At 75.6% G+C, this 56,189-nt stretch carries 44 protein-coding genes and 1 pseudogene (1 of these 45 running past the window's edge); 15 read left to right on the top strand and 30 right to left on the bottom strand.

Annotated elements, in window-relative coordinates; translation table 11 throughout:
- Positions 1 to 37: 37 nt before the first annotated feature.
- Positions 38 to 811 carry a peptidoglycan-binding protein gene (locus tag ACFVVU_RS27650; RefSeq protein WP_387792922.1) on the bottom strand — a complete coding sequence of 258 codons (774 nt, stop codon included), beginning with the start codon at positions 809 to 811 and terminating at the stop codon, positions 38 to 40.
- A 158-nt stretch (positions 812 to 969) separates the two neighbouring features.
- A complete protein-coding gene (locus ACFVVU_RS27655) occupies positions 970 to 2,814 on the bottom strand; it encodes a hypothetical protein (protein ID WP_387792924.1) in 1,845 nt (614 codons plus the stop codon).
- Positions 2,815 to 2,891: 77 nt separating this feature from the next.
- On the opposite strand from ACFVVU_RS27655, the gene ACFVVU_RS27660 reads away from it, so the two are divergent.
- Positions 2,892 to 3,371: an AfsR/SARP family transcriptional regulator gene (locus ACFVVU_RS27660; RefSeq protein ID WP_387793040.1), complete on the top strand. Its 480-nt coding sequence runs from the start codon at positions 2,892 to 2,894 to the stop codon at positions 3,369 to 3,371.
- A gap of 62 nt (positions 3,372 to 3,433) precedes the next feature.
- Here ACFVVU_RS27660 and ACFVVU_RS27665 read toward each other — a convergent pair whose 3' ends face one another.
- Genes ACFVVU_RS27665 through ACFVVU_RS27705 form a run of 9 tightly spaced genes read right to left on the bottom strand, consistent with a single transcriptional unit; the run spans position 3,434 to position 21,478 of the window.
- Positions 3,434 to 3,907 (bottom strand): MarR family winged helix-turn-helix transcriptional regulator, encoded by a 474-nt coding sequence (locus ACFVVU_RS27665; protein WP_387792926.1) that lies wholly within the window; start codon positions 3,905 to 3,907, stop codon positions 3,434 to 3,436.
- Positions 3,870 to 5,936: a N,N-dimethylformamidase beta subunit family domain-containing protein gene (locus ACFVVU_RS27670; protein ID WP_387792927.1), complete on the bottom strand. Its 2,067-nt coding sequence runs from the start codon at positions 5,934 to 5,936 to the stop codon at positions 3,870 to 3,872. The genes ACFVVU_RS27665 and ACFVVU_RS27670 overlap by 38 nt, the downstream gene beginning before the upstream one ends.
- Positions 5,933 to 7,501, bottom strand: coding sequence for a condensation domain-containing protein (locus ACFVVU_RS27675; protein ID WP_387792929.1), 1,569 nt, complete (start codon positions 7,499 to 7,501; stop codon positions 5,933 to 5,935). Before ACFVVU_RS27675 ends, ACFVVU_RS27670 begins: the two co-directional genes overlap by 4 nt.
- Positions 7,498 to 7,761, bottom strand: a complete 264-nt coding sequence (locus ACFVVU_RS27680) for a phosphopantetheine-binding protein (protein WP_380686192.1) — start codon at positions 7,759 to 7,761, stop codon at positions 7,498 to 7,500. Before ACFVVU_RS27680 ends, ACFVVU_RS27675 begins: the two co-directional genes overlap by 4 nt.
- A complete protein-coding gene (locus tag ACFVVU_RS27685; RefSeq protein WP_387792930.1) occupies positions 7,758 to 7,976 on the bottom strand; it encodes an MbtH family protein in 219 nt (72 codons plus the stop codon). The genes ACFVVU_RS27680 and ACFVVU_RS27685 overlap by 4 nt, the downstream gene beginning before the upstream one ends.
- A 32-nt stretch (positions 7,977 to 8,008) precedes the next feature.
- Entirely contained in the window at positions 8,009 to 11,092 is a 3,084-nt protein-coding gene (locus tag ACFVVU_RS27690) for an amino acid adenylation domain-containing protein (RefSeq protein ID WP_387792934.1), read from the bottom strand.
- Positions 11,089 to 12,618, bottom strand: coding sequence for a class I adenylate-forming enzyme family protein (locus tag ACFVVU_RS27695; protein WP_387792935.1), 1,530 nt, complete (start codon positions 12,616 to 12,618; stop codon positions 11,089 to 11,091). Before ACFVVU_RS27695 ends, ACFVVU_RS27690 begins: the two co-directional genes overlap by 4 nt.
- Positions 12,615 to 18,185, bottom strand: a complete 5,571-nt coding sequence (locus ACFVVU_RS27700; protein ID WP_387792937.1) for an amino acid adenylation domain-containing protein — start codon at positions 18,183 to 18,185, stop codon at positions 12,615 to 12,617. The genes ACFVVU_RS27695 and ACFVVU_RS27700 overlap by 4 nt, the downstream gene beginning before the upstream one ends.
- Entirely contained in the window at positions 18,182 to 21,478 is a 3,297-nt protein-coding gene (locus ACFVVU_RS27705; RefSeq protein ID WP_387792938.1) for an amino acid adenylation domain-containing protein, read from the bottom strand. Before ACFVVU_RS27705 ends, ACFVVU_RS27700 begins: the two co-directional genes overlap by 4 nt.
- A gap of 433 nt (positions 21,479 to 21,911) precedes the next feature.
- Between ACFVVU_RS27705 and ACFVVU_RS27710 the strand changes: the two genes are divergently transcribed.
- The gene (locus ACFVVU_RS27710) at positions 21,912 to 24,497 is read left to right on the top strand and encodes an ABC transporter permease (RefSeq protein WP_387792940.1); all 2,586 of its coding nucleotides are present in this window, start codon (positions 21,912 to 21,914) and stop codon (positions 24,495 to 24,497) included.
- A gap of 79 nt (positions 24,498 to 24,576) precedes the next feature.
- Here the strand turns inward: ACFVVU_RS27710 and ACFVVU_RS27715 are convergent, their stop codons facing one another.
- Positions 24,577 to 25,056, bottom strand: a complete 480-nt coding sequence (locus tag ACFVVU_RS27715) for a hypothetical protein (RefSeq protein ID WP_387792942.1) — start codon at positions 25,054 to 25,056, stop codon at positions 24,577 to 24,579.
- A 330-nt stretch (positions 25,057 to 25,386) separates the two neighbouring features.
- Between ACFVVU_RS27715 and ACFVVU_RS27720 the strand changes: the two genes are divergently transcribed.
- On the top strand, positions 25,387 to 26,034 hold the full coding sequence (locus tag ACFVVU_RS27720; RefSeq protein WP_387792943.1) for a tetratricopeptide repeat protein: 648 nt from the start codon (positions 25,387 to 25,389) through the stop codon (positions 26,032 to 26,034).
- Positions 26,035 to 26,096: 62 nt separating this feature from the next.
- Here ACFVVU_RS27720 and ACFVVU_RS27725 read toward each other — a convergent pair whose 3' ends face one another.
- On the bottom strand, positions 26,097 to 30,344 hold the full coding sequence (locus ACFVVU_RS27725) for a CHAT domain-containing protein (protein WP_387792945.1): 4,248 nt from the start codon (positions 30,342 to 30,344) through the stop codon (positions 26,097 to 26,099).
- Positions 30,345 to 30,496: 152 nt separating this feature from the next.
- On the opposite strand from ACFVVU_RS27725, the gene ACFVVU_RS27730 reads away from it, so the two are divergent.
- The 3 genes from ACFVVU_RS27730 to ACFVVU_RS27740 all read left to right on the top strand — a co-directional run bounded on the left by ACFVVU_RS27730 (position 30,497) and on the right by ACFVVU_RS27740 (position 33,574).
- Positions 30,497 to 31,063 carry a hypothetical protein gene (locus ACFVVU_RS27730; protein ID WP_387792946.1) on the top strand — a complete coding sequence of 189 codons (567 nt, stop codon included), beginning with the start codon at positions 30,497 to 30,499 and terminating at the stop codon, positions 31,061 to 31,063.
- Positions 31,064 to 31,248: 185 nt separating this feature from the next.
- Complete coding sequence (locus ACFVVU_RS27735; RefSeq protein WP_387792948.1) at positions 31,249 to 32,445, top strand: serine hydrolase domain-containing protein; 1,197 nt, start codon at positions 31,249 to 31,251, stop codon at positions 32,443 to 32,445.
- Positions 32,446 to 32,590: 145 nt separating this feature from the next.
- A complete protein-coding gene (locus ACFVVU_RS27740; RefSeq protein WP_387792950.1) occupies positions 32,591 to 33,574 on the top strand; it encodes an alpha/beta hydrolase in 984 nt (327 codons plus the stop codon).
- An 18-nt stretch (positions 33,575 to 33,592) separates the two neighbouring features.
- On the opposite strand, the gene ACFVVU_RS27745 is transcribed toward ACFVVU_RS27740, so the two are convergent.
- Positions 33,593 to 34,021 carry a nuclear transport factor 2 family protein gene (locus tag ACFVVU_RS27745; protein WP_380681754.1) on the bottom strand — a complete coding sequence of 143 codons (429 nt, stop codon included), beginning with the start codon at positions 34,019 to 34,021 and terminating at the stop codon, positions 33,593 to 33,595.
- A gap of 135 nt (positions 34,022 to 34,156) precedes the next feature.
- Between ACFVVU_RS27745 and ACFVVU_RS27750 the strand changes: the two genes are divergently transcribed.
- Positions 34,157 to 34,729, top strand: coding sequence for a TetR/AcrR family transcriptional regulator (locus ACFVVU_RS27750; protein ID WP_387792952.1), 573 nt, complete (start codon positions 34,157 to 34,159; stop codon positions 34,727 to 34,729).
- A 184-nt stretch (positions 34,730 to 34,913) separates the two neighbouring features.
- On the opposite strand, the gene ACFVVU_RS27755 is transcribed toward ACFVVU_RS27750, so the two are convergent.
- The 5 genes from ACFVVU_RS27755 to ACFVVU_RS27775 form a co-directional block, all read right to left on the bottom strand.
- Positions 34,914 to 38,072: a hypothetical protein gene (locus ACFVVU_RS27755; protein WP_387792954.1), complete on the bottom strand. Its 3,159-nt coding sequence runs from the start codon at positions 38,070 to 38,072 to the stop codon at positions 34,914 to 34,916.
- 29 nt (positions 38,073 to 38,101) lie between these two features.
- The gene (locus tag ACFVVU_RS27760) at positions 38,102 to 38,437 is read right to left on the bottom strand and encodes an FHA domain-containing protein (protein ID WP_380681760.1); all 336 of its coding nucleotides are present in this window, start codon (positions 38,435 to 38,437) and stop codon (positions 38,102 to 38,104) included.
- 308 nt (positions 38,438 to 38,745) lie between these two features.
- Positions 38,746 to 39,453, bottom strand: coding sequence for a 4Fe-4S cluster-binding domain-containing protein (locus ACFVVU_RS27765; RefSeq protein WP_387792956.1), 708 nt, complete (start codon positions 39,451 to 39,453; stop codon positions 38,746 to 38,748).
- Positions 39,441 to 41,636 carry an AAA family ATPase gene (locus ACFVVU_RS27770; RefSeq protein ID WP_387792957.1) on the bottom strand — a complete coding sequence of 732 codons (2,196 nt, stop codon included), beginning with the start codon at positions 41,634 to 41,636 and terminating at the stop codon, positions 39,441 to 39,443. Before ACFVVU_RS27770 ends, ACFVVU_RS27765 begins: the two co-directional genes overlap by 13 nt.
- Entirely contained in the window at positions 41,626 to 43,101 is a 1,476-nt protein-coding gene (locus ACFVVU_RS27775) for a hypothetical protein (RefSeq protein WP_387792959.1), read from the bottom strand. The genes ACFVVU_RS27770 and ACFVVU_RS27775 overlap by 11 nt, the downstream gene beginning before the upstream one ends.
- 283 nt (positions 43,102 to 43,384) lie before the next feature.
- On the opposite strand from ACFVVU_RS27775, the gene ACFVVU_RS27780 reads away from it, so the two are divergent.
- Positions 43,385 to 44,029: a hypothetical protein gene (locus ACFVVU_RS27780; protein ID WP_387792961.1), complete on the top strand. Its 645-nt coding sequence runs from the start codon at positions 43,385 to 43,387 to the stop codon at positions 44,027 to 44,029.
- Between the two features lie 4 nt (positions 44,030 to 44,033).
- The gene (locus ACFVVU_RS27785) at positions 44,034 to 44,699 is read left to right on the top strand and encodes an RES family NAD+ phosphorylase (RefSeq protein WP_387792963.1); all 666 of its coding nucleotides are present in this window, start codon (positions 44,034 to 44,036) and stop codon (positions 44,697 to 44,699) included.
- Positions 44,700 to 44,752: 53 nt separating this feature from the next.
- Here the strand turns inward: ACFVVU_RS27785 and ACFVVU_RS27790 are convergent, their stop codons facing one another.
- Together ACFVVU_RS27790 and ACFVVU_RS27795 are read right to left on the bottom strand one after the other, a co-directional pair.
- Entirely contained in the window at positions 44,753 to 45,298 is a 546-nt protein-coding gene (locus ACFVVU_RS27790; RefSeq protein ID WP_380689997.1) for a hypothetical protein, read from the bottom strand.
- A 142-nt stretch (positions 45,299 to 45,440) separates the two neighbouring features.
- Positions 45,441 to 46,241, bottom strand: coding sequence for a siderophore-interacting protein (locus ACFVVU_RS27795; protein WP_380689995.1), 801 nt, complete (start codon positions 46,239 to 46,241; stop codon positions 45,441 to 45,443).
- Between the two features lie 217 nt (positions 46,242 to 46,458).
- On the opposite strand from ACFVVU_RS27795, the gene ACFVVU_RS27800 reads away from it, so the two are divergent.
- Positions 46,459 to 46,827 (top strand): ASCH domain-containing protein, encoded by a 369-nt coding sequence (locus tag ACFVVU_RS27800; RefSeq protein WP_380689993.1) that lies wholly within the window; start codon positions 46,459 to 46,461, stop codon positions 46,825 to 46,827.
- Between the two features lie 6 nt (positions 46,828 to 46,833).
- Here the strand turns inward: ACFVVU_RS27800 and ACFVVU_RS27805 are convergent, their stop codons facing one another.
- The 3 genes from ACFVVU_RS27805 to ACFVVU_RS27815 all read right to left on the bottom strand — a co-directional run bounded on the left by ACFVVU_RS27805 (position 46,834) and on the right by ACFVVU_RS27815 (position 48,680).
- Entirely contained in the window at positions 46,834 to 47,007 is a 174-nt protein-coding gene (locus ACFVVU_RS27805) for an alpha/beta fold hydrolase (RefSeq protein WP_387792966.1), read from the bottom strand.
- A 173-nt stretch (positions 47,008 to 47,180) separates the two neighbouring features.
- Positions 47,181 to 47,618, bottom strand: coding sequence for a hypothetical protein (locus ACFVVU_RS27810; RefSeq protein ID WP_387792968.1), 438 nt, complete (start codon positions 47,616 to 47,618; stop codon positions 47,181 to 47,183).
- Between the two features lie 36 nt (positions 47,619 to 47,654).
- Complete coding sequence (locus ACFVVU_RS27815; protein ID WP_387792970.1) at positions 47,655 to 48,680, bottom strand: erythromycin esterase family protein; 1,026 nt, start codon at positions 48,678 to 48,680, stop codon at positions 47,655 to 47,657.
- Positions 48,681 to 48,828: 148 nt separating this feature from the next.
- Here ACFVVU_RS27815 and ACFVVU_RS27820 point away from each other — a divergent pair, with 148 nt between their 5' ends.
- Positions 48,829 to 49,527, top strand: coding sequence for a TioE family transcriptional regulator (locus ACFVVU_RS27820; protein ID WP_387793042.1), 699 nt, complete (start codon positions 48,829 to 48,831; stop codon positions 49,525 to 49,527).
- 261 nt (positions 49,528 to 49,788) lie between these two features.
- Positions 49,789 to 50,562 (top strand): ATP-grasp domain-containing protein, encoded by a 774-nt coding sequence (locus ACFVVU_RS27825; RefSeq protein ID WP_387792971.1) that lies wholly within the window; start codon positions 49,789 to 49,791, stop codon positions 50,560 to 50,562.
- A 163-nt stretch (positions 50,563 to 50,725) separates the two neighbouring features.
- On the opposite strand, the gene ACFVVU_RS27830 is transcribed toward ACFVVU_RS27825, so the two are convergent.
- From ACFVVU_RS27830 to ACFVVU_RS27840, 3 genes are read right to left on the bottom strand one after another with little or no spacing between them, the layout of a single operon-like run.
- Complete coding sequence (locus ACFVVU_RS27830) at positions 50,726 to 51,541, bottom strand: class I SAM-dependent methyltransferase (RefSeq protein WP_387792973.1); 816 nt, start codon at positions 51,539 to 51,541, stop codon at positions 50,726 to 50,728.
- A gap of 43 nt (positions 51,542 to 51,584) precedes the next feature.
- The gene (locus ACFVVU_RS27835; RefSeq protein WP_380682403.1) at positions 51,585 to 52,325 is read right to left on the bottom strand and encodes a hypothetical protein; all 741 of its coding nucleotides are present in this window, start codon (positions 52,323 to 52,325) and stop codon (positions 51,585 to 51,587) included.
- Between the two features lie 4 nt (positions 52,326 to 52,329).
- Positions 52,330 to 52,668, bottom strand: a complete 339-nt coding sequence (locus ACFVVU_RS27840; RefSeq protein ID WP_387792974.1) for a putative quinol monooxygenase — start codon at positions 52,666 to 52,668, stop codon at positions 52,330 to 52,332.
- Between the two features lie 99 nt (positions 52,669 to 52,767).
- Between ACFVVU_RS27840 and ACFVVU_RS27845 the strand changes: the two genes are divergently transcribed.
- A complete protein-coding gene (locus ACFVVU_RS27845) occupies positions 52,768 to 53,094 on the top strand; it encodes a helix-turn-helix domain-containing protein (RefSeq protein ID WP_355363030.1) in 327 nt (108 codons plus the stop codon).
- 22 nt (positions 53,095 to 53,116) lie between these two features.
- Here the strand turns inward: ACFVVU_RS27845 and ACFVVU_RS27850 are convergent.
- The 3 genes and pseudogenes from ACFVVU_RS27850 to ACFVVU_RS27860 form a co-directional block, all read right to left on the bottom strand.
- Positions 53,117 to 53,344: pseudogene (locus tag ACFVVU_RS27850) on the bottom strand (GNAT family N-acetyltransferase); the annotation flags it as partial.
- Between the two features lie 65 nt (positions 53,345 to 53,409).
- The gene (locus ACFVVU_RS27855; protein WP_387792975.1) at positions 53,410 to 53,985 is read right to left on the bottom strand and encodes an SDR family NAD(P)-dependent oxidoreductase; all 576 of its coding nucleotides are present in this window, start codon (positions 53,983 to 53,985) and stop codon (positions 53,410 to 53,412) included.
- Between the two features lie 95 nt (positions 53,986 to 54,080).
- On the bottom strand, positions 54,081 to 54,743 hold the full coding sequence (locus ACFVVU_RS27860) for a zinc ribbon domain-containing protein (RefSeq protein WP_380682400.1): 663 nt from the start codon (positions 54,741 to 54,743) through the stop codon (positions 54,081 to 54,083).
- Between the two features lie 498 nt (positions 54,744 to 55,241).
- Here ACFVVU_RS27860 and ACFVVU_RS27865 point away from each other — a divergent pair, with 498 nt between their 5' ends.
- A complete protein-coding gene (locus ACFVVU_RS27865; protein ID WP_387792977.1) occupies positions 55,242 to 55,769 on the top strand; it encodes a MarR family winged helix-turn-helix transcriptional regulator in 528 nt (175 codons plus the stop codon).
- A protein-coding gene (locus ACFVVU_RS27870; protein WP_387792979.1) for an alpha/beta fold hydrolase crosses the window boundary here: on the top strand, positions 55,766 to 56,189 show its 5' portion. Its footprint extends 407 nt past the window's final position; 424 of the gene's 831 nt are visible here — the first part of the coding sequence; the start codon lies at positions 55,766 to 55,768; the stop codon falls past the right edge of the window. Before ACFVVU_RS27865 ends, ACFVVU_RS27870 begins: the two co-directional genes overlap by 4 nt.

Consider the following 56,189-nt stretch of genomic DNA (forward strand, 5'->3'; position numbering starts at 1 on the left):
GTGCGGGTGGCGGGCGCCGCCGCGTGGCGAACGGGGGTCAGGACTGCGGAACGTGCAGGCGCGCCCAGGAGGAGGCGCCGGGCCAGCCGTCCGCGTCGGTGCCCGCGTAGCCGAGCTTCTGCTGCCAGCGGGCGTAGCTCCGGCGGTCGGCCTCGCCCCACTGCGGGCCGGGGCCCTGCTGGTAGGCGCCGCAGCCCTCCTCCACCAGACGGCGGCCCATGGCGGTGACCAGTGGGCTGCTCGGGCCGGTGCGGAACCACTCCGATCCCGGGAACGGCGCCCAGCCGCCGCCCGCGGGCGTCGTCGTGCCGCCCCCGCCCGGCTCCAGCGCGCCGGAGGTGACCAGGTGGTAGAGCGGCGCGCCCGGGCACTCGGTGGCGTAGCCGTCCCGGTGGCCGCGGATCTCCCGGCCGGCGCCGTTGGCGCGCAGGTAGGCGACGGCGTCCCGCAGTCCCGTGACCTGGTCGGCGCTCGGGGCGGTGTGCCCGCTGTCGCCGACGAGGGCGAGGACGGCGAAGTGGTCGCGGTTGAGCGTGGTGTTGCCGTTGGCGGCGTTCTGCGTGTTGCGGCCGCGGCCCTCGAAGACGTAACCGTGCTCGCAGACGGCGAGGTTGTAGGCGAAGTCCGACCAGCCGTTGCCGTCCATGTGGCTGTTCTGGATCTTGCGCAGGTACCCCGCGCAGGTGCCGTGCTCGTCGGCGCTGTACGGGCCGCCCAGGTAGTGGATCTTGACGCCCCGGTTGGCCGGCACCGCCGGATGGCCGTTGCGGGCCGCCCGGGCGCCCCACTCGGCGCGACTGACGAACTTCATGGCCGTGTCTCCCTGTTGGTTCCGTTCCGCGCGGGCCGTCCCTGGGCCCGCGTCCGTGCTGCTCGGAGCGTGCCGCCCGCCGCATGCAGCCCGCGTGCAACGGACGTGCGGCGGGCGTGCAGGGCGCGGGTGTTCGGGGACGGGCGGTGGGCCCGAGGTCAGCGCCCGGCGCCGCCGTGCACCCGGGGCGCGTAGTCCGCCCGCAGCTTCTCGATCCGGCGCAGGAGGGCGGCCAGCGCCTTGTCCTCCAGCGCCCGCATCTCGTTCACCTGCTTCGGGGTGTAGCCGTAGCGGGCCGCGTCGTCGTAGCTGAACTCGTACCAACTGCGGTTGTTCTTGCTGCGGTTGGCGGGACCGTCCATCCGACGGAGGTTGTCCTCGTGGTCGCCGAGGCCCTTGAGGTGCTCGTACAGCTCCGCCCGGACCCCGCGCGACGCCGCCAGGTAGAGCCGCAGCACCGGGACGAGTTCGTCCAGCTTGGTGATCCGGTCGAGGGCCACCAGGTGGTCGGTGTCCAGCGTCGGCGGGTTCGTCTTCTCCGCGACCGCCCGGGCCACTCTGGCCTGCCAGGCCTCGCGGCCCGTCACCTCGTCGAAGTCGATCCGGCTCCGGTCGCGGTAGTTCGGCCCCTTCGCGCGCATCACCTCGATCAGCGGCCGGCTCTTCTCGCGCACCTCCTCGGCCCCGGCCTCGCGAAGGGTCCGGAGGTTGGCCTCCTCTCCCCCGCCGGCCCGGACCGCGCCGCCGGCCTCCTCCGCCTCCTGCCGCAGCACCCAGGAACGCCGCAGCCAGACCAGGTAGTCCAGTTCCCGCGCCGAACGGCCACCCAGTGCCACCAGGGCGTCGAGTTCGGCGATGCGCTGCTCGTGCGGCAGCCGGCCGACCCGGCCGAACCAGCCGTCCAACGCGGCGGGGCGGGGCGGGCGGAGCCCGGCCTGGACGGCCAGGCCGTGGCCCGCCGCACCGGCGGCGGCCGTCTGCTCCGCGGTGGCGCTCGCCGAGCGGGCGAGCGCCCGGTCCGTGCGCTGCACCTTCTCCGCCGCCCGGGCCTGGCCGGCCGGGTCCAGCCGGACCGGGCCCTCGCCGCGCTTGCGGCCGCGCCGGTCCTCGGCGGCGATCACTCCGCCCTGCTCGGTACTCCGCTGCGCCAAGGTCCTGCGGTGCTCGGCGAGTTGCTGCTTGAGATCGGCGATCCTGGCCCGGTCCGGACGGCTCGCGCCCCGTTCGGCCGCGATCATCGACGTCAGCTTCTCGATCTCCCGCGCGGCGTCCCAGGCCCGGGTGCCGGGCACCGGCACGTACGCGCCGCCGAACAGGACGCCGGCCTGCTCGCCGAGCGTCCGCAGGCCCCCGCGCAGGCTCCGGGCGTCCTGGACCTCGCGAATGGCGGCCAGGTGGTGCGCGGCGTCCTCGGCGGTGGCGTCCGGACCGGCGGCGATCCACATCCGGGCCCGGCCCAGCGCGTCGAATGCGTGCCGGACCTGGACGGTGCGCCCGCCGCCCTCCAGCACCTCGACGGAGTCCCGCAGTTCGACCGGCAGCGCCGCGACGAAGCGCGGGTCGACGGTGGCGTGCCGCAGCACGACCGGGGCGCCGGTGGCGGCGGCACTCCCGGCCTCCGCGCCCTCACCGCCCTCCCCTTCCTCCCCGGCCTGCTCGGCCGCCGCGCCCAGCTTCAGCAGGGCGCCCGACACGGCCGCCTCCCCCAGTACGGCCAGGACCTCCCGCTGCTCGCCGCGGGCCACGGCCTCGTTCAGCCGGTACGCCAGATCGGCGTTGGCGACCACCAGTTGGGTGGTTCCGAGCACGCCGTCCACCCGGGCGACGAAGTCCAGCGCCCCGCTTCCCCCGGTGATCCGCAGGACCTTCGCGCCCTTGCCGACCGCGCCGGTCAGATTGCCCCCGAGGTCCAGCGCGTCCATCAGGGTCTGCTGGTCCGCGCGCAGATCCCCCGAGAGCGCGCGGTCGCCCAGCCGGACGACGGCGGCGGCCGTCCCGGCCACCTGCGACAGCGCGATCAGCGGACGGCGGATCGGCTCCGCGTCTGCTCGGCGGCCCGTCCGGCTACCGGCTCACCGTCCTGGACGAGCAGCTCGACCACCGGCGCGCCGAGCGGCGGCTCGACGCCGCCCGGGCCGCGCTCGCCGCCGGCGACCCGGCCGCCGCCCGCACCTCGGCCCGGGAGGCACTGGGGCTCTGGCGGGGTCCGACGCTGGGCGAGCTCCAGGACCTGCCGGCGTTCCAGTGGGAGGCCGCCCGGCTGGACGAGGTCCGGCTCGGCGCCGAGCAGTTGGTGGCCGAGGCGGACCTGGCGCTCGGCCGGTCGGAGGAGGCGGTCGCCCGGCTGCGGCGGCTGGCCACCGGACAGCCGTTGTGGGAGCAGCCGCAGGCCCTGCTGATGCGGGCGCTCTACCGCACCGGCCGGCAGGCGGAGGCGCTCGCGCTCTACCAGCGGACCCGCCGCCGGCTCGTCGACGAACTCGGCATCGAGCCGGGGGCGGAGCTCGCCGGCGTCCACCGCGCCATCCTGCGCCAGGACCCGTTGCTGGAGCGCGTCTGACGAACCGCGCGGTGGCCGCGGGGGTGGGTCGGTCGCGGGGGTGGTTCAGTTGCGGTGGTGGTTCAGTCGCGGGAGCCGGAGGCGCCGTTCTCGTAGGCCTCGATGGTGCGGACGAACAGCGCGCGCTCCTCGGGCGCCAGCGGCTCGAAGGCACTGCGCCAGGAGGCCGCACCGTTCGCCAGCCAGCCTTCGATCGCCGCCCTGGTCTCCGGCTCCTCCGTGATCGCCACGATCGTACGACGACGGTCCGCCGGATCGGCCTTGCGCTCCACCACACCCTGCCGACTGAGATCACTCACCATCAGACTCACCGTCGTCGGCGCCACCTCCAGCCGCGCCGCCAGCTGATTCACCGGCATCGGCCCGTCGAACACCAGATACGACAGCATCGACAGATGACGGGGAGCCAGATTCGCCGAACGCAACCGCTCGGGCACCGGCGTGCGCTTCAACCGCGCCGCCACCCTCGGCATGAGAAGCAGCATCGCACGGACCGCCTCATCGGCACTCAGACCACCCCCGGGCTCTGTGGACATCCGCCCCGCCCCTCCTCTCGTTCGCCCTCACCGTACTGGACGGCCCCGGCCCGGCGCCCTGGGTCAGCGGGGCGGGGTGGGTGAGGAGGTGGCCGGTGGGGGTGGTCGAGAGGAGCCGGCCGGCGTGGGAGGTGAGGGTGCGGGTCGCGGGGAACGGGGTGGCGGGGGTGAAGGGTGGGTCCGGGGTGGTGGTCGGCGGGCGGGTGGTGAGGCCGGCGGGGGTGGTGGCGTGCAGGCGTCCGTTGAGGACGGTGAGGGTGGTGGCGTTCCCCGCGCGGCACAGGGGGCGCCAGGGGGCGTCCGGGTCGGTGGCGGGGCGGTGGTGCAGGGTGTCGTCGTGCGGGGTGACGGCGAACAGCGTGCCGTCGCACATCGCGAGGGCTGCGGTGCCGGGCGGGGTGCGGCCGACGGGGGTCCAGGGGGCCGGGCCGGGGACGGGGTCGCGGGCGAGGAGGCGGTCGTCCTCCGTGACGGCGAGCAGGGCCAGCGGGATCGGGCCGGCGGCCTCGCGCGGTGCGGTGAGGCAGCGGATCCTCGGCAGCCGGCGCTCGGTCAGTGGGTCCGCGGCCGGTGGGCGCTCGGCCGGTGGGCACGGCGTCCACGGCAGGTTCTGGTCGGACGGCTCCCGGTGCAGCAGCGTGGTGCCGTCGGCGGCCACCGCGAACAGCAGTCCCTCGCAGGCGGCGAGCGCGCGGACGCCGTCCGCCCGCCCGACGGTGTGCCAGCGCGGCACCGGTGCGGCGCCGCCGAGCCGGTCCAGCACATTGCGGGTGATCCGGTCGACCACCGGGTCACCCAGTGCCCGGCCCCAGTTGATGGTGGCGGCGTTGAAAACGGTGCCGGCGCCGAGCCGGAACACGCCCATGGTCGCCCAGCCGCCCTGTCCGTGCCGGCGCCAGTGCCGCAGATCGGCGGTGGCGAGCACGGCGAAGGAGCGCGGTGTGCCGTCCCGCCCGGTGGCCCGGGGCACACCGGCGGACCAGTCGAGTTCGGCGGCGTCCGTCTCGTAGCCGAGCGAGCCGCGTGCGAAGACCTCGCCGTCGGCCAGGCCGGTGCCCTCGAAGACCCAGTGGTCGGCGAAGCGCACGGTGTAGGACTCGCGGCCGATCACCGCCATGCCGTCGCCCCAGGCTCCGGCGCCGTTGCGGAAGCTGACGCCGGTCATGGCGTTCTCGGGCCGCTCGACCGGGGAACTGGACCACTCGACGGTGGCCCGGCGCGGGTCGGTGGCGGTCACCGGGTCGGCGGCGGCATCACGGTGGCAGACCAGCGAGCGACCGCCGTCGGGCTCCTCCTCGATCCGGATCTGCCACCAGGCCGTGTTGGCCGCGAAGAACGCCAGGTTGCCGCCCCGGCGGGCGAATTCCTCCACGCGGTCCCGCATGCCGGCGGACCAGTACTCGTCGTGCCCGTTGACCACCAACAGCCGGTAGCGGGACAGGGCTCGGGTGAAGGAGCGGTCGTCCAGGTCGAAGCCCGAGCAGTACTCGACCGGGTACCCCGCCCGGGGCAGCCAGCGCAGCAGCGGCTCCTCCCAGCGCTCGGGGGGCGGTCCGCCGCCGGGGGCGTCGATCCTGACCCGGGCGGCGCGGTCGGGCTGCTCGGCGTAGTAGAGGCCCCGGCCGGTCTGGCCGGCCCGGTGGTAGGCGCGCCAGGTGGCGAACGGGATCGAGACCAGGATGCCGGAACCGGCGCCGGGGCGGGCGGCGCGCACGACGAACCACACCTCGTGCTCCGCGTCGCACTCGGGCGCGGGCTGCTCGGGGCGCTCGTCGTGGAAGCTGGCCCGGTAGAGCGAACTCGGCCAGTGCGCGGGGACGTCGAGCTCCCACCGGGTGACGCCGGTGAGGGCCGCCTTCAGCCGAACCTCCCCGCTCACCTCGTCGGTGACGACCACCCGGCCGCGCAGCGGGCGGCCCGCGATGCCCCGGGCGCCGAGGCGGAAGCGGAGCCGGCCGCCCTGGACGCAGGAGGTCGCCTCGGCGGCGGCGAGCGGACGGGGGACGCCGTCGGGGTCGGCCGCCGTCACGAGGCCGGGTCCCGGTGCTCGGCAGACTCGCGGTCGGCGGCGGACGCGTGCTCGGCGGCCGACCCGTGCTCGGCGATGGACACGCGGTCGGTGGACACGCGGTCGGTGAACCGGTCCAGCAGCCCGGGCAGTGCCGCGAGCCGGGGCGGGTCACCGGCGGCCGAGGCGACCAGCACCTCCTCGATCGCCCGCAGGTGGGCGTGGATCGCCGCGGGCGGCAGGTGAGCGGTGTCGGCGGTGAGCGTGACGGTGAGCGCCGAGTCGTCGCCGGTGAGGTGCAGGCAGTACCGGCAGGCGACCAGCTCCTGGGTGGCCGGGAAGTCCAGCACGGTGCGCCGCCGCAGCCCGGCCAGCTCCTCCGCCGTCGGCAACTCCGCGGCCGACAGCGGCCGTTCCACGAGCCGCATGTCGTTGAAGCAGCAGTACGGATGCACCTCGGTGCCGCGTTCGCGCGCGATCCGGGCGAGCAGGGCGTCCCACTCCACCGGGTCGTAGGCGGCCGCCCGGTAGCCGGCCAGGGCGGCCCGCCAGGCCGCGGGCAGCAGGTCCGTGAAGACGGCGCCGCCGTCGAGGTCCTCGGGCAGGTCGAGCACGACCAGGGCGTCCTGGGAGAGCGTGCTGACCAGGTCACGGTGATCGGCGGCGGCCCGGTTCCCGGCGATCGGCATGACGGCCGCCGACGGGTGGCCGCGGTCGGCGGCGACCAGGGCCGCGGCGGCGGCGAGCAGCACGGTCGAGCCGCTGACCTGGTGGACGGCCGCGAGCGCGTCCACCGCCCGGGGCAGCGCCGCCGACACCAGCCGCCCGGTCCAGAACCGGGGCGCGCGCGGCTCGGCCACCGGTTCGGCGAACATCGTCGGCGGCATCCGCCGCAGGTCGGCCTCCCAGCGGGCCAGCGCCGCCGCGCCCCGGCGCCGCCCGGCCGGTCCGGCCTGCGCGTGCGCGAGGTCGTACGGGGTGACGGCGGCGGGGCGGCCGGCCGAACCGCGCCGCACCAGCAGCCGCAGGTCGCGCACCAGCACCTCGGCGCCGTGACCGTCCGCGGCGAGGTGGCACAGGGCGAACACGACGTGGGTGATCCGCCCGCCGCAGCGCACCGCGCCGAAGCGCACGGGCCACTCCCCCGTGTAGTCGAAGCGCCGTCCGGTGAGCTTGGCCAGCAGCTGCTCGGCGGCCGGCCCGGTGCGCGCCGGGTCTGCCTCCTCGCGCACCTCGACAGCGATCTCCCCTTCCGCGCAGAGGAGTTGACCGGGCTCGCCGTCCTCGCCCAGGGCGAGCCGGGTGCGCAGCGCCTCGTGCCGGTCGAGCAGCGCGGCGACGGCCGCCGCCAGCCGCGGCTCGTCGACGGGCGCGCCGCGGTCGGCGAGCGGGAGGATCCGGCCGAGGTTGAAGTAGTGATCGTTGGGCGCCGTGCGGCCGATGGCGTGCCAGATCGCGCGCTGGCCCCAGGTGAGCGGGGCGCGACCGGCCCGGGTGCCGGTGAAGGCGACGCTGAAGGGGACGGCCGAGGGGGCGGTGCGGGCCGTTGTGGAAGCGGGGCCTGCGGCGGTGGTCGCTCCGTTCATCCGGCGTGCCCGTACAGGCGGGCGGCGAGGGCGGTCAGGCCCTCGGCGTGCAGGGCGGGGTCGCCGAGGTCGATCAGCACCTCGAACTCCTCCTCCAGGCTGTCGGCGAGCCGCAGCAGGGCCAGCGAGGAGACGCCGAGGGCGGTCAACGAGTCCTCGGAGGCGAGGAGTTCGGCGACGGTGAGCTGCCCGTCGGTGGCGGCGCTGACCAGTTCGGCGAGGCGGGCGCGTACGGGGGCGGGGTCGGCGGGGGCGGTCATCGGGCATCACCACCGGTCTGCTCGGCGAGGCGGCGGCGCAGGCTGAGCGGGCGGATGTCCGGCCAGACGCGGTCGACGTGGGCGGCGCACTCCTCCTCGGTGCCGGTGAACCCCTCGGCGCGCCAGCCGGCGGGCAGCGGGGCGGCGGCGGGCCAGAGGGCGTGCTGCTCCTCGTCGTTGACGACCACCCGGTACGGGGCTTCGGTGCTGCTCACGGGGTTCACGGGGCTCACAGGACTCATGGGGTTCACTCCTGACGCAGGTCGGTGACGGCGGCGGCGACGCCGCGCGCGGTGGGGGTGTCGAAGAAGACGTCCAACGGCACGGCCACGCCGAGCTGTTGGCGGATCCGGGCGGCGATCGCGGTGATCAGCAGCGAGTGGCCGCCGAGGTCGAAGAAGTCCTCGTCGGGACCGAGGTCGTCCAGCCGCAGCACCTCGCGCCAGATGGCGAGCACGGCGACGGTGTCCGGGCCGGCGTCCGGCTCCTCCCCCGTTCCGCCCGGGTCCGCCGGCCCGCCGCGCTCGACGGCGCGTTCGACGGCGGGCTCGGGAAGCGCGGCACGGTCCAGCTTGCCGTTGGGGGTGAGCGGGAACGCGTCGAGCACGGTGTACGTGCCCGGCAGGACGGCGGCCGGCAGGGTGGCCGCGAGGTGCGCACGCAGTTCCTCGGCGCTGGGCGCGGCGGGCCCGGCGGGGACGACGTAGGCGGCGAGGCGGCGGTCCCCGTCGGGGCCGTGCAGGGTGGCGGCGGCCTGGGCGACGGCCGGGTGGTCGGCCAACCGGGCCTCGATCTCGCCGAGTTCGATCCGGTGGCCGCGCAGCTTGACCTGGGTGTCGGCGCGGCCGACGAACTCCAGTCCGCCGCCCGGGTGGCGCCGGACGAGGTCGCCGGTGCGGTAGATCCGGGCGCCGGGCGGGCCGTAGGGGTCGGGCAGGAAACGGCGGGCGGTCAGCCCGGGGCGGCCCCGGTAGCCGTGCGCGACGCCCGCGCCGCCGAGGTACAGCTCGCCGGGCAGCCCGTACGGGACGGGTCGCAGCCGCTCGTCGAGGACGTAGGCACGGGTGTTGGCGAGCGGTGCGCCGATGCTCACCCGGCCGTCGGGGGCGGCGGGTTCGGCCAGGGTGGACCAGACGGTGGTCTCGGTGGGGCCGTAGACGTTGACCAGCCGGGCGGTGGCGGCGGCGAGGTCGGCGGCGAGCGGGGCGGGCAGGGCCTCGCCGCCGGTGAGTGCGGTCAGGCCGCCGGAGCGCGCCCCCGCGAGGCCCGCCTCCAGCAGGACCCGCCAGCCGCTGGGCGTGGCCTGGACGTGGCTCACCCCCTCGCGCGCGATCAGGTCGAGGAGTGCGGGCCCGTCGCGGCGGGCGCCCTCGGGAGCCAGGACGACGCGGCCGCCGGTGACGAGCGGCAGCAGCAGTTCGACGGTGGAGATGTCGAAGGAGAGCGAGGTCAGGCCGAGCCAGCGGTCCTCGGGGCGGGCGCCGAGGTGGTCGCGCAGGCTGCCGAGCAGGTTGGCGAGCGCGCCGTGCGGCACCTCGACGCCCTTGGGGGTGCCGGTGGAGCCGGAGGTGTAGAGGACGTAGGCGGGATGCTCGGGCGGAGGGCCGGTCGGCAGGTCGACGTCCGCGTCGGCGGACGCATCGGTGGGCGCGAGGTCGCCCGGGGCGAGGTCGCCGGGAGCCGACGGCTCGCGGGTGATCCGCAGGTTGAGGCCGGAGTCGGCGCGCAGGAAGGCGAGCCGGTCGGCGGGGTACTCCGGGTCGAGCGGCAGATAGGCCGCACCGGCCGCCAGCACACCGAGCACGGCGACGAGTTGGTCCCGGCAGCGCGGCAGTGCGATGCCGACCAGGGCGCCGGGCCCGGCGCCGTGCCGGGTGAGCGCGGCGGCGGCGTGCGCCACCAGCCGGGCGAGTTCCCGGTAGCGGTACGCGGTGCCGTCGGCGACCAGGGCGACGGCCTCCGGGGCGGCGGCGGCGCGGGCGGCGAACAGCGCCGGGACGGTCGCCCGGGCGAGCCCGGGTTCCGTCGCGGGCGCGGCGAGTTGGGCGGCCAGCTCGTCGGCGCCGAGCAGCGGCAGATCGCCGACCGGGGTGGCGGGGTCGGCGAGCGCGCCGTCCAGCAGGGTGGCGAGGTGGCCCGCGATCCGCTCGGCGGCGCCGGGCCCGAAGGCCTCCGTCCGGTACTGCAGGCTGACGTCCAAGGAGCCTTCGGAGTCGACGAGTTGCAGGTGGGCGAGGTTGCGGGCGGTGCCCGCGAAGCCGATCCAGCGGACGGTGGCGGCGACGCCGGGGCCGAAGTCGGGCTGCGGCGTGCCGGCGGGGCGGCGGCGGTAGCTGACGGACAGCGGGGTGAGCGCGGTGCGCGGGGCGAGCCCGCGCACCGCCCGCCCGAGCGGGATGTCCCGGTGCGGGTAGAGCTCCCGCAGCCCGGCCCGCACCGAGCGGGCGAACTCGGCGAACGACGCGTCCGCCGACGGGGCGGTGAACAGCGGCAGTTCGTTGACGGCCAGGCCCACCGCGACCGGCTCGCCGGGGCGGCGGACGGACAGCTCGACGGCGGTGGCCGGCACCGGGTTGCCGTAGCGCAGCAGCAGCGCGTGCCAGGCGGCGGCCAGGAGTTCGAAGCGGGTGACGCCCAGGCGCTCGGCGGTGGCGACGAGCGCGGCGTGCCGGGCACCGTCGAGCCGGAACCCGGTGGCGGCCCCGGGCCCGGGCAGGGTGCCGGGGGCGGTGCCCGGGTCGGTGACGGGCCGCAGCCCGGGCAGGACCGGCAGGCCGGGCTCGCGCCACCGCTCGGCCCAGTACCCGGCGGCGGCTTCGGGGGACGGCCCGGCGGCTTCGGCGGACGGCCCGCCGTCCGCCACCGCGACGACGGGCGGGGCGGCGAGCGGCTCGCCCCGGTGGGCAGCGGTGAGGTCGGCGACCAGCCGGTCCTTGGACTCGCCGTCGAAGGCCAGGTGGTGGGCGGTGACCAGCAGCACGTGCCGCTCGGCGGCCGTCCGGTACAGGGTGAACCGGGCGAGCGGGCCGGCCGCCAGGTCGAAGCGGGCGGCGCCCTCGTCGGCGAGCAGCTTCTCCAGGTCCTCGGCCGGGCAGTCGACGGTCCGCAGCCCGGGCGCGGGCCCGGGCCGCAGGGTGGGGCCGTCGGGGTCGATCCGCCCGGCGAGCACCGGGTGCTGCCGGACCACCCGGGCGCAGGCCCCGGCGAGGGCCGCGGTGTCGAGCGGGCCGGTCAACTCCACGGTGACGGCGAGGTGGTAGGCGGCACCGGCGTCGAGGGTCTGCTCGGTGAGCCAGATGCCGTGCTGGGCGGGACTGAGCGGGGTGGTCATCGGTTGGCCTCGCTGGTGGTCGGGGTCTGGCCGGCGGTGGGGGGCTCGACGGGGCCGTCACCGGCCACCAGTCGGCGCAGCTCGCGCTTGAGCACCTTGCCGCCCTCGTTGCGCGGCAGCGCCTCGCGGAACAGCACGGTGGCCGGCAGCTCGTGCGCGGCGAGGTGGCCGAGCAGGAAGGTCCGCAGCTCGGCGGCGGTCGGCGGCTCGGCGCCCGGTGCGGGCACCAGCACGGCGGCGACCACCGCGCCGAGCACGGGGTGCGGGACGCCGAACGCGGCGGCGTCGGCGATCAGCGGGTGGGCGTGCAGGGCGTTCTCGACCTGGAGCGTGGAGACCTTGTGGGCACCGGACTTGACGACGTCCTTCTCCCGGTCGAGCAGGTGCAGGAAGCCGTCGGCGTCGATCCGGCCGAGGTCGCCCATCCGCACCCACCGGCCCTGGAACACCGCGCCGTCGCGCTCGCCGAGGTAGCCGCGCGGCGCCGTGGGCGAGCGCAGCCACAGCTCGCCCGCCTCGCCGGGCGGCAGCGGCCGGCCGTCGGCGTCGGTGATCCGCAGGTCGGCGAGCGAGGCGGGCTGCCCGGGCGAGTCCGGGTGCTCGGGGTCGAACAGCAGGGTGATCTGGGCGGGGGCGGCCTCGGTGGAGGTGTAGTAGTTGGCGATCTGGGCGCGCGGGAAGGCCTTGCTGAGCGCCAGCGCGACCGGCTGGGGCAGCGCGGCGGCCGTGGAGCCGACCAGCCGCACGCCGCTCGGGTCGGCCTTGGCCAGGGCCGCCGAGGCGAGCAGTTCGATCGCCATGGCGGGGACCAGGAAGACGCTGCCGATGTCGTGTTCGGCGATCAGCCGGACGAACCGCAGCGGGGTGAACTGCGGGGCGGCGACGCAGGTGGCGTGCGCGTTGAGCGCGTTGACCAGCATGGTCTGCCCGGCGTTGGTGCCGACCGGGAAGGCGTGCAGGAAGGCCCGGGAGTGGCGCAGCGGGCGGCGGCGCTCGTCGAGGGTGCAGCCGTACGCCAGGTTGGCGTGGGTGGCGGTGACGCCCTTGGGGGTGCCGGTGGTGCCGGAGGTGTAGAGGATCTGGGCGGGCGCGCCCGGGTCGACGGGCGGCAGGTCCGGCTCGGCGGGGTGGCCGGCGGCGTCGGCCTCGGTCAGGGTGCGCACCCCGGGGACGTCCGGGGTGCTTCCGGTGTGCAGCAGCAGCGCCGCCCCCGAGTCGGCGAGGGCGTGCGCGGTGACGGCGGGCGCGAGCCGGTCGGAGAGCGGGACGGCGACGCCGCCGGCCCGCAGCACGGCGAGGTGGGCGACGGCGTAGGCCGCCCAGTCGGCGGTGCCGTGGCGCAGGCCGACCCGGTCGCCGGGGCGCAGTCCGGCGGCGCGCAGGGCGGCGGCGAGGGCTCCGGAGCGGGCCTGCCAGGCGCCGAAGTCGAGCCGGTCGGCGCCGTTGACGACGGCGGTCCGCTCGGGGTGGGCGGCGGCCCGGTGGGCGAGCAGCTGGGGCAGGCCGGTGGGGACGGCGCGGTTCACGCGGCCTCCCGGGTGGCGTCCGAGGTCCTGCGGGCGGCGGCGCGGGCGGCGGCCACGCGGGCGCGTTCGCGCAGGCCGACCAGGTCGTCCGGCTCGGCGTCCGGCACCTCGCGGTCGAAGCGGGCGAGGGCGGGCAGCCGCAGGCCGACGGCGACCAGGACGAGCATGGCGAGCCCGAACAGCACGTACATCAGGGCGATGCCGCGCCCGGGTCCGGTGCCGATCAGCGGGCCGAAGACCGGGGCGAGCGCGCCGTCCGGCTCCATCAGCGGGCCGAACACGGCCGAGCCGAGCGGGGCGATCACGCCGTGGCCGAGCGGCAGGGTGGACCAGGCGACCAGGGTGTTCAGCGCGAAGACCCGGCCGTGGAACCGCTGCGGCACCTTGACCTGGACGATCGTCGAGTAGACGCCGTTGACCAGGGAGAGCGCGAAGGACATCCCGAACGCGCCGGCGGCGATCACCCAGAGTCCGGCGTGCAGGCCGGTGACGGCGCCGGCCAGGGCGAGGACGGCGGCCAGGCCGAGCATGCCGCGCAGCCGGTGGCGGCGCGGTCCGCCCCAGAAGCCCATGGCGATGCCGCCGAGCAGGGCCCCGGCGCCGCCGGCGACGGCGACCCGGGCGGCGCCGTTCAGGTCGGAGAAGGCGAGCACCATCGGGGTGGTGAGCAGGAACAGCGGGGAGAGGAAGACGTTCAGTCCGGCGAACCAGAGCAGCATGGAGCGGAAGCCGCGCTGGCGCCAGGAGTAGCCGAAGCCCTGCTTGATCTCCTCCACCAGCGGTTCGCGCCTGGTCCACGGCAGGGTGCGCGGGAAGCGCACCGCCAGCAGGATGCCCACGGCGACGGTGTAGCTGGCCACGTCGATGATCAGGATGCCGCGCAGGCCGATCGCGGCGAGCAGCGCGACGGCGACCAGAGGAACGACGAACTGCGCTGCTCCAAAAGCGAGTTGGACGACTCCGTTGGCATGACCCAGGTACTGCTTGGGGACGATCTGGGGCACCGCGGAGGCGTAGGCGAGGCGTTGGAAGGTGAGGGCGACGGAGAGCACGCCGAGCAGGACGTAGACCTGCCAGGAGTGCAGCTGTCCCGCCAGCAGCAGGGCGAGCATGGCGGCCTGGGTGGCCCCGGCGCCGATGTCCCCGGCGAGCATGACCTTGCGCCGGTCCAGTCGGTCGACCAGGGCGCCGGCCAGCGGGCCGACGACGATGCCGGGCAGCATGGCGATGACGGCGTAGAGCGCGTACCGGGCCATCGAGCCGGTCTCCAGCAGGATCCAGATCGGCAGCGCGAACTCGGTGAGCGACGAGCCGGTGATGGAGACCAACTGGCCCGCGGCGACGGCCAGGAAGCGGCCCATGCTGGGCTGCGGTCCCTCCGCCACCGGCTCCTGCGGCTGCCGTGCCTCCTCCTCGCGGACCGGTGCGCCGGTCTCGCCGTGGAACCACCAGGAGCTGTCCGGGCCGCGCGCGGGCAGAGTGTCGGTCCGCCCGTCGAGGACGGCGCGGTGCACCGTGGTGACGGCCTCGACGACCTCCGCCGCACGGTACTTGACGAAGAAGTGCCCGCCCTGGTCGAGCACCGCGACGGCGGAGCGCTCGGCGAGCAGCAGCCATTCGCGGTACCGCTCCTGGTAGAAGTCGGCGGCCGGGTCGTGGTCGCCGACCAGCGAGACCAGCGGGGCGCGCAGCCGGGGCGCGCCGGCGGCGACCTCCTCGATGGCGCGGGTGAAGTACGCCTCGGCGGCCTTGGAGTCGCGGCGCATGTTGCCGACGATGAACCGGACCTGTTCCTGGTCGAGTTCGGAGGTGTCGACGCCCATGCCGGTGAGCCAGTTGAGGTAGACCCGGTCGCCGAGCAGCGGCTCCAGGGCGGCGATCCCGCTGAGCGCGGTGAGCACCTTGCTGCGCGGCTTGGCGAACGGGAACTGGGCACCGGCGTAGACGGCTTCGAGTTCCCGGCCGGAGGCCTCCAGCAGCCGGGCGGTGGCGACGGCGAGCGCGGTGCCGACGCCGCAGTGGCCGTAGACGACGACCGGTCCGTCGACCCGCTCGCGCACCTCGGCGGCCAGCTGTTCGGCCAACTCGCCGAAGGGCAGGTGCTGTTCGGTGACGCCGATGTCGTGGCCGGGGATCGCGACGGCCCACAGTTCGGTGTCGGCGGGCAGCAGGTCGGCGACCGGCTGGTAGACGACGGCGCTGCCGCCGCCGTACGGGACGCAGACCAGGGTGAGCCGGCGGCGTTCGGCCGGGACGGGCCGGGTGAGCCGGTGCAGCAGGCGGCGCGGGCCGCGGTCCTGCTCGTCGAGCGTGGCGAGGGCGGCGAGGTCGCGGACGGTGCGGCAGGTGAAGAGGTCCATCACGCTGACCGGGCGGGCGCCGGCCTCGGTGAGCCGCTTGCGGGCCTTGGCGACCACCTGGGTGGCGAGCAGCGAGTGCCCGCCGAGGTCGAAGAAGTCCTCGTCGGTGCCGACCTCGGGCAGGCCGAGCACCTCGGCCCAGATCGCGGCGAGCACCCGTTCGGCCTCGGTCGCGGGCTTGGCGGCCCCGGCATCACGGTGGATCCGCGGCGCGGGCAGGGCGCGGCGGTCGAGCTTGCCGTTGGGGGTGAGCGGCAGGGCAGGCAGGACGGCGAAGGCGGCGGGCACCTGGTGGTCGGGCAGGGTGCGCTTGAGGGTGGCGCGCAGGGCAGCCGGGTCGGGCTCGTCGGCGCCGGGGGCGGGGACGAGGTAACCGGTGAGGCGCTTGTCGCCGGGCCGGTCCTCGCGGACCACCACGGCGGCGTCGGCGATGCCGGGCTGGGCGCGCAGGGCGGCCTCGGTCTCTCCGGGTTCGATGCGCAGGCCGCGGATCTTGACCTGCTGGTCGATCCGGCCGAGGTGTTCGAGGGTGCCGTCGGGGCGGCGGCGGGCGAGGTCGCCGGTGCGGTAGAGCCGGGAGCCGGGCGGACCGTAGGGATCGGGGACGAAGCGGGCGGCGGTGAGGCCGGGGCGGCGGTGGTAGCCGAGGGCGACGGCGGTGCCGCCGATGTGGAGTTCGCCGGGGGCGCCGGGCGGCACCGGCCGCAGGGCCCGGTCCAGCACGTACAGGCGGGTGTTGTCGATCGGCAGCCCGATCGGGACGACCCGCAGCGGGCCCTCGCACTCCCAGGAGGAGACGTCGACGGCGGCCTCGGTGGGCCCGTACAGGTTGGCGAGCGCGCAGTCGGGCAGGCGGGTGGTGAACTCCCGCGCGGTGTCCGGCGGCAGGGCCTCGCCGCTGCACACCACCCGGCGCAGGGTGGTGCAGCGCTCGATGCCGTCCTCGGCCAGGAAGACGGTGAGCATGGCGGGCACGAAGTGGGCGACCGTGACGCCGGCCCGCACCATCAGGTCGCGCAGGTAGCCGGCGTCCTTCTGGCCACCGGGCTTGGCGAGGACGATCCGGGCGCCGGTGATCAGCGGCCAGAAGAACTCCCAGACGGAGACGTCGAATCCGGCCGGGGTCTTCTGCAGGACGCGGTCCGCGGGGCCGATCCGGTAGGTGTCCTGCATCCACTGGAGGCGGTTGGCGATGGCCCGGTGGGTGTTGGGCACGCCCTTGGGGCGGCCGGTCGAGCCGGAGGTGTAGATCAGGTAGGCGGTGTCGTCGGGGGCGGGCCCGGCGGGCCGCGGGGCCTTGGCGCGGACCTTGGGCCACTCGGCGGGGTCGTCGAGGAGCAGGACCCGGGCGGTGCAGCCGTCGGGGACGGGCAGCCGCCGCTGGGTGAGCAGGACGGGGGCGGCGCTGTCGGCGAGCAGGAAGGCGAGCCGTTCGGCGGGGTAGCCCGGTTCCAGCGGGGTGTAGCCGGCGCCGGTGCGCAGCACGCCGAGCAGGCCGGCGACGAGTTCGGGCGAGCGTTCGGCGCTGATCGCGACGAGGCTGCCGGGGCCGACGCCCTCGGCGGCCAGCCGGACGGCGATCCGGTCGGCGGCGGCGTCGAGCTGACGGTAGGTCAGGCTCGCGCCGTCCTCGAAGGAGACGGCGACGGCCTCGGGGGTGCGGGCGATCTGCTCGGCGACCAGGGCGGTCAGGGTGGTGGCCGGCCGGTCGGCCGCGGTGTCGTTGAACCGCTCGATCTCGAAGGCGCGTTCGGCCTCGGGGAGGTCGTCGAGGGCGGACAGCGGGGTGTCCGGGCGGTCGGCGACGGCGCTCAGCAGCCGGCCCAGGTGCTCGGCGAGGCGGGCGATGTCGGCCTCGGCGAAGAGGTCGGTGTTGTAGTTGAACGAGCCGAGCAGGCCCTGCGGCCACTCCTGGAGGAACAGCTCCAGGTCGAACCGGGTGCCGCTGGCGCGCACGCCGAACGGCTCCACCTCGACGGGGAGTTCGCCGGAGGCGGCGGCCTCGCGCTGGACCGCGTAGTTCTGCACGGCGAGCACGGCCTGGAAGACCGGCGGGCGGCTGACGTCGCGGGGGACCTTGAGCTCGGTGACCAGCTGGGCGAACGGCAGCTCCTGGTGGGCGTAGGCCTCCAGGCAGGTGTCCCGGGTGCGGCGGAGCAGCTCGGTGAAGGTCGGGTCGCCGTCCAGCCGGGCGGGCAGCGCCAGCACGTTGACGAACATGCCGACCAGCGCTTCGAGTTCGGGCTCGGGTCGGCCGGCGATGGGCGAGCCGACGGCGAAGTCGCGCTGGCCGCTGAACCGGGCGAGCAGGGTCTGGAAGGCGGCGAGCAGCACCATGTAGACGGTGGCGTCGTACCGCTTGCCGAGGGCGGTCAGCCGGTCGAGCAGCGCGCGGTCGACCTCGAAGCCGTAACCGGCACCGTCGAAGGTCTGGCGCGGCGGCCGGGGGGCGGCGCAGGCGAGTTCGAGGGGTTCGACGCCCGCCAGCTCGCGGGCCCAGTGGGCGACCTCGGCGGCCAGCCGGTCACCGCTCAGCCGCTCGCGCTGCCAGATCGCGAAGTCACCGTACTGGACGGCTAGTTCGGGCAGTGGGTCGGGCTTTCCGGCGGCGCGGGCGGCGTAGCCGCGCAGGACCTCGCCGAGCAGCACCTCGCTGGACCAGCCGTCGCTGACGCTGTGGTGGACGACGAGCAGCAGCACGTGGTCGTCGGCGGCGAGCCGGACGAGGTGGGCGCGCAGCAGCGGGCCGTGCTCCAGGTCGAAGGGAACGGCGGCGGCCTCGTCGACCAGCCGTTCGGCGTGCGCGGCGTCGTCGGCCTCGGCGAGGGTGAGGTCGGCGGGGCCGGGCGGGTCGATGACCAGCAGCGGGCGGCCGTCGTCGGTGGCCGGGTAGCGCGAGCGCAGGGTCTCGTGCCGGGCGAGGGAGGCGTCCAGGGCGCGGCGCAGGGCGGGGACGTCGAGCGGGCCGCGCAGCCGGCGCACGACCGGGATGTTGTAGGCGGCGGTGCCGGGGGCGAACTGCTCCATGAACCAGAGCCGCTCCTGGGCGTAGGAGAGCGGCACCGGAGCGTCGGCGGCGCGGCGGGCGATCGTCTGCCGGGATGCGGTGCGGCCGCGCAGGCGGCGGCTGAGCAGTTCGCGCTTGGCTGCGGTGAGCCCGGCGGAGGACCCGGAAGGGGTGGGAGTGGGGGCGGTGTCGGTGCTCATGACGGCGTAGCGGTCCCTTCCAGGGCGTCCTGCGCGGCGAGCAGTTCCTCGGCGGCGTCGTCGGACAGCGCGTCGAGTTCGGCGACCAGGGCGGCTTCGACGGCGTCGGCGAAGGCGGCCACCGTGCGGTGGGTGAAGAGGGTGCGCAGCGGCACGGCGAGGTCAGCCGCGGCGCGGATGCGGGCGACGACCCGGGTGGCGAGGAGGGAGTGGCCGCCGAGGTCGAAGAAGTCGTCGTGGACGCCGACCCGGTCGAGGCCCAGGACCTCCTGCCAGACCTCGGCGACCAGCTCCTCGGCCTCGGTGCGCGGGGCGAGGTAGGCGGCGCGCAGCTCGGGGCGGGTGTCGGGGTCGGGCAGCGCGCGGTGGTCGAGCTTGCCGTTGGGGGTGAGCGGCAGGGCATCGAGGACGAGGACGGCGTTGGGGACGAGGTGGGCGGGCAGGGTGGCGGCGAGCGCGGCGCGCAGCGCGGCGGGGTCGGTGGCGGGGGCGGGGGTGTTCGGCTCGGTGTCCGGCAGGGCTTCCGGCACGACGTAGCCGAGCAGGCGGTCCGCGCGGGCCAGTACGGCGGCCTGGCCGACGCCGGGCTGCGCGAGCAGCGCGGACTCGACCTCGCCGGGCTCGACCCGGTAGCCGCGCACCTTGACCTGGGCATCGATCCGGCCGAGGAACTCCAGCGCGCCGTCCCCGCGCCGGCGCACCAGGTCGCCGGTGCGGTAGCGGCGGGCGCCGGGCGGACCGTCCGGGTCGGGCACGAACGCGCGGGCGGTGGCGCCCGGGCGGCCTAGGTAGCCGTCGGTGACGCCGGCCCCGCCGACGACGAGTTCGCCGGGGGTGCCGGGCGGCACGGGGCGGCCGTGTCGGTCGAGCACGGCGACGGTGGTGCCCCCGATCGGCCGCCCGATCGGGGGGCGCCGGGCGGTGTCGGCCGCGCCGAGGTCGGCGGTGGTGGCGATGACGGTGGTCTCGGTGGGCCCGTAGGAGTTGACCAGCCGGACGGTGTCGCCGAACCGGGCCCGCCAGGCGGCGACGGCCTCCGGGCGGACCTGGTCGGCGCCGAGGATCAGCAGCCGCAGGCCCGCCGGCCAGGGCGTGGCGTCGAGGTCGGCGACCAGCTGGTGCCAGTAGGGGGTGGGCAGGTCCAGGACGGTGAGGCCGGCGGCGGCGGGCTCGGCGAGCTGGTCGGGCAGCGCGGCGCCGGCCTGCGCGACGACCAGGGTGGCGCCGGCGGCGAGGGCCGGGAAGACCTCCTCGGCGCAGGTATCGAAGGAGAGCGAGGCGTACTGGAGGACGCGGTCGGCGGCGGTGAGGCGGTAGCCCTCGCGCATCCAGGCGACCCGGGCGGCGAGCGCGCGGTGCGGGACGAGCACGCCCTTGGGGGTGCCGGTGGAGCCGGAGGTGTAGACGAGGTAGGCGGGGTCGTCGGGGCCGGCGGCCGCTTCGCCGGCGGCGGGCGGGGCGGCGGACGGGGTGTCGGCTCCCCCGGTCACGGCGAGCACCGGAACGGCGGCCGGCAGTCCCTCGACGGGCGCACCGTCCGTCGTGACCAGGGCGGTGGCGCCGCTGTCGGTCAGCATGAAGGCGAGCCGGGAGGCCGGGTACTCCGGGTCCAGCGGCAGGTAGCCGGCGCCGGCCCGCCAGGCGGCGAGCATGGCGACCACGGCGTGCGGTCCGCGCGGCAGGCAGAACGCCACCAGGTCGCCGCGCCGCACCCCGGCCGCCGTCAGTCGCGCGGCCAGGGCGCGCGAGGCGTCGGCGAGTCCGGCACGGGTGAGGCGGGTTTCGCGCCCGTCGGCGTCCCGCCCCTCGACGGCGGGGGCATCCGGCTGCTCGGACGCCGCCCGGTCGATCGCGTCGAGCACGGTCGCCGGGTGCCCGGGCAGCGCGGGCCCGGCCGAGCCGGCCGCCGCGTCGGCGCGTTCCTCGGCGTCCAGCAGCGGCAGCAGGTGCACCGGGGTGTCCGGGGCGGCGAGGGCGGCGCGCAGCAGGGTGTCGAAGCGGCGGCCGAGCCGCACGGCCCACGGCTCGTCCAGCAGGTCGGCGCGGTAGCCGAGGACGGCCTGCAGGTCGTCGCCGTCCGGGCGGACGTCCAGGGCGAGTTCGAACTTGGCGGCGGTGTGGCCGCCGTCGATCTCGACGCAGCGCAGGTCGGCGAAGGCGTGCTCGCCGAGGGCGCCGCCGTCCTGGGTGTGCACGGTGAGCAGGGTCTGGAAGAGCGGGGTGCGCCCCGGGTCGCGGTCCGGGCGCAGCTCCTCGGCGAGCTGCTCGAACGGCACCCGGCCGTGGCCGAGGGCGCCGAGCCAGTCGGTGCGCACCCGGCGCAGCAGGGTGTCGAAGGTGGGGGCGCCGGTGAGGTCGGCGCGCAGGACGAGAGCGGAGGAGAAGTAGCCGACGGTCCGTTCGCTGTCGACGGTGGTGCGGGCGGCGGTGGGCACGCCCACGCAGAAGTCGTCCTGGCCGGTGCAGCGGTGCAGCAGGGCCTGGTAGGCGGCGGCCAGCACCATGAACGGGGTGAGGCGGCGGGCGCGGGCGAAGGCGTCGAGTTCGGGGCCGAGGCCGCGCAGGATCCGGGTGTGGAAGGCGCCCGCGCTGCTCGGTTCGGCGGGCCGGGGCCGGTCCAGCGGCAGGTCCAGGGCGGGCGCGTCGGCGAGCCGCTCGCGCCAGTAGGTGAGCGCCGCGGCGGCCTCGGGCCCGGCCAGCCAGGCGCGTTCGGCGGCGGCGTGGGCGGCGTAGGAGGGCGGGGCCGGCAGCTCGGGCGCGGGGCCGCCGGCGCGGTGGGCGGCGTAGCGCTCGGCGAGTTCGGTGCGCAGCAGGCCGAGGCTCCAGCCGTCGGCGACGATGTGGTGCAGGACGAGGCAGAGCACGTGCTCCTGCTCGCCGGTGCGCAGCAGGGCGGCGCGCAGCAGCGGTCCGGCGGCGAGGTCGAAGCCGCGGTTGACCCGCTCGGCGAGGGCGGCGGCCACCTCGTCCTGCGGGCGTCCGCGCAGGTCGGCGAGGTCGAGCGGGACGGGTACGGCCGCGTCGACGACGGCGGCGGGCCGGCCGTCCTCGGCGGGGAAGCGGGTGCGCAGCGCCTCGTGCCGGGCCACCACGCCGTCGAGGGCGGCGCGCAGCGACGCGGTCGACGGCTCGCCGGTCAGGCGCAGCACCAGCGGGATGTTGTAGGAGGGGTCGCCCGGGTCCAGCTGGTCGAGGAACCAGAGGCGTTCCTGGCCGACGGTCAGGGCGGATTCCCGTGCGGGTCCGGCGCTCCGGCCGGGTTCGTGGACGGACTCCTGGACGGTCGTGGACATGACACTCCTCGGCACTCGCCTCACGGCGGAACGGCAGTCTCGGACAACGCCCGGCCACATGCCCGCGGGGTGGGAGGGAGTAGCGCGCTCGGCGGATCGGCGGCGGGCCCCCGTATGGCCGCCGCAACGTCGATCATGCTAGGAAGCCCCCCCTCGGAGCGTCAATGGTCTGGACCAGTTTGGCCGTGGGGCCGGGGTGACCAATGGGACGAGCGGGGACGCCCCGGGACAACCGGCCCCTCGGGGGCGGCGTACCTCCCGAGGAGGAGACGGGCGGGCCCGCCTTCCGACGCCGGTGTGAACCTGAACACGACCTCATGGCTACCGAACGGGCCCCGCCCGCCTCCTACGCTCGAAGTCGATCATCGGGAACACCCCCGGTGACCAGCGACGACGAGCCGCACACCGGCCGCGCACGGACAGACCGGGAACGATGACCACCTACCGCCACACCCTCGCCGAACTCCGCGGGCAGCTGCGCCAACTCCTCCTCAGCGGCGCCGCCGTCGCCCTCGGCGTGGCCTTCCTCATCGCCTCGGTCAGCGGCAGCGGCGCCCTCGTCGACTCGTTCGGCCAGAGCGCCGCGGCCGAGGTCGGGCCCGGGGACGTGCAGATCACCCTCCCGACCGCCGGCGGCGCGCCGGACACCGCCACCGCCACGGCCACCGCCACGGCCGACCGGGCGCGGCAGGTGCCCGGCGTCGCCGCGCTCGCCCCGCGCCTCACCGGCCGCGGCGGACTGCTGACCGCCGACGGACGCCCGCTGGACGCGGCCGCCGTCGTCAGCTCCGTCGCCGCCGACCCCGGCCTGCGCTGGCAACTGCTCAAGTCCGGGCAGTGGCCCGCCGGAGCGGGCGAGGTGATGCTCGACGCCGACACCGCGCAGCGTCTGGGCCTCGGCCCCGGCGCGGACGTACGGCTCACCCGGGCCGACGGCACGCCCGCCACCGCCCGGCTCACCGGCGTCCTCGACGGCCGCGGCGCGCCCAGCCTCTCCGGACAGCCCGTCATCGCCGTCCCGGAGAACGCCGTCGACCGGTACGCCGTCGGCGCCGTCGCGACCCGGCTCGACCTCCGGCTCTCCCCCGGCACCTCGCCGACCCGTACCGTCGAGGCGCTGCGCGAGGCACTGCGCGGGGCGCCCGGCAGCACCGCCCCCGCGCCCGAGGTGCACACCCGGGAGGTCTCCGTTCGGGACGCCACCAGGTCGAGCGGCACCCTGTACGGCGTGGTGCTGGTCGCCGCGCTCTCCTTCGTGCTGATCGCGCTCGCGGTCGCCCGGATGGTCGTCGGCAACACCTTCACCGTCGTGCTCGCCCAGCGCACCCGCCAGCTGGCGCTGCTGCGCTGCATCGGCGCCGACCGCGTCCAGGTCCGCCGGCTGATCCGCCGCCAGGGCCTGCTGCTCGGCACGGGCGCCTCCGCCGCCGGCGTGCTGCTCGGCCTCGGGATCTGCGCCGTCGGCCAGGCCGTCGCGGCCGGTGCGGACCTCGGCCCGGTCCGCCTCTCGCTCGCCCCCTCGCCGCTGGTCTGCGTCCTCGCCGCGCTGTTCGGCATCCTGCTCACCCTGCTCGCCGTCCGCGGCCCCGCCAAGGCCGCCTCCGCCGTCCCGCCGATCGCCGCGCTCGGCGGCACCGGACACGGCGCCGGGCCGGGCGGGGCGGGCGGCACCGGCGCGCGGCTCCGGGCCACCGTGTGGGCGGTGTTCCTGCTGGTGGCCGGCACCGCCCTGGTCGTGCTCGGGACGCTCACCGCGCCGCCGCTCTCGCTGCTCGCCGTCACCGTGGGCGCCATCGCGAGCTTCTTCGGCGTCCTGCGGCTCGCCCACCGGCTGCTGCCCGCCGCGGTCGCCCTGCTCGGCGGCCCGGCCCGCCGTCTCGGCGGGACCGCCGGCCGGCTCGCCACCCGGCAACTGCGCCGCAACCCGCTGCGCACCGGCGCCACCGGCTCCGCGCTGCTGCTCGGGGTGACCGTGATGGTCGGCGCGGTCACCGCCCTGTCGATCACCTCCCACTCGCTGCTGCCCGCGCTCTCCGCCCGCCAGCCCGGCGTGTTCTCGGCGACGGCCGCCGGTGGTGATGGTGCCGGTGCCGGTGATGATCGTGCCGGTGCCGGTGGTGGCGCCCTGCCCGACGGGGCGCTCGCGGCGCTCACCGGGGAGCGCGAACTCTCCGTCACGCCGGTCCGCTCGGCCACCGTGCGCGTCGACGGCCGCGACACCGTGGTCGCCGCCGTCGACCCCGCCGGGCTCATCCCCACCGCCGACGACGTCGACCGCGCCCGCGCGCTGACCGACGGCGCCGCCCTCGGCGGCATCGAAAGCGGCCGCACCCTCACCGTGACCGGCACCGGAGGCCGCCCCGACAGCACCCTGCGGGTCGAACCCGGCCGCAGCCCCCTCCCGTTCACCCTCCAGACCGACGCCACCCTGCTGGTCACCCCCGCCACCCTCGACCGGATCGCCCCCGGGGCCCCCGCCACCACCGTCTGGATCACCCCCGCCGCCGGCACCGACCGCCCCACCGCCCGCCGCGCCATGGACCGCGCCCTCGCCGCCCACCCGCGACTCACCGTCACCGACACCGCCGCCCAGGCCGAGAGCCTGCGCTCGCTGCTCGACCGGATGATGCTGATCTCGATGGCCCTGCTCGGTTTCTCCGTCGTCATCGCCGGCCTCGGCGTCGCCGCCGCGCTCGTCCTCAGCATCAGCGAACGCTCCCGCGAGATCGGCATGCTGCGCGCGGTCGGGATGTCCCGCAGCCAGTTGCGCCGCATGCTCACCCTGGAGGCACTGCTGCTCTCCCTCGCCACCGCCCTGCTCGGCACCGCCCTCGGGATCGGCTACGGCTGGGCCGGCGCACGCTCCGTCACCGCCACCCTCGGGACCCTCGGCGGCCCGCCCGTGCTCCCCGTCCTCGCCGCGCTCGCCCTCACCGTCCTCACCGGACTCGCCGCCGCCGTCCTTCCGGCCCGCCGCGTCGCCCGGATGACCGCCATCGCCGCCATGCGCACGTCGTAGCGGTCACCGTCCTCCTGCGCCGAGCTCCGAACTCGGCGTTCGACGTCGCGCACCCGGCGGGGCACCCGGCGCACAAGCCTCACCCGGTTCCCGGCGGATGCGCCAGACCGACCAGCACCGCAACGGTCTTCTGCAGATCGGCCACTTCGTTCTCCAACTGGATGAGGCGCTGATCCACCTGTGGATTGACGAAGGTGCCGGTGACGACGACGTCTCCTTCGAACCTTCCTGCGTATCCGGTCGGATTCTTCGCCAGCAGAGCCGGCTGGTCCGCGTTCTTCGTTTCCGCCCATACACCGATGAAATTCCGGCTGGAACCCACGACCCCGGCCTGCTCGGTGCTGGTGCCGACAACACCGCGGCCGTCGGGTCCGTCCGCGGTGCCCAGGACCCCGGTACCGCTCCTGGTGTTCCCCTCAACGGCGGTGTGGGCCGCGCTGACTCCGACCACACCACGGCCGGTTGGTGCCGCCTGCCCGAAGAGCGCGTCGCCTCCGGCCGTGTTCTCTCCCTTGACGGCAGGTGTGGCGGCGTCGTTGGAGGTCTCGAAGGTTGCCATGCCATCTTCCCCTCATCGCCTTGAGTCCGGAGACGACTGCCCACTGCACCGACGGCCGGGGTCCGTCCCGCCGGCACGTACGGCTTCCGGTCCAGCAAGTCACCCGATACGTCTGTTTCCAGCCTTCGCCGCCCACCGGACATCCGCAACTCGGACCGTCGGCGAAGCAGCGCGCGCTTCCCTGCACTCCCGAGCCGCCGTCAGCGGGGAGGCCCCGTGAACGTCTCCGCCCGGACCGGCCCGGCCCGAAGCACCCCACCCGTACCGGGAAGCGCGCGCTCTCCGCGCTCTCCGCGCTCTTGCGCCACAAGCCCTGGCCAGGATCGGCGCATGACCAGGGACATACGGATCGAGCAGGCCGAACTCCACTACGAGAACGCCGTGTTCGGCGGTGACGGGAGCGTGCTGGCGGCGGCGGAGCAGGGGCTGGACGGCGTGGAGGCGGAACTGGCGCTGGCCCGGGGGAGGTTGCTGCACGCCCGGTTCCCGGCGGACCGGGTCGCGGACCCTCGCGAGCTGGAGCTGTTCGAGCGCGCCGCCGCGCTCGACCGGGAGCTCGGCGACACCCGGGGCGAGGGCGAGGCGCTGTTCTGGGCCGGGACGTTTCACCAGGTCGTGCGGGACGACGCGCCCGCCGCGCTGCCCGTCCTGGAACGCGCCCTCGCCCTCGCCACCGACGCCGGCGACCTGGTGACCCGGTCCTACGCGCTGCGGCACCTTGGTATCGCCGCCCACGCCGTCGGGCGGCTCGCCGAGGCCCGCGAACGGCTTGAGGAGTCCACCCGCCTGCGCTGGGAGTTGGGCTTCCTGCCCGGCGTAGCCGCCAACCTGGTCGGCCTCGGCTACCTCGCCGCCCAGCAGGACCGGCGCGAGGACGCCGCCGCCCTCGTCGAGGCGACCGAACTGGCCACGACCGCCGAGGCCCACGGCATCCTGCGCCGGATCGCCGAAGCCCGCAAGGATCTCGACCTTCCGTAGCCCCGTCCGCCCTCCCCCGAGCCGCCGAAGCCGCCAGGCCCGCCCACCGCGGTGTGCCCCCGTCAGCCGCCCTGGTAGGCGAAGGCTGCCCAGACGTCGAGGGCGTCGGGGTCGCGGCGGGCGAGGGAGACGAGTTCGGGTGGCGCGTCCGGGGGCAGGCGACGGTCGGGGTCGAGCGCCCACAGCTGGGTGCGGCGCAACGCCTCGACGGGCGGGTCGCCGGCGGCGAGGCGGCCGTGGAAGACGTACATCAGCACGCACACCATCTCGTCCACCACCTCCCAGCGCGAGCCGACCACCCCCGTCGCCCCGGCGGCGAGGAAGGCGCTGGAGAGGGTGAGCGCCTCGTCCACGTCGCCGCCGGTGTGGTCGCTGACGCAGGCGTCGAGGACGACCAGGCCGCCCGGCGAGTCCGGCGGACGGCCCTGGGCCTGGCGCAGGATGTCGCCCACCGGCAGCCGGCCCGACCGCTCCCCGGCCCGCGGGCCGGGCGCGAGCCCGAGATAGGCGTCCAGCGGCGACTCCCCGGACGGCACCGCGTGGCAGGCCAGGTGCAGGACGGACGCCCCGGCCCGCCCGGGCGCGGGCAACGCGGCCAGTACCTCCGCCGGGGTGCCCTCCCCCTCGGCGTCCTCGACGTAGCCGAGCAGCGTGCCGTGCGGGTAGTAGCCGGCGTGCAGGTACTCGGCCTCGGCCTCGGCGAACATCAGCTCCCGGGTCGGGTCGCCGACGACCACCGGCCGTTCGGCGAGCGGCAGCCGGGGCCGCCGGACCACCTCGCAGAACTGCCGCGCGGAGGCCGCGTACGAGATCACCGCCCGTTCCACGGCCCGCACCGGCCGGCCACCGTCCCGCAGCCCGCTGCTGAGCAGCGCCGCGTGCCAGGGGACGCCGCCGAGTTCACCGAACGGCACCAGGACCAGCCGCGGCGGTGCGCCCGGGCCGCGGCGGACGGCCGCCCGCAGGGCGGGGTGACGCAGCAGCGGGCGCAGCACGGTGGTGCCGGCCCAGTCGCAGAGTTCGGCGAGGGTGGCCCGCCAGCGGCGCCGTGCGGCGATCCGCTGCGGGTGCCGGGGCGGCAGGCCGTCCAGGGTGGCCTGCCGGTCCAGGTGCGCCTGCCGGTAGGCGGCGAGCGGACCGCGCCCGGCGGAGCGCACCGCGTCGGCGCGGACCAGGGTGAGCGCCAGCAGGTGCAGGGCGCCCGCGCCGTCCTCGCCGGGCGTGACCAGCACCGCCTCGCCGCTGCGCCCGCCGCCGGGCGGCAGCAGGTAGACGAGGGCGTCGGCGCCGGCCGCGCGCAGGCCGCGGGCGATCTCGTCGAGCGGCGGCGGGGCCATCAGCGCCTCCCCGGCCGGGGAGGCGGCGAGCGCGGTGAGCGCGCGGCGGCGCAGGTCGTCCGGCATGGGGATGCCGGCACCGTCGGGAAGTGAGTCGAGCAGGGTGCCGGGCAGGCCGAGCAGCGCGTCGAAGTCGAAGGGGTCGGCGGCCGGGCCGTCCTGGGGGGCACCACCGGCCAGCCAGGAGTCGGCGAGCTCGGCGTGGCCGGAGGTGCGCAGCAGGTCCGGGACGTCGGTGGTGGCGGTGGAGGCGTGCAGCACCAGGCCCCGGCCCAGCTCCAGCGCCTCCACGGCGGCGCGCAGGTACGGCTCGCCGCCGGGCGCCGCCCCGTCCGGCGGCTCCTGCGACGCCTCCTCCGGCGCCTCCTCCCGGTCGGCGAGGTACCACCGGGCGATGGTCAGCGCCCGTGCGGCGCTCTCCCGGGCCACCACGAGCGCCGGGGCGGCCGCCGCCTGCAGCAGCGTGGCCGCGGCCGCCTCGCGCAGTCCGGCCAGCCCGGCTTCACGGCCCGCCCGCCGGTCGCCCGGCCCGAGCCGCGCGCGGTGGGCGTCGGCGATGAGGCGGCTCACCGCCGCCAGCACCTGGGTGGGCGTCCCGTGCCGCAGCCGTTCGCGCAGGGCCCCGGCGGTGGCCAGCAGGTCGACGGCGTCGGCGGGCCGGCGCACGGTCCGGTAGCGCAGCATCAGCAGGACGGCCCGCAGCAGTTGGGCACGGATGCCCTCCCTGCTGGCGGGGTCGGGGTCCTCGTCGGCGAGGAAGGTGTCGAGGTACCGCAGCGCGGTCTCGACCTGGCGCTCCGAGAAGGCGGCGGACACGGAGAACATCGCGAGCCCGCCGAGCGCGCTGGCCGCCCGCATGGTGAGCATGCCCTTGTGCAGGTGCCCGGCCGGGGTCCGATCCGCCGCCTCCACCATCAGCGCGACGGCGCGTGGCAGCAGTTCCGTCGGCCCGTGCAGCGCGAGGACGAACATGGCCGAGCCGAAGTCGCCGAGGGCCAGCAGCCGCAGGGGGTCGTCCTCGGGGATCGCCGCGACCAGCGGTTCCAGCGCGGCCACCGTCCGGGCCATCGACGGGACGTCGCCGGTCGTCACGGCCACCTGGAGGTCCAGCATCAGCCTGGTCCGCTCCAGGGCCGGCCGTTGGGTGGCCAGGAGCCGCTCCACGCCCGGGTATTCGGAGACCGAGAGGTGCGCGACCACCTCGTCGATGTAGCGGCGGCAGGCCTCCAGGTCCTGGTGGTCACCGCCGACGAGGTAGCGCTGGTAGAGGCTGCCCGCGAGGTTCTCCAGGTAGACGACCCGGTTGACGTCGTCCGGGGCCGCCCGGCGGAACGCGGCGCGCTGGTGGCGGATCGCCGCGTCCAGGTCACTGACGGCGTTGGTGAGCGCGAACCGCTTGGCCATCGCCGCCGCGAGTGAACCGTGCAGCTGCTCGTCCGACCACAGGGCGTCCGGGGGGCGGTCGCGGGCGGAGCCGGCGGATTCGAGCAGGTCGATCGCCCGGTCCAGCTCGGCCCGGTCGGTGGAGAACTCCGTCCTCGACAGGGATGCGTCGGCGAGGTGCTGGAGGATCTCGCCGCGCAGGACGCCGTGGTCCCCCTCCTCCAGGGTGTCCGCCGCCCGGGTGAGGTGGTGGACGGCGTCCTCGATGCGGTACGTCTGCGGTTCGTGCTGGCCCAGCGCGTGGACGAGCGAGCCGAGCACCGCGTGCGACGGCGGCCGCACCGGGTCGTCCTCGGCCATGCCGGCCACGCCCTCGCGCAGCACCCCGACCGCCTCGCGGGCCTCGGCACTAACGGTGTGGCCCTGCCGGCGGGCCAGCGCGGAGAGGGTGTTGCCGAGCAGCCAGCGCACCGTCCCGCCCTGCGGGTGCTCGGGCGGAAGCAGCCGGCGCAGCTCGCGCAGCCGGGCGAGCCGGTGCGCGGCGTCCTCGGGGCGGATACCCCCGCCGTCGCCCCGGGCGGCGTACAGGTCGACCAGCCGGAGGGCGGCGAACAGCCGGAAGGGGGAGTCCAGGGCGGCGGTGGCCGCGATCGCCTCCAGATGGGTGAGGGCACGCTCGGTGCACGGTTCGTCCAGGTCGTCCGGCCCGTCCAGCAGCAGCCGGACGAGGCGTTCCCGGGCCAGCAGCTCGATCGGGTCGGCGACCTCGTCCGGTCCCGGCTCGGCGTCGGGGTCGGGGCGGTACGGCGGCTCCCCGGGTTCGCTCCACGGCTCCGGGTACACCCGTTCGAGCAGGCCCTCCAACACGGCTTCGGCGGCCGTTCGTTCGGCGGCGCCGCGGTCGCTGTCGTTGCCGTCGCTGTCGTTGTCGTCGCGCTCGGCGGCGTCGCGCTCGGCGCCGTCGCGCTCGGCCCGGTCGGCAAGGGCGCGGCCGAGGGTGACGAGCGCCAAGTGGTGCTGCGCGTCGTACGCGGCCTCCGCCTCCTCCGCCGCGACGTCCCCGGCCTCGGCCCGCCGGGGATCGGGTGGCACCGGGACGGGACAGACGATCCGCAGCAGGTCGATCGCCCGGTCCAGGTCCTCCGGGCGGGCCGCCGGGTCGGCGACGCCGACGACCGCGTCGTCCTCGAAGCGCGCGTGCAGCAGCAGCCCGAGCCGGAACACCGCCTCCGCCCACTCCGGCGCCTCCCGGTCGAACGCGGCCATCGTGAAAGCCAACAGCTCCGCCGCTTCGGCCCGTTCGGCGAGCACGGCGGGCCGCAGCTCCTCGTCCTCGGCGAACTCCGGCTGTCCGGCGGCCCACCAGTAGCGCACGGACAGCGTCAGCCCGACCAGGTAGCGCGCCTCGGCGAGCGCCCCCGGCGACACCTCCGGACCCGCCTCCTCCAGCTGGGTGCGCGCCGTCGAGAACGCCGTCAGTGCCCCGGACAGCGCCAGGCCGGCCCGCCGCGGATCGGGCGCCGCGTCGTACTCCTCCAGCAGCCGCCGACCGCGCCCGACCAGCACCTGCACCTCGTCCACCACCGCCACCGGTCCTCCCCTCCCCGCACCACACTCTCGCACGGCGGGCGACCGCACCGCCGACACCTTGTCAATCCCCGCCGCCAACCACCGGAACCACCCCGTCCGATCCTTCGTTCGAGTGGTTTGAACACCACGGCACCGACCGGGAGAGGAGACCGATGCGGCCGCTGCTGCTGATCGACGTCGACGGCCCCCTGAACCCCTACGCGGCCAAGCCGCACCGCCGCCCCGAGGGCTACACCACGCACCGCCTCCTCACCCCGCGCTGGGAGGCCGCCGAGCGCCGCCGCCTGACCGCGTACGGACTGCCCGACAGACCCGCCAAACCCCTACGCGTCTGGCTCAACCCGGAACACGGCCCGTCCCTCACCGCACTGCCCTTCGATCTGGTCTGGGCAACAACCTGGGAACACGAAGCCGACGACTTCCTCGCACCCCTGCTCGGGCTGCCCGCACTCCCCGTCATCACCTGGTCCGAGCCCCGGCAGCAACCCGCGGACGGCGTGTTCTGGAAGACCCCCGACATCGTCACCTGGGCGCGCGGCCGCCCGTTCGCCTGGATCGACGACCAGATCACCGCCGCCGACCACGCCTGGGTCCGCACCCACCACGCCGGCCCCGCCCTCCTCCACCACGTGGACCCGCGCACCGGCCTGACCACCGCCGACTTCACCACCCTGGCCGCCTGGGCCGCCGGCCTGCCGTCCCGGCCTCCGGAGCGGTGAGGACGACCGGCGGTCAGGGCCGAGGGCCGGCGGGGCGGGGGACACCGCCACCTGACCGTAGGACCGATCGGATGGATCATCAGGTCTGATACCCGGCCCGCGCATCGGAGGGACGGTCCGGCGGCTCCTCGTCGCCGACGATCGGCTCAGCAGATCCCCTCCGAACCGCAGGAAGGCCCCGCACCATGAGAAGACGTTCCCCGGCCCGTACGCTCGGCGCGGCGGCGCTCGCCGTCGCCGGGCTGCTCCCGCTGACGCTGGGTGCCGCGCCGGCGGCCCCCGGGCCCGCTGCGGCACCGGTGGCCGTGACCACCGCCGAGGACCACGAGCTGAGCCCGGAGCTCCAGGCGAGGCTGGACGAAACGATCCAGCAGGTGATGCGGGAGGCGGGCATCCCCGGTGTGCAGGTCGACCTGCGGATCCCCGGTCAGGGCGACTACCTGCGGGCGTTCGGCGTCGCCGACAAGGAGACCGGCGCTCCCATGACCGACCGCCTGAACATGCGGATCGGCAGCGAGACCAAGACCTTCACCGCCACCGCCGTCCTGCAGCTGGTGGACGAGGGCCCGGTCGGCCTCGACGACCCGATCGCGAAGTATGTCGACGGCGTCCCGTCCGGCGAGGACATCCGGGTGCGCGACCTGCTCGACATGCGCAGCGGCCTCTTCCCGTACAGCTCGGACGAGGACTTCATCAACGCGTTCCTCGCCGACCCGAACCGCGTCTTCACCCCCGAGGAACTGCTCGCGTACGGCTACAAGCACGAGAACGAGTTCGCGCCGGGCTCGCAGTTCCAGTATTCGAACAGCAACTACATCCTGCTCGGCCTGCTGGTCGAGCGGGTGAGCGGCCGGAGCCTGGAGGCCTTCGTCCACGACCGCATCACCGAGCCCAGCGGGCTGCGCCGCACCCTCTTCCCCCGGGGCACCGAACTCCCCGAGCCGTACGCCCACGGCTACACCGACCAGACCCCCAGCGGCGCGGTCGCCGACTCCACGCACTGGGACCCCTCGTGGGCCTGGTCGGCGGGCGCGCTGGTCTCCGACCTGCACGACCTCAGCCACTGGGCGAAGGACGTCGCCACCGGCACCCTGCTGTCGCCCGGCACCCAGGCCCAGCGCCTGGCCGTCCTGCCGACCGGCGTCCCCGGTGCGGGCTACGGCCTCGGGATCTTCGACATCAACGGGTGGATCGGTCACAACGGCTCGCTGCCCGGCTACGAGAGCCTCACCATCTACCTGCCGGAGGAGTGCGCGACTCTGGTCGTGCTGCTCAACACCGACATCTCGTCCCAGGGTTCCGAACCCAGCACCCTGCTCGGCCGGGCCATCACCAGCGTGATCACCCCCGACCACGTCTACGACATCCCGCCGGGCAAGTAGCCCCGAGGCCGGAAACCGGGCGCCGGAGTGGGAAGTCGGACCAGCCGACTTTCCACTCCGGCGGGGTGCCGGGCGGTCCGGCCTGGCAGGCTGGGCGGGTCGGGGCCTCCGGCAGGGACGACGGGACGAGGGGCGGGCGGGGTTCATGAGGGGCGGCAGCGAGGGCGGCGGGGCTGCGACTCCCCCGCCGTTCGATCCGGAGTTGAGTGCCGCGCTGACGTCCGCGGGGGCGGTGGCGCGGGGGCCGGTCACCCCGGAGAACCTCGCCGCGTGGCAGGAGCGGGACGCCGCCGTCCGCCCCCGCCCGACCGTGGAGGTGCTGCGGGACGGCGGGCGGTTCGAGGTGGCGGAGCTGGACGCGTCGGGCGTACGGCTGGTGAGTGCCCGGCCCACCGGGGCGGGCGGGCCGCTGCCGCTGCTCTACTACCTGCACGGCGGCGGTCTGATCACCGGCAACGCCTGGTCGGTACTCCCCCGGCTGCTGCGGGAGTTGGCCGAGCCGCTCGGGATCGCCGTCATCTCCGTCGAGTACCCGCTGGCGCCGGCGGCGCCGTACCCGGCCGCGGTCGAGGCCTGCTTCGCCGGGCTGCGCTGGACGACCGACCGCGCGCGGCGGCTGGGCGTCGACGCCGGGCGTGTCGTGGTCGGCGGCAAGAGCGCCGGGGGCGGCCTCGCCGCGGCGCTCGCCCTGCTGACCCGCGACCGCGGCGGGCCGGCCCCGGTCGGACAGCTGCTGCTGAGCCCGATGCTCGACGACCGCAACAACAGCTTCTCCGCCCGCCAGTTGGCCGGCCACGACACCTGGGACCGGACCTCCAACACGACGGCCTGGCGGGCCGCGCTCGGCGAGCTCCACGGCGCCCCCGAGCTGCCGCCGTACGCGGCCCCGGCGCGGGCCGCGGACCTGTCGGGGCTGCCCCCGGCCTACGTCGAGGTCGGGTCGGCCGAGACCTTCCGCGACGAGGCCGTGGCGTACGCCGACGGGATCTGGCGGGCCGGCGGCGAGGCCGAACTGCACGTCTGGCCAGGCGCGTTCCACGGCTTCGACACCTTCGCGCCGGAGGCGGCGCTCAGCCGGGACGCCCGCGACGCCCGGATCCGCTGGCTCCGCCGGCTCCTCGCGCGCTGAGCACCCGGACGGCAGCGGCTACCGCGCGGCCGGCTGCGGCGGGGAGCCGAGGAGGTCGGCGAGGGCGAGGTGGTCGTGGAAGTCGCGGCTGTGCACGATGAGGCCGTCACGCACGCGCAGTACCTGGAGGTTGGCGACGGTCGACTCCCGCCCGGTGGTGCGGTGGCGGACGTCGTAGTCCCACTCGCCGACGACCACCTCGGGGTCGTCGGTCGCGCGGACGACGACGTTACGGGCGCCCAGGTCCAGCGGCGAGTGCTCACCGACGGCGAGGAAACGCTCCCGCAGGGCCTCGCGCCCCTCCAACCTGCGCGGGCCGACCGGCTCGAACACCATCTCCACCACGGCGTCCTCGGCGTAGAGCCCGGCCAGTTCGGCGAACCGACCGGCCGTGATGCCGTCGAGCAGCGCGTGGAAGACCTCGCGCGGCGAGCGCGTTTCGGACATGATCAACCCCCGGAACGATGTGTGCGCCACCGGAACCGGACCGGCGACTCCGCTTAGACCATACGGACTGACCACTCCGGTTGTCCAGGGCCGGGCGTCCGTCGTTCCTGCCAACGAGAAAAGGGAGTTGGAGAGTTGACCGGCACTCAGGACCGTCCGCTTCGGGCGGACGCGGCCCGCAACCGGGCCAGACTGCTGGACGCCGCCACCGAGGTGTTCACCACTCGGGGCGTCGGCGTCCCGACCGAGGAGATCGCCCGCGCCGCCGGGGTCGGGGTCGGCACGCTGTTCCGCCACTTCCCCACCAAGGAGGCGCTGCTGGAGGCGGTGATGGTGCGCCGACTGGAGACGGTCGCCGCCGGGGCGGCCCGGGTGGCCGCCGAATCCGCGCCCGCCGACGCCCTGTTCGCCTGCTTCCGGCTGATCGCCGAACAGTCGGTGGGCAAGAGCGCGTTCGCCCAGGCGCTCACGGCGGCGGGGGTCGACGTCCACACCTCCCTGCGCGCCCCCTCGGCCGCGATCCGCGAACTGCTGGCCGACCTCCTGCGGCGCGCCCAGCTCGCCGGCACCGCCCGCCCCGAACTGACCCTGCCCGAACTCCTCGCCCTCCTCGTCGGCACCAACGCCGCCCTGGAGCAACTGGGCCCCGACCCAGCCGCCCGCGAGCACATCCTGACAGTCCTCCTCGACGGCCTGCGCCCACACTGACCCCGAGCGGGAGTAGGAAGTCGGCCGGCCCGACTTCCCGCTCTCGCACGCGCATGGATCGACGGAAGCGGAGCAGAAAGTCGGCGGGCCCGACTTCCGAAGCCCACCAGCCACCCGACTCCAAGTTGCCTACGCGCATGGATTGCGCGGGCGGGTGGGGTGGGAAGTCGGCTGGGCCGACTTCCTACTCCGCCGCGGGGGTGGGGAGGCGGCGGGTGGTCCAGAGGGCGAGGTAGCAGGCGAGGGGGAGCATGAGGAGGAGGGCGGCCCAGAAGGCGGCATGGCCCCAGAGGGTGGCGAGGGAACGGAACCAGGGGCCCAGGACGGGGATGCGGAGGGCTTCGAAGGGGCCCAGGGGCGGGGGCCAGGCGCCGAGCACGGCCGTGCCGACCGCGGAGCCGGCGAGGAGGCGGCGGGCCGCGCCGGGGGTGGCGCAGGCGGCGAGGAAGGCGAGGAAGGCCAGGAGCAGCAGGTAGTCGGCCTGGTAGGCGGCGCCGACCTGGCCGGTGCCCCAGGACTCCGGCGTGAGGTGGCGGTCCCGGTCGACGACGGCGATCCGGACCTCGACCGCCGACCACAGCAGCAGGGTCAGCACGAGGGTCCCGCCCAGCCAGAACAGCAGCCGGTCGCGGAAGCCGACGACCCCGCCCCCGCGGGCGGCGCGGCGGCGGGCGGCGGCGCGCCGACGGTCACCGGCCGCCCGTTCCGAGGCCGTGTGGGCGGAGGTGAGCAGCCAGGTCACCGGGCGGTTGTTGAGGTACAGCGCGAGCACGATCGCCGCCAGCGCGCCGACACCCGTCCAGTTCTCCATTCCGCCACCGAACCTGACCACCCGGTCGACCACCGGCTGCGGCGCTTCGAGCACCGTCATCGGCGGGCCGAGGTGCAGATAGCCGATGGTGAGCGAGGCGGCGACCACGAGGAACAGCATCCGCCGCCCGACCCGGGCCGGGAACGCGACCACCGCCACCGCCGCGACCAGCACCGCACCGAGCTGGCCGGCCGTCGCCAGCGCCGCGGCCTCGCCGACCGTCCGCAGCGGGCCGTCGAAGGGACCGCCCGGCAGCAGCCGCCCGCCCGCGCCGAAGTCGACGGCGAACCGCAGCACCGCCCCCGACCAGAGCGTGAGGCCGAGCGCGAAGAACAGCAACACGGCCGCCACCGCGCGCCGGGGCAGCGCGGTGCGTGCGCCGCCCCACCAGGCGCGCACATCCACCTTCCGCTCCCCGCGGGCGCGCCCGCGATCCGCGCCGCCCGCCCGGACGCTGCGCACCTGCAGCACGGCCGCCGCCGCGAGCACGCCCCGTCCGTCGGCCGTCGTCGGATCGGCGGCGAGCGCGCGGCGGCTGAGGTCCGACCACCGACGGAAACCGTCACGATCACCGATACGCACCCGCGCCGCCACGGCCTCGACGGCGGCGGCCGCCCGCTGGACCCCCGTGGGCAGCGCCGCCAGCGGGCCCGGCAGCAGGGAGAGCCGCCGGACGACGGCGCGCCGCTGCTGCTGCGGCTGGATGGCGAGCAGCAGCACCCAACGCCGCGCGGCCGCCCGTTCGTTCGCGGTCAGCCCACCGCCGCCGGTGCGCCCGCCGAGGGTGCGGGCCTCGCGCTCGACCGCGTCCAGCACGGCCGCCGTCCCGCTGAGCGCGAGCAGCCGGGCGCAGGCCCCCTCCCGGCAGTCGGCGTGCCCGCAGTGGAAGCGGGCGGCGAGCCCGACCAGCCCGGCGGTGACCAGCTCCTCGACGAATCCCGGCCCGTCGGCCTCCCCCGCCAGCTGGGCGAGCCCGGCCGCGTCCACCCGGCGGTCCCGCACGTACGGGACGGCCTCCGGCGTGAACGCCACGCCGAGCGCCAGCACCGCCCGGGAGGCCGCCGCCGACTTGTCGGCCGGGGTGCCGCGCTCGACGTCCTTGAGGTAGTGCAGGTCCAGGACGGTGTCCTTCACCTCGTCCCGAAGCCAGTCGCGCAGCCGCCGCGCACCACCGCTGACCAGCCACGCCGCCGCGTCCGCCGACCGTCCGAGCAGCGCCTCGGCGAGCGCGGCCGGATCGCGGAAGTCCTGGCCGCGGAAGGCGATCGGACGGTGCGCGGGCGGAGTCGGGACGGGCTCGGGCTGCGGCGGGTCGACCCGGCTGCGGACCACCTCCGGGCTGCCGCCGGTCAGCCACGCGCGCACCTGGTCCGCCGTCCAGCGGTCGGCGGGGTCCTTGGTGAACAGGCCCTGGAGCAGCAGTCGGCGGCGCTCGTCGGGGATCGCCGAGACGTCCACCTCGGCGTCCATCACCAGCCGGATCTGCAGCGCCTCGTCGCTGATCAGCCCGCCGTCCGCGCGCCGGTAGCGGCCGGCGCCGGTGAACACCTCGTAGAGGATGGTGCCGAGCGCCCACCACGGGCCCGCCGGATGGTTGTGGCCGGCGAGCTGTTCGGGCGCCATGTAGGCGACGGTGACCTGCATGTCGGCGGAGAAGCGGCGGCTGGCGGTCAGCTTGGCGACGCCGCCGAAGTCGGCCACCACGAACTGGGCGGCGGAGCGGCCGTCCGTCCCGGCGGGGCGGACCAGGATGTTGGCGGGCTTGAAGTCGACCGGGTTGCGCGCGATGGTGCTCTGCCAGAAGGCCAGCAGGTCCACCAGTTCACGGATGATCCGCTCGCTCTCGCCGCGCCGGTCCAGGCGGCGCCGGGTGCGCAGCTCGTCGACGTGGTCGGCGAGGGTGACCGGGAGGTACTCCATCGCCATCCAGTCGCACAGCGCGCCCGCGTGCTCGACCTGGCCGTGGCCGAGGATCTCGGGGACGTGCCGGCGGAAGACGGGGTCCCCGGCGAGGTGGGCGAGGAGTTCGGTGTCGGCCCGCACACCGGGGTTGCCGACCTTCACGGCCGCCTCGCCGGCGCCGTCGGCGCGGCGGACGTGCCAGACGGTGCCCTCGCTGCCGGAGCCGACGGGGCCCAGGGGGTGGTAGCGGTCGGTGAGGGCGGCGGGGAAGGCGCCGGACGGGTCGGAGGCCGACGCGGCGGGGGTGGCGGGTTCGGCCGACTCGCCGGGCTCGGCGGGTCCGGCGGGTCCGGCGGGTCCGGCGGGGCCGCCCGGCCGCTGGACGCGGGTGGGGGCGCCGCGCTGCACGCGGGTGCGCGGGCCCGGGACGGCTCCACTGGGGCCGGGGCCGGGAGCGGGGGTCGGGCGCGCGCGCTGGACGCGGGTGCGCGGGCTCTCGGCGGCGGCGGTGGTGCCGCCGTCCCCGGGGTCCGGCTGCGGGGGCCGGCCGCCAGCGCGGCCCCGGCCGTTCGCCCGCCCGCGGCCCTGCTTGCGGGTGGCCGGGCTCGGCTCCGGCGGTGTGTCGGCCATCGCGCCGTTCTCCTCCTCGCGTCCCCCGCTCACCGGGGTGCGCCGAACTCGTCGATCTCGATCACCTGGGCGTCCACGTCCAGCGCGAACCGCAGCCGCGCGCCCGGCCCGACGCGGGTCGGGGTGGTGATCCGGCGGCCGTCGACGAACGTGCCGTTGGTCGAGTCCAGGTCCTCGACGTGCAGCGCGCCGTCGATCCAGCGCAGCCGGGCGTGGTGGCGGGAGAGCTGGTCGAGGGCGGCCAGGCCGGGGACGGCGGCGCAGTCGGGCTCGTCGCGGCCGACGGCCAGTCCGCCGCCCCCGCGCCGGCCCTCGGCGCGGACGGGCAGCAGGGCCCCGGCGATCACCAGGGCGAGCCGGACCACCGGCTGCCGGGCCGGTCCGGCCGGACGGGCAGGACGCGCCGGACGGGCTGGACGCGCCGGACGGGTAACCGGCCCGGGCCCGGGCCCGGGCTCACGGTCCGCGGCGTCGACGGGCGGCGCGGCCTGCGGTGCCGGCGATGTGGGTGGCACAGGCGGCGTGGGTGGCGCAGGCGGTGTCGGCGGCGAGGGCGGCGGCGTGTCCTCGACCGGGTCGTACCGCTCCAGTTGCTGGAACATGTGCACCTGGCAGTACCCCCGGGTGGCCGAGGTCGGACACTCCCCCGGCGCGCCCACCGGGCAGCGGTAGATCACGGTCGCCAAGAGTTCTCCCGAAGTGTCACGCCGCGCCGGACCAGGTCGCGTTCGATCCGGCTCAGGTCCCCGGGGCGCGGCACCCCGATCACCCGGACCTCGCCCTCGCTCACGTGCACCTGGAGTTCGGGCCGCTCCGGCCGGTGCTCCAGGAAGGGCGCGTACCGCTCGCGGCCGAGCGCCGTTCGGGTGACGAGCCGCTGGTTGGCCGAGCCGCGCCAGGCCAGCCGGGTGGGCTGCCCGGCCCGGTAGCGGCCGGTGATCACCGCGTCCGCCCCGTCCAGGGCGGCTGCGGTGGCCGGGTCGGCGGCCAGTTCCTCCGGCTCCCAGCCGGTGTACACCAGCAGGTCGGCGACGGCCCCGGCCCGGCGGCGTTCCGCGTCGGCGGCGGCGAGCAGCGCGGCGAGGGCCGCGGGCTGCTCCAGGGGTTCGCCGCCGCTGACGGTGAGGCCGTCGAGACCGTCGGCGAGCGCGGCCTGCCACAGGGCGGCGAACCGGTCGACCGTCAACTCCCGCCCGGTGGACGGGTCCCAGGTGTGCCGGGACATGCAGCCGGGGCAGGCCAGCGTGCATCCCTGGAACCAGACGCCGAGCCGTCGGCCGGGGCCGAGCGCGGTCACCGGCCTGGAGACCTGGGCGACCAGAGCGGCCGGGACGACCGGGCCGGCCACGCCGGCCGTCCCGTCCGCGCTCAGGCCGGCCACCGTTCGACCTCCAGGCGGTAGCCCTCGCCGTCCTCGTCACCCTCGACGGCGACCACCTCGATCCGGTCGCCGCGCCGCGGCGGGGTCCGGAAGATCTCCCTGGCCAGCGGGTTGACCAGCGCCGACTCGACGGCGGTCAGCACACCGCGACCGCCGTGGTCCAGCCGCCGGGTGGCCTCGACCCGCAGCACCTCCCAGGCGTCGTCGGAGAGGGTGAGTGCGGCGCCGTGGACCTCCTGGACGCGGGACGCCACCGAGGCGATGGCCTTGTCGAGGATCTGCGGCACCCACTTCTCCTGCATGAAGTCCATCGGGATGAAGTTGTCGCCGAAGCGGTTGCGCAGCTCGGGCCGCTTGATCTGGTCGTTGAAGAAGACGTCGAAGGCGTCGCGCAGAGCCTGACGCACCATCACCGGATCGTCGTGACGGCTGAGTTCCCGCCGGACCGTGCGAGGCCCGGCGCTCCCGTACGCCCCGGCGCTCCCGCCGTTCCCGCCACTCCCACCGCTCCCGGCGCTCCCGTCCGCGACCGCCGCCCCGCCGCCGGGCTCCTCGCCGTCCGCCTTGGCCCCGCCGTTCGGCGGATCGCCCACCACCATCGCGGTGATGCCGAGATTGGAGGTGAAGATCAGTACGCACTCGGTGAAGTAGACGGTGGCACCGTGCCCGTCGGTGAGCCGCCCGTCCTCCAGGATCTGCAGGAAGAGGTCGAACAGTCGCGGGTTCGCCTTGTCGATCTCGTCGAAGAGCAGCACGCTCATCGGGTTGGCCCTGACGGCGTTGGTGAGTTCACCGCCCGCGTCGTGGCCGACGAAGCCCGGCGGGGCGCCGATCAGACGGTCGCGGGCGTGCTCCTCGGCGAACTCGCTCATGTCGAAGCGGATCGGCCGGGCGTCCTTGCCGAGGATCATCTCGGCTACGCCCTTGGCGAGTTCGGTCTTTCCGACTCCGGTCGGGCCGGACAGGAAGAGCGTTCCGCGCGGCCGGCTGGGCGAGCTGGAGGCCTGGGCGCCGTTGAGCCCGGCCGCCGAGCGCATGAAGATCTCCAGGGTGCGGCGGACGGCGTGCGGCTGGCCGATCACCTTGCTGTTGAGGAACTCCTCACCGTCGACGATGCGTTCGCGCAGTTCGGCGGTCGCCCACGGGTTGTCGAGCACGCCGATCCGGTAGAGGCGGGCGGCCTCGTCGAGCCGCTGGACCGGAAGGCCGCGGTCCAGGGCCATCCGGCCGATCGCCATCACCTCGGAACTGCCCATCCCGTGCGAGGAGTTGGCGAGCGCCTTGGTCGCCGCCGCGGTCTCCTCCGCGGTGAGGGACGGTCCGCCGGTCGCCGCCTGGTAGCGGGCGAGTCCGCCGACCACGTGCCGCGCCGCCGCGAGCCGCTGGTCGTGCGGCGGCTCCGGCACGTTGATCACCCGCAGGGCGCGGCTGCCGACCGCGAACTCCCTGGGCAGCTCCTCCTGCCGCTCCACCACCCAGACCACCGTGTTGTACGGCGTGACCGCGGTCGCGCCCTGCACCGGCCGCGCGGTGTGACCCAACTCCTCGGCTGCGGCGAAGAGTCGGGCGGCTTCACCGGCGACGGGCGCCTGCGGCGACCCCAGCCGGCCGGCATACGGGACGACCAGGGCGATCGGCGGGCCGGGGTGCTGGACGACGGCGACCATCGCGTCGCGCAGACGGTCCAGCATGTCGGGCTCACCGTCGTCGCCCTCTCCGGAACCACCCTCACCGGAGCCGTTCGCCGCCGGACCGTTCGCCGCCGAGCCGTCCGACCGCTGACCGCCGCCGCCGCGCCGCCACCGCTCGTCGCGCTCGACGAACTCCCGGATCGCCCGGGGGATCTGCTCCACCGTGGCACTCAGCCGCAGCAGGGCGATGCGGTCGTTGACCTGGTCGACAAACGCGATCGCCCCGTACTCGCGGGCCGCGCAGAGCGATTCGACCACTCCGCCGAGGCTGTACGGCGCGAGCGTCTCGCTGCTGCCGGCGGCGTGGTCGTCGGGCAGCAGGTACTGGTCGCGGACGTTGCCGGTGAGCAGCACCTGCGGGTAGACGGTGAGCGCCATGTCCAGCTCGCGGATCCAACTGGGCGTGCCGGTGGCCGGGTTGTCCTCGTCCGGCGCCGCCGCGGCGTCCTTTCGCAGGTCCGCGCGGTCCTCGGGAGGGGGCTCAGCGGTCACGGTGGCGCTCCTGCGGCTTGGTGCGGAAGCCGGTCGACTCGGTCCTGGCGTCGCGCTTCTTCGGCTTCGGACGGCGGCGCGGCGGCGCGGCCTCGGACGGCGGCTGCGGCCACCAGCCGCCCGGGACGAGTCCGGCCGCCAGCGCGCCCGGCGGCATCGCGGACGTCCGCTGCAACTGGACACCGCGCTGCCGGATGCCGTCCTCGATGGCGGGCAACTGCTCGTCGCAGAACCACTCCTGGACGGCCTCGTCCCGTTCCTCTTCCTCCTCCGCGCCCTGTTCCCCGTCGGCGGTGCCGGCGTCGTCGCGGCGGACGACCGCCGTGGACAGGGTCGCCCGGTCCGGTGCGAGCACCAGCCGCAGCCCGTAGCCGGAGGCGGGCGGCTCGTCGTCCGTCTCCCCCGCGCCGGATGTCGCCGTACGCCCGGGGTCCGGATCGCCGAACGGCACCACCACCTCGCCCTCCTCGGCGAGCAGGTCCGCGAAGTCCGCGCCCACCTGGTAGTCCCGCTCGCGCAGCACCTCGGCGAGCGCCGCCGCGACCGGCGCCCGGTGGCGGCGCGCGTCCGCCCGGGCCACGGCCGCCTCCACGGCGGGCCGCAGGTACGCCGGGTCCTCGGCGGCGGCGAGGTCGGCGACCAGCCGGTCCCGGTCGGCCGGCTCCGCGTCCTGGGCCAGCTCCACCAGGGCGGCGCGTTGTTCGGCGCGCTCCTCCTCGCGGGTGCGGCGCTGCACCGAGTGCTGGACGAGCGCGGCGAGGTCGGTGAGGGTCGTCCGGACGTCGGAGACGGTACCGGCCGCCTTCAGGGTGCGCACCAGGCCGGCGACCCGTTCGAGGTCGACCGGGTCGCAGCGGGGCACGTCGCGGTCCAGGATCGCCTGCGCCTCGACGAGGGCGCCGGACCGGACCCGCTCGATCCGCTCGACCCGTTCACGCTCGGCGGCCTCGGCGGCGGAAGCGGCGGAAGCGGCGGCCTCGGCGGCGGCCACGGGATCGGCTGCACCACCCCGGCCGGAACGGGCCGGACGCGGGCGTTCCGGTTCGACCACCGCCTCCGGCAGCACCGCTGACCAGACGTCCTGGACCGCCTCCTCCAACTCCCGCGCCGCACGCGCGTTGGCCGCCCACGCCCGCTCGACCGCCCGCGTCAGCTCGGCCTCGTCCGCCCCCGCCCGGACGGTGACCGTCTCCACGGTCACCCGGTCCGTCCGGTACGCGCGCCGCAGCCGCTGGGCCTCGCCGCGCAGCCCCTGCGCCTCCTCGCCCAGCTCATTGAGCTTGGCCCGCAGCCCGGCCCGGCGCTCCTCGGCGGCCAGCCTGGCCCGCAGCGCCACCCGGGCCTCCTCGGCCTGCCGGAGGTTCGCGGCGCGCTGGGCCTCAGCGGCCAACCGGGCGCGCAACTGCCGCCGGCGCTCGGCCTCCTGATCGACGTAGGACCACCCGTATCCCGCAGAAATGCTCACCGGCCGCCTTCCGAGCGCGAGTCGTGACCTGCGGCACGAACCGGGAACGCGCCACATGTCGAACGACCGCTCGCACACCGGCACCGCCCCCGAGGTGCTGCTGAGCAACCATCATGCCGCAGAACCGGCCTGATCCGTCCTGCCTTTGCGAATCCGAGATCACCGCCCGCGGAGCCCCGCGACGCGCTACCCTGGCGGACGGCCGACAGGCGCGCAGCAGAGCTGCAGAACAGCAGATCGGACCGGGAGCGGGACCGGGAGCGGGCGGGGGGGGTGAGGGACGATGGTGCCGGAGGACGTACTGGCAGCCCTGCGTGAGCACTGGGGCGAGATCTGGGAGCTCCTCGACGAGCCGTCCCGGGCCGGGCTCCGGGCGCTCGCCGCGGACACGACCGGCGATCCGGAGCGCATCGCGCGCAAGGTCCAGCGACTGGTCCGCGCCGCCCTTCCCGACGGGCACCCGGTGCGCCGGCTCCTCGACGACAACGTGCGCTACGCCCGGGGCGGCGGCGACGTGACGGCGTCCGGTACCAGGGTGGTCAGCGTGGGCAACCTCGGGGCGGTGCTCCTGGGGCCGCCCACGCCGCCCGACGACGCCGACGACTGGCTGCTCGCCGCGGACTCCGTCACCGCCGCCGACTACCGGGCGGGCGGGCACGACCCCGCCGACCCCGACCTCATCCGGCTGACCGACCGCCAGGGAACCGTCCGCCTCCCGTCCTTCCAGTTCGACGACGACTCCGGCCGCCCGCTGCCCGTCGTCGTGGCCGTCAACCGCCTGCTCGACGCCGACGACGACCCGTGGGGCGTGGCGGACTGGTGGCTGGGCGCCAACGCCTGGCTGGACGCCGTGCCCGCCCGCCTGCTGGGAACCGCCGGTGAGCACACGCTGCTCGCCGCCGCCCGCGCCGAGATCGCGGAGTGGTGAGGGCATGCCCGACGTGAAGGTCCCCGCCCCGACCGTGCGCGCCACTCCGCACCGCGACATCCTGCCCGCCGGCACCGTCCTGCACCGCGTGCACCTGGCGGCGTACCCGGCCACCGCGTTCAACCCGAACCCCTCCGACACCCACTACGAGGGCGGCCGGTTCTGCTCCTACCAGGGCGACGGCGCCCACCTGCCGTACCTGTACGCCGGGTTCTCCGAGCGGACGGCGGTGATGGAGACGCTGGTGCGCGGCGTCCCGTTCGACGAGCGCGGCTGGCGGCGGGTCCGGCGCGCCGCGGTGCGGGGCAGGGTGCTGTCGCGGATCGAGACCACCTGTGACATCCCGTTGGTCGGCCTGATGACGCTCGACCAGCTCGCGGCCGTCCACCAGGACGAGTGGCTGATCCACTCCACCCCCGAGGCCTACCCGCACACCCGCCGCTGGGCGGCCTGGATCCGCGGCCAGGCGCCGTGGGCGCACGGCCTGCGGTGGCCGTCCAAGCGGGACCTGGGGAGCAGCGCCTGCATCCTCTACGAGCGCGGCGACGCGCCCGCCATGGTCAAGCCGGCGGGCCCGGCGCCGGTCGCGCTGGACACCGCCGAGGGCGCCGAACTGCTCAACCGCCTCCTCGCCCCGGCCCGCACCCGGATCGACCCGCCGCGCCGGTAGGGCGCGGCGGGACTCCGGCGTTCCGGCGTCACCCCTTCACGGCGCTCACCGGGTCACGGGCAGAGGCGGCCCGGGCGGCACTCGGGGTCGGTCGGGTCGGAGCCGCCGGGTCGGTAGTTGGACCACCAGAGCGGGGTGCTGCCCGAGTAGACGACCAGGTTGCCGCTGTTCTGGACGGCGAGGTAGGCGCCCGGGTGGTACGGCGTCCGGCTGTTCCAGACGGCGCGCATGCCGGCGTCGTACGCGACGAGGTTGCCGTCCGCCTGCATGTAGAGGTAGGTGCCGACGCCGTACGTGCCGACGGCCGTCCAGATGGCGACGTTGTTCTTGTACAGCACCACATGCCCGTCCCACTGCTGGTACAGCACGGTGCTGCCGTCGGGTGAGGACCAGCTCTCGCCGCGGTTCAGGCCCGCGGTGCCGTGGATGACGGTCTGGTCGGCGTCGGACACCGCGGCGGCAGCCGGGGCGGCGGGGGCGCTCGCGGCCGGGGCGCCGTCGGCGGCCTGGGCGGCCGTACCGCCCAGCAGTCCGGCCGCCATCAGCACGGCACCGAGGGCGACACCGGTACGGGGGACGAGGGAACGCGCGATCCTCATGACGGACACTCTCCTCAGGTCACTTCTCCTGGTGGCGGGTTGCCTCGAAGAGTCTCACCGCGCGCGGGGCGGCCGGGCAAAGGTCTTCGACGCTCCTCGAATCCGGACTCGACCCCGTCGGGCCGTTCGGGCCATCCCCGCCTCACTCCGGGTCCGCCTCCACCGGCTCGTCGGCGCGCTGGTCCGCGGTGCGGCCGAGCCGCCAGTAGCCCATGAAGCAGACGGCGTGCCGGTCGTAGCCGCGTTCGCGCACCAGGTGGCGGCGCAGTTCGCGGACGGCCGCCGCCTCGCCCGCGATCCACGCGTACGGCGTGCCGCCGGGCAGTTCGGCGGCACGGACGGCGTCGGGGAGGGCGGGGGTCCCCGGGGTGCCCCGGTGCAGCCAGGTGATGTCGGTGTCCGGGCGGCCGGCGGGCAGATAGGCGTGTTCCTGCGGCCCTTCGACCTCGGCGAAGACCTTCACCGGCAGGCCCACGGGCAGTTCGCCGAGGATCGCGGCGACGGCGGGCAGCGTGGACTCGTCCCCCGCGAGCAGTACCCAGTCCGCCCCGTCGGGCAGCCGGAACTCGACGCCGCCGGCCTCCTCGACCGCCGGCCCGTAGACGATCACCCGGTCGCCGGGCGCCGCCGTCACGGCCCAGCGCGAGCCCGGTCCGTGGTCGCCGTGGACGGCGATGTCGATGTCGACCTCGTCGGGGTCGCGGCGCCGCGCGCCGACGGTGTAGGTGCGCAGCACCGGGCGGACAGCGGGGTCCATCGCCCGCCAGCTCCGGTACCAGCCGAACTCCTCCTCGCCTTCGGGCACCAGGGGTTCGGTCTGCCCGGGGCGGGGCAGCAGGAGCTTCACCCGCTGGTCGAGCCCGCCGTTGACGAATCCGGCGAGGGCGGGGCCGCCGAGGGTGATGCGGGCCATGTGCGGGGTGATCCGGGCGGCCCGGACCACCTGGAGCGGGAAGAGCAGGAAGCGCGCGGGGGCGGTGGTGCTGGTCAGGACCGTCTCCTCTCACCTGAATTTAGGTAAGGCTAACCTGTCTAACGAGGTGTTCGCCTCCGCCCGGCCACCCCGGACCCCTTATCGTCGGACGGAGACGATCAACCGGTCGGCGGCGCTCGGAAGGGACGATGGCGGAATGTGGCCACGGGTCAATGGCATGCGGTCGATGGAACTCGGCACTCCCGGAGGACTCCGGGCCAAGCTGAACTCCCTGGCCCTGGCCGGTCGGAAGACCGCCACCACCGGCCTGCTGGCGGAGTACGCCGAGGAGGTGGAGGGCCTGGAGTACCCCGGTGAGCGGCTGGTGCTGCTGGACGACGACGGGCGGTCGGTCGGGGTCATCGAGATCACCGGCGTGGAGGTGAAGCCGTTCGCCGAGGTCACCTGGGAGCACGCCCGGGCGGAGGGCGAGGGCGATGCCTCGCTGGAGGAGTGGCGCGCCGGGCACCGCGGTTACTGGGAGCGGGCAGGCAGCCGCGTGGAGGACGACACGCCCCTGGTCTGCCTGGCCTTCCGCCTGGTCGAGGCCGCGTGACCGGCGTCAGTCGGCCAGGAAGCCGGTGACCAGGTCGCGGAAGGCCGTCGGCTCGTCGACCCACGGCCAGTGCCCGCTCCCGGCGAGCACCTCCAGTCGACCGGCCGGGTAGCAGGACGCGACGTGGCGCGGCTTGTCGACGCCCGCCACCCCGTCCTCGGCCCCGGCGACCACCAGCACCGGGCTGGGGACGGCTGCACGGCGGCCGATGAGGCCGCCGCGGCGGCCTCATCGGCCGGCCGGACGTAGAAGGCCTCACGCAGCCACGACGGCGGCTGCGTCCCGCGCCGGGACCGCCACACCCGCGCAGGCGGCGGCGAGTTGGCCATGGGCGGGGAGGTCGACCGTCTCCGTCAGTAACGCGCGACCCAGGCCGCGGTGCTGTTCATCACCTCGGTGGCCTCCTGGGTCGGGGATCCGGTGAGGAGGTTGCCGGTCTGCGGGTCGTAGGCGCTCAGGCCGGTTTCCTCCTCCACGATCACGGCCAGGGCGCGCACCAGCGCCATCACCCGCTCCGCCTGCTCGCCCTGGTGCCAGTAGGGCACGTTCATCATCACGTCCGCGCCGCGCACCCCCAGCTGGAGGCCGGACGGGCCGTGGTCGAGGCTGAGCCACCGCTCGTTCCCGCCGACCTCCGCGTCACCCAGCAGTTCGAGCGCCCTCGGGGTGATCCGCTGCCATGCGTCGGCCAGGTCCTGCGGAACGGTCGTCCGCCGGTCGCTGCCGTCGGCCGCGATCGCCTCCCACAGGGGGTACCGGCGCAGGTCGAGGAAAGACACGTCGTAGCTCATGGGTGTTCACCGTAGAGGCAGCCTCCGACAACCGGGTCAGCCCGTCTCGGAATCACCGCCCTCGACCTCCAGCAGGAGATCGGCGTCGGCGAGCGGAGACTCCTCCCCCACCGGCTCCAGCCGCCACGGCCCCGGTCGGCCGAGGCCTCCCGCCACGAAGAAGTACTCCTCCCCGCCCACCAACGCGGCCACGATCCGGCCGGCTCCGTTCCAGGTCACGTCCTTCTCTCCCATCCGCCACACGCTCGGGTTCTGCCGGAGGTGGGCGTCGTGGGCGAACACGAACGTCCCACCCCGCCCGGCCTCCAGGCTCCGGATGTCGAGCAGGTTTCGGGCCATGATCTCGTCCCTGGCCCCCAGCAGCCCCGCGAGCCGATCGCTCGGCTCCATCGGCCGCGCCGCCTGCCGGTGGTACCTCAACAGCCCCGCCCCCGCCGTCAGATACGTCCTCGCCACCTCCCACTCCGCCCTCGACGTGGCCGCGATCAGCTCCGCCGCGCGGGCGTGCAGCAGGCCGAGCAGATCGTCGGCGACCGCCCGCAGCCGGTCCGCCTCCGGCGAGGCGCCCGGCGACATCGCCGCGTCCATCACCGCCTCCGTCCGGCTCCACCGCTCGTCGTCGCCGACCAGGGCCGCCACGTCCAGGTCGATCCCCAGGTAGGCACGGGCGTGTTCGAGGTACGGGCGGGGGCTCGGGGCCGACGCGTTCTCGGTGGGGGCGTCGAAGCCGTGGAACGCCAGCCGCTCCTCCGCCGGCCGGGTGCGGTTGTACTCGCGCATCCACGCCACCAGCCGACGGTTCGGCTCCTGCTCGCCGAAGCCGTGGGTGAAGCCGTCCCGCATCACGCCCTCCAGTGACCCCACCCCCTCCCGGACGAAGGCGTCGACCGTCAGCGCCGCCACCCGGTCGGTCTCCAGCACGATCGACCGGAAGCCGTGCCCGACCAGCTGGGCGAACAGTTCGTTGCGGGCCCGCCCTAAGGCCGGCTCCCGGTGCGTCGGCTCCCCGTACGCCACCAGGCCGCACGACGAGGGCAGGAAGTCTCGGATGTCCTGTGTCATGAGCCTCAAGCGTATCTCTGAAAGACCGGTTGAGACTTTTGCGGTTCTCGGCCCGAGGAATCTCTTATAAAGTCTCAAAGTGGTCAGCAACCCTGGTAACCCCGGCAACCCCGGCAACCCCGGCAACCCCGGCGGCAAGCGGACGACCCTGCGCCCCGCCGACCTCGCACGCGAGCACGGCCTCTCCCCCCAGGCCGTCCGCAACTACGAGCAGGACGGCTTCCTCCCGCCCGCCGAGCGGACGGCCACCGGGTACCGGATCTACACCGAGCTGCACGCGACGGCGCTGCGCACCTTCCTCGCGCTCGTGCGGGCCTACGGGCACCGGACCGCCGGCGCGATCATGAACGCCGTGCACGACGGCCGGACCGACGACGCCCTGACCGCCGTCCACGGCGGGCACACCCAGCTGCTCCGCGACCGCGAGACCCTCACCGCCGTCCGCGCGGCCGTCGACCACCTCGCCACCGCGGCCGTCCCCGGGGACACCGGGGAACCCACCGGCCCCCTCCCCCGCAGCATCGGCGAACTCGCCCACCGCCTCCGACTGACCCCCGCCACCCTGCGCACCTGGGAGGCGGCGGGCATCCTCCGACCCGCCCGCGACCCCGCGACCGGCTACCGCGTCTTCCACCCGAGCGACGTCCGCGACGCCGACCTCGCCCACCTGCTGCGCCGCGGCGGCCACCGGCTCCAGGACATCGCGGCGGTCGTCGAGCAGATCCGCACGGCCGGCGGCACCAGCGCCCTCGGCGCCACCCTCGCCGGCTGGCAGCAGCGGCTCACGGACCGCGGCCTGGCGATGCTGAACGCCGCCTCGCACCTCCACAACTACCTCGTGAGGTAACGGGTTTCCTCATTCGCACACCGAAGTCGACAACTCCTTCCCCCTGGCGCCGACCGGCTCGGCGTACTCGCACAACGGTCAGTAGGCCGGCGTTCGGCATCGCCGGCGACACCCGCCAGGCCCGGCCACCAGGAGTCGCGGCCCGACCGTCGGGCCGCGTCGCGGGCGTCTCGACCGGCTTCCGCAGCACGCCCACCGACGTGCCCGGCCGGCGGAAATCCGCTGGCCGGGGCCACCGGACGCAGGCCACCATGGGGCGCCATGACGCTCCTGATGCTCGCGCCCCGGATCAATGAGACCGGACTCCAGCTGCTGACCCGTGCCCGGCACCGTGGGCTGCGGGCGCACACCGCCGTGCGGTGGGAGGTCCCGGCCGGGCTCGCCGGGTTGCGGCCCGCGCACCTGTACGGCGGGCCGCTGTTCGCGGACGTGGCCGCCGGGGTGTTGGACATCCTGCCGCTGGAGCCGCCCGCCGACTGGCTCACCGTGCTGCCCGCCGAGCTGCTCACCCGCCGGGTGGAGTGCACCTCGCTGGCCGAAGCGCGCCGGCTGCGCCGCCCGGCCTTCCTCAAGCCGCCGGTCGACAAGCTGTTCCCGGCCCGGGTGTACCCCGACGGCAGCGGTCTGCCCGGGCCGGACGCGCTCGACGACGACACCCTCGTGCTGGTCAGCGACGTGGTCGCGTTCGCGAGCGAGTACCGCCTGTTCGTGCTGGACGGCGAGGTGCGCGCGGCGAGCCGCTACGCGGTCGCGGGTTCGCTCGCCGTCTCACCCGAGGTCGGGCCGGACGTACTCGCCTTCGCGGCGGACGTCCTGGCGACGGGCGGCCTGCCGAGCGCCGTCGTGGTCGACGTCGGCCGGCTGGACGACGGCGGCTGGGCGGTGGTCGAGGCCAACCCGGCCTGGGCGAGCGGCGGTTACGCCTGCGACCCGGACCGGGTCCTGGACGTCGTCCTGCGCGCGGCCGGTCCCGCCGGCGCGCTCGCCCCGGCGGACCTCGGCTACGCGCGCCCGGTTCCCGAGGTCGTCCGATAGGTCCTGCCTCAGACGCATTCGAGCGGGCGGTGCGGTCCCTCCGGCGGCTCGATCACGATCGTGTCGCCGGGGCGGACCGTACCGCCCTCCCCGACCACTCCCATGAGATGTGGGACGTGGTGCAGACCCGCGTCGTCAACGGGCCGCCCCCATCGGCACGGGGTCAGTCGCTCGCGGCGGCCGGCGGCTCCGGGACCTCGACGACGAAGAAGAGGAAGCTCATCTTGGTCGAGAGGTGGTGGAAGTCCTTGGGGAACAACTCGCGTGCGGCCGGGTCGGGTTGGGGTTCGCTGAGGGTGGTGAGGCGGAAGCCGGCAGCGGTGAAGGCGTCGGTCATCGCGTGCAGCGGGCGGCGCCAGAAGGTCACCGGGTAGGTGCGGCCGTCGAACGTCCACTCGTCGGTGTAGCTGGTGGTGGCGAAGTAGTCGGGCCGGGGGTTCTGGATCGCGTAGTCGACGAACGGGTGCTGGACGGAGGCGATCAGGCGGCCGCCGGGCCTGAGCACCCTGCGCATCTCGGCGAGCGTCGGCCCCCAGTCCTCCAGGTAGTGCAGCACCAGCGAGGCGACCACGTCGTCGAACGCCCCGCCCTCGAAGGGCAGTCGGTCGCCCAGATCGCCCACGTGCAGGTCGGCGTCCTCACCGAGGCGGCGGCGGGCCAGCTCCAGCATGCCGGCGCTGGAGTCGATGCCGCTGACGACGGCGCCGCGCTCGCGCAGGTCGGCGGAGAGGGCCCCCGAGCCGCAGCCGGCGTCCAGGATCCGGCGGCCGGTCACGTCCCCGGCGAGGGCGAGGATCGCCGGCCGGGCGTGGTAGGCGTTGAGGAGGTTGTTCTCGGTCTCCGCCGAAAACGCCTCGGCGAAGCCGTCGTAGTCGTTCACCCGGGCCGGGGCGGGCGGCTCGGGCTCGACGGAGAGCTCGGCGGGCGGCTCCGCGGAGAGCTCGGCGGGGGTCTCGGGCGCGTCGGTCAAGCGGTCCATCGTCGCAGCCTAGCCTGCCGCGGCGGGCCGGGGCGGGCGGTCGTCAAGGCCGGGGCGCGGGGCCGTCCGTGACCGTGGCCGCGACCTGACGCAGCACCGCCGTCGAGGACGGCATGACCGCGTACCAGGTGTTCGCGGTGTCGTCCTCGACCGGCGCCCAGGCGGCCACCACCGGGAGTTCGCAGTGGTCGCCGGGCTCCAGGGGCGGCAGGGTCCACGTCATGTCGGGGCGGCCGCTCGCGTCGACGCCCCAGGTGGTGAACGAACGCGCGTACACCTCGTCCAGCAGCGCCGTCCAGCGCCGGGGGGCCTCGCGCGCCTCGGCCGCCCCGCAGATCGCCTCCTCGTCGTGGCCGCCGACGGTGAGGCGGGTCCGCTCGTCCTCGACGGTGAACGCGGCGAGCGCCTGGCCGCCGTTCCAGTCCGAGTCGGCACCGGCGGGGAGCGGAGTGGGCAGCGACGCCGAGAACCGCACCCGCCGCAGCGGCTCCCGGGCGTCGATCCGCCAGACGGCCGCCCGGCAGTCGGTCAGCGGCCCCCAGGTCCCGGGGTCCAGCTCCGGGTCGTACCCGGTGAGCAGCAGTTCGACGCGGGCCGAGGGGCGGGTCCAGCGGGCGATCAGGCGGCCGTCCGGGCCGGGCAGCGTGAAGAGCTCGTCGGGCCGTGCCGGGAGGAGGGCGGTGTCCCCGAGCTTCGTCTCGAAGGCGAGCGGGCCGAACGGCGTGTCGACGGTCGGCCGGAACGGCGGCCGCAGGCGGATGCGCGGGACGGCGGGGAGCAGCATCGCGTCAGCGTACCGGGGCGATGCGCCGCTCGGGCGACTCGTAGGGGCTGTGCATGGTGAGCCAGCGGATCTCCAGGTCCCGCTCCAGGTAGTCCATCCGGTGCTCCCAGAAGTCGCGCATGTGGGGCAGGGCGAGGTGGGCGTCCAGGTCCTCCTCGCTGCGCCAGGCCTCGTAGAAGACGAAGACGCCGGGGGCGTCGCGGTCCTCGTGGAAGTGGTACTCCAGGCAGCCGGGCTCCTGGCGGGTCGGCTCGACGAAGGAGAGCAGGAGCCGACGCAGGTCGTCGACGCGTTCGGGCTTGGGGCGGGCGGTGCCGACGAGGGTGAAGGGCTGCTGGGTCACGGCGGGTCCTTTCGGGAGGTACGAGCGATCTCGTACCTCGGGACCGTAGGCGACCGGAGAGGTACGATGCAAGTCATACCTGAGCGGAGGTGGACGACGATGCCCGACGACGAGGGGCACCCGGACACGGCGGAGATCGAGCTCGGCCGCGTCCTGGCGGCACTGGCCGACCCGCTGCGGCGGCGTGTCGTGCGGGAGCTGGCCGCCGGACCCGAGGACGGCGCGCGCACGTGCAGTTCCTTCGCCCTGCCGGTCGGCAAGGCGACGGTCACCTACCACTTCCGCACGCTGCGCGAGGCCGGGCTGGTCCGCCAGGTCGACCGGGGCAACAGCCGGATGGCCACCCTCCGTCGCGCCGACATCGAGCAGCGCTTCCCCGGCCTGCTGGCGATCCTCACGGCCGAGGAGCCACCGGCGGCGGAGTGACCGGAGTGACGTGAGTGACCCGTCAGGGCCGGGGCGGCCCGATGCGGAACAGGACGTTGCGGCGCAGCGGGCCCTCGGGCGCGCCGGGGTCGTCGAAGTCCTCGGACGGATCCGTGGTCATGCCGAGCCGGCGCACCACCGCCTGGGAGCGGAGGTGGCCGGCCGTGGTGACGGCGAGGGCCTCGAAGCCGAAGGCGAGGACCGCTCGCGCCGCTTCGGTGGCGTAGCCGTGCCCCCAGGCGGTCGGTGCGGAGGTCGGTCATGCCGCCCGGCCGAGGTGGTCGCACGCTCGGGGGCAAGCGGGTTTCGCCGGTGTCACGTCGACGTCGGCTCAGCCGTGCTCGGCGGCACGCTCGCGGTCGCGGAGCCACCGGGGGAAGTCGGTGGCGACGACGCGTTGGTCGTGGACGCCGGCGGCCTCCGGGGAGGCGAGCCAGACGACGGGCGGGCCCATGACGGCGGGGTCGAGGAGCTCCCGGCCGGCGGGGCGGTCATCCTCGGGCAGCATGCCGGTGGCGGTCGGGCCACCAGGAAGTAGCCGGTGAGGTTGGTGTCGACCACGGCGCGGAAGGCGTCGGGCGGCACCTCCCAGAAGCCCCGGGGCCGGGTCATGAAGCGCGGGTTGACGGTCCTCATGCCGAGGCCGGCGTTGCTGACCAGCAGGTCGATGCCGCCGAGCCGCGACCACGCCGGATCGACGGCCCGCGCCACCGACGCCTCGTCGCGCACGTCCGGTTCGAGGCCGATCGCCCCCGGCAGGCCAGCCGCCGTCCCCTCCGCCCGTCGCCCGGTGCGGCCGGTCAGCGCGACCGCCGCCCCCGCCGCGGCCAGGGCGGAGGCCATCGCCGGCCCCAGCCCGCTCGTTCCGCCGGTGACCAGTGCCTTCGTCACGACGGGGAGGCCAGGACGTGGAGTGCGCTCGAAGTCAAGCGAGCCGGGCCGGCGGGCCGGCGATGGATCGACGGTCGGCGTCGGCCCGGCGGCCGTCAGCGGCGCGTCCCACAGGTCGGACAGAACGCGGCCCCGTCCGGCAGCTGGGCCTGGCAGCCGGTACAGGCGGACGGCTGGGCCAGTCGGAACCCGCAGCCCGCGCAGAACGCCGTCCCGTGGGTCTCGGCCCGGCACTGCGGGCAGACGAGTTGGCGCGGAGTGGTGACGTCGTACGCCTGCCCCGCCTGCTGGCCGACCTGGTACGCCTGCTGCGACACCATGTCGTTCAGACCGCGCTGCTGGGCGGCGACGGCCTCCGCCGCGGTGTCGGGGGAACAGCCCAGGCACAGGCCCTGGGCGCTGTTCCAGCACCGGCCGCACACGTAGTGGGTGCAGCGCGCGCAGCGGTTGAAGTGCGACTCGGCGTTGCCGATCGCCCGCTGGAAGGCGGCGTCCCGGGAGGTGCCCCAGTTGGCGCCGGCCAGGCCGTCCGCGGCGTTGGAGATGCTGTTGCTCGCGGTGCCGCCTATCAGGTTCCAGGCCGCACTCACGCCCTTGCTCAGCCAGCCGGCCATCTGGCCGGTGGTGAACGCCTCGAACGGCGAGCGCCAGGTGTCGTAGCACCGGGCGCAGGAGAACTCGAACTGGAACCCGGCTCCCGTCCCGTGCTGCTCGCTCAGGTCCCGGTAGTTGTTGCTGAAGTAGATCTCGCCGCTCATCGTCCGTTCCACCCAGTTCGCCTGTTGACGCGTCCAGCCGTTGGACGCGCGCCGCCGTCCCGCCGGTTCTGCCCGATGGTGCGGATGGGCCTGGTGGGACTGCCGCACAGGCTATAGCGGGCCGCGCCGCGTCCGGGCGGGCGGACTGCGTGGCGAGACGAGACGGGGCGATCCCGGTCACGCCGGGAGGCGGGTGCGCGCCCGGCGGCGGAAATGCGGTGGCCCCACCGCCCACCGGGGCGGTTCACTGCCCGGATGAACACCACACTGTGGGAACGGCTGCCCGCCGAGGGGCGCACCGAGGTCGACCGACTGCTCACCGGCGGCCACAACCGTGTCCTGGCGATCGTCGCGATTCGGGAGTGCGCCGGCGCGCCGGCACCCGGCATCCACGCGTGCATGGACCTGCTCACGTGGCGCCTCGACGCACTGGGTCTTCTTCCGGCACCCGAGCCGCGCGAGGTTCACAGATGGCACCTCCAGTGTCATGATGACACCATGAGTGTCAGTCAGGGAAACGGCGGCGGCGGTCCGCCCGTGGAGGGGCTGCTGCACGAGGTGATCCGGCGGCTGTGGCCGGTGCACCGGGTGGTCGTGCGGGCGGTCGAACGCGGGCTGGCCGGGACCGGCATGACCGCCGGGCAGCACGCGGTGCTGGACGCGCTGCGGCGCGGCGGGCCGCGGACCGTGCCGCAGCTGGCGCGGGCGCTGGACCTGGACCGGCAGCCCGTGCAGCGGCTGGTGAACGACGCCAAGGCGCTGGGGCTGGCCGAGACCGTCGCCAATCCGGAGCACCGGCGCTCCTCGCTGGTGCGGCTCACCGCGCGGGGCGAGAGCGTGCTCGCCCGGGTCCGGACCGCCGAGCACGAGGCGCTGCGGCGCCACCTCGGCGATCTGGACCCGGAGGAGGTCGCCACCGCCCTGCGGGTGCTCGACCGGCTCGGCGAGGTGTTCCAGGAGCTGGAGCGAACGGCCGAGAAGCGCCGTCGAAACGACCGGAACGATCAAGGAGCGGACGGAACATGACCGAAGCGCGCACCGGAACCGCACCCGTCACGGACGGCGAGCTGTCCTACGAGGTCGCGGAGGGCGCCGGACCGGCCGTCGTGCTGCTGCACGGCGGCCTGCTGGACCAGCACAGCTGGGACGAGCAGTTCGCCCGGCTCGCCGCCGCCGGCCGGCACGTCGTGCGCTACGACGCCCGCGGACACGGCCGCTCCTCCACCGTCGGCGGCGACTACGCCCACCCCGACGACCTGCGGGCCCTGCTCGCGCACCTGGACGTGCCGCGCGCCGTGCTGGTCGGGCTCTCGCTCGGCTCCCGGATCGCGCTGGACACCGCGCTCACCCACCCCGCGTCCGTGGCGGGCCTGGTGCTCACCGCGCCGGGTGTCAGCGGACGGCCGTTCACCGACCCCTTCGTGGCCCACCACACGGAGCAGCAGA

This window comes from Kitasatospora sp. NPDC057965 (assembly GCF_042887135.1).
GTDB lineage: Bacteria > Actinomycetota > Actinomycetes > Streptomycetales > Streptomycetaceae > Kitasatospora.

What these genes read in the sequence shown, in the direction of transcription:
- ACFVVU_RS27650 (WP_387792922.1), bottom strand. Translation starts at nt 811, where the DNA reads ATGAAGTTCGTCAGTCGCGCCGAGTGGGGCGCCCGGGCGGCCCGCAAC.
- ACFVVU_RS27665 (WP_387792926.1), bottom strand. Translation starts at nt 3,907, where the DNA reads ATGTCCACAGAGCCCGGGGGTGGTCTGAGTGCCGATGAGGCGGTCCGT.
- ACFVVU_RS27675 (WP_387792929.1), bottom strand. Translation starts at nt 7,501, where the DNA reads ATGAACGGAGCGACCACCGCCGCAGGCCCCGCTTCCACAACGGCCCGC.
- ACFVVU_RS27680 (WP_380686192.1), bottom strand. Translation starts at nt 7,761, where the DNA reads ATGACCGCCCCCGCCGACCCCGCCCCCGTACGCGCCCGCCTCGCCGAA.
- ACFVVU_RS27690 (WP_387792934.1), bottom strand. Translation starts at nt 11,092, where the DNA reads ATGACCACCCCGCTCAGTCCCGCCCAGCACGGCATCTGGCTCACCGAG.
- ACFVVU_RS27700 (WP_387792937.1), bottom strand. Translation starts at nt 18,185, where the DNA reads ATGAGCACCGACACCGCCCCCACTCCCACCCCTTCCGGGTCCTCCGCC.
- ACFVVU_RS27705 (WP_387792938.1), bottom strand. Translation starts at nt 21,478, where the DNA reads ATGTCCACGACCGTCCAGGAGTCCGTCCACGAACCCGGCCGGAGCGCC.
- ACFVVU_RS27710 (WP_387792940.1), top strand. Translation starts at nt 21,912, where the DNA reads ATGACCACCTACCGCCACACCCTCGCCGAACTCCGCGGGCAGCTGCGC.
- ACFVVU_RS27715 (WP_387792942.1), bottom strand. Translation starts at nt 25,056, where the DNA reads ATGGCAACCTTCGAGACCTCCAACGACGCCGCCACACCTGCCGTCAAG.
- ACFVVU_RS27720 (WP_387792943.1), top strand. Translation starts at nt 25,387, where the DNA reads ATGACCAGGGACATACGGATCGAGCAGGCCGAACTCCACTACGAGAAC.
- ACFVVU_RS27730 (WP_387792946.1), top strand. Translation starts at nt 30,497, where the DNA reads ATGCGGCCGCTGCTGCTGATCGACGTCGACGGCCCCCTGAACCCCTAC.
- ACFVVU_RS27735 (WP_387792948.1), top strand. Translation starts at nt 31,249, where the DNA reads ATGAGAAGACGTTCCCCGGCCCGTACGCTCGGCGCGGCGGCGCTCGCC.
- ACFVVU_RS27740 (WP_387792950.1), top strand. Translation starts at nt 32,591, where the DNA reads ATGAGGGGCGGCAGCGAGGGCGGCGGGGCTGCGACTCCCCCGCCGTTC.
- ACFVVU_RS27745 (WP_380681754.1), bottom strand. Translation starts at nt 34,021, where the DNA reads ATGTCCGAAACGCGCTCGCCGCGCGAGGTCTTCCACGCGCTGCTCGAC.
- ACFVVU_RS27755 (WP_387792954.1), bottom strand. Translation starts at nt 38,072, where the DNA reads ATGGCCGACACACCGCCGGAGCCGAGCCCGGCCACCCGCAAGCAGGGC.
- ACFVVU_RS27780 (WP_387792961.1), top strand. Translation starts at nt 43,385, where the DNA reads ATGGTGCCGGAGGACGTACTGGCAGCCCTGCGTGAGCACTGGGGCGAG.
- ACFVVU_RS27785 (WP_387792963.1), top strand. Translation starts at nt 44,034, where the DNA reads ATGCCCGACGTGAAGGTCCCCGCCCCGACCGTGCGCGCCACTCCGCAC.
- ACFVVU_RS27790 (WP_380689997.1), bottom strand. Translation starts at nt 45,298, where the DNA reads ATGAGGATCGCGCGTTCCCTCGTCCCCCGTACCGGTGTCGCCCTCGGT.
- ACFVVU_RS27800 (WP_380689993.1), top strand. Translation starts at nt 46,459, where the DNA reads ATGGAACTCGGCACTCCCGGAGGACTCCGGGCCAAGCTGAACTCCCTG.
- ACFVVU_RS27810 (WP_387792968.1), bottom strand. Translation starts at nt 47,618, where the DNA reads ATGAGCTACGACGTGTCTTTCCTCGACCTGCGCCGGTACCCCCTGTGG.
- ACFVVU_RS27815 (WP_387792970.1), bottom strand. Translation starts at nt 48,680, where the DNA reads ATGACACAGGACATCCGAGACTTCCTGCCCTCGTCGTGCGGCCTGGTG.
- ACFVVU_RS27825 (WP_387792971.1), top strand. Translation starts at nt 49,789, where the DNA reads ATGACGCTCCTGATGCTCGCGCCCCGGATCAATGAGACCGGACTCCAG.
- ACFVVU_RS27830 (WP_387792973.1), bottom strand. Translation starts at nt 51,541, where the DNA reads ATGGACCGCTTGACCGACGCGCCCGAGACCCCCGCCGAGCTCTCCGCG.
- ACFVVU_RS27835 (WP_380682403.1), bottom strand. Translation starts at nt 52,325, where the DNA reads ATGCTGCTCCCCGCCGTCCCGCGCATCCGCCTGCGGCCGCCGTTCCGG.
- ACFVVU_RS27845 (WP_355363030.1), top strand. Translation starts at nt 52,768, where the DNA reads ATGCCCGACGACGAGGGGCACCCGGACACGGCGGAGATCGAGCTCGGC.
- ACFVVU_RS27860 (WP_380682400.1), bottom strand. Translation starts at nt 54,743, where the DNA reads ATGAGCGGCGAGATCTACTTCAGCAACAACTACCGGGACCTGAGCGAG.
- ACFVVU_RS27865 (WP_387792977.1), top strand. Translation starts at nt 55,242, where the DNA reads ATGAGTGTCAGTCAGGGAAACGGCGGCGGCGGTCCGCCCGTGGAGGGG.